Origin of the sequence: Sphingomonas carotinifaciens, assembly GCF_009789535.1 — a bacterium.
Lineage (GTDB): Bacteria > Pseudomonadota > Alphaproteobacteria > Sphingomonadales > Sphingomonadaceae > Sphingomonas > Sphingomonas carotinifaciens.
Genome location: NZ_WSUT01000005.1, coordinates 1,487,501 through 1,545,171, shown reverse-complemented (window position 1 = coordinate 1,545,171; position 57,671 = coordinate 1,487,501). Strand labels below are relative to the sequence as shown.

The 57,671-nt window shown below is 63.5% G+C and carries 45 protein-coding genes, 1 tRNA gene, 2 rRNA genes and 3 pseudogenes (2 of these 51 running past the window's edge); 28 read left to right on the top strand and 23 right to left on the bottom strand.

The genetic code is table 11. The features are described from left to right. A protein-coding gene (locus tag GQR91_RS09315; protein WP_149681954.1) for an IS3 family transposase occupies positions 1-1,155 on the bottom strand; the annotation gives its coding sequence in 2 pieces (ribosomal slippage) (positions 1-891 and positions 891-1,155; 1,173 coding nt in all) (it extends 17 nt beyond the left edge of the window). A 69-nt stretch (positions 1,156-1,224) separates the two neighbouring features. On the opposite strand from GQR91_RS09315, the pseudogene GQR91_RS09310 reads away from it, so the two are divergent. Further along, a pseudogene (locus GQR91_RS09310) lies at positions 1,225-3,023 on the top strand (xanthine dehydrogenase family protein molybdopterin-binding subunit); the annotation flags it as partial. Positions 3,024-3,190: 167 nt separating this feature from the next. Here the strand turns inward: GQR91_RS09310 and GQR91_RS09305 are convergent. The 3 genes and pseudogenes from GQR91_RS09305 to GQR91_RS09295 form a co-directional block, all read right to left on the bottom strand. After that, the gene (locus GQR91_RS09305) at positions 3,191-4,567 is read right to left on the bottom strand and encodes a transposase (RefSeq protein ID WP_149681955.1); all 1,377 of its coding nucleotides are present in this window, start codon (positions 4,565-4,567) and stop codon (positions 3,191-3,193) included. A gap of 379 nt (positions 4,568-4,946) precedes the next feature. Then, complete coding sequence (locus GQR91_RS09300) at positions 4,947-6,056, bottom strand: alkene reductase (RefSeq protein WP_149681956.1); 1,110 nt, start codon at positions 6,054-6,056, stop codon at positions 4,947-4,949. 270 nt (positions 6,057-6,326) lie between these two features. Next, a pseudogene (locus GQR91_RS09295) lies at positions 6,327-7,052 on the bottom strand (SDR family oxidoreductase). Positions 7,053-7,200: 148 nt separating this feature from the next. Here GQR91_RS09295 and GQR91_RS09290 point away from each other — a divergent pair. After that, positions 7,201-8,097, top strand: coding sequence for an AraC family transcriptional regulator (locus GQR91_RS09290; RefSeq protein ID WP_149681957.1), 897 nt, complete (start codon positions 7,201-7,203; stop codon positions 8,095-8,097). Positions 8,098-8,303: 206 nt separating this feature from the next. On the opposite strand, the gene GQR91_RS09285 is transcribed toward GQR91_RS09290, so the two are convergent. The 5 genes from GQR91_RS09285 to GQR91_RS09265 form a co-directional block, all read right to left on the bottom strand. Continuing rightward, positions 8,304-9,473, bottom strand: coding sequence for a CDP-glycerol glycerophosphotransferase family protein (locus GQR91_RS09285; RefSeq protein ID WP_211368593.1), 1,170 nt, complete (start codon positions 9,471-9,473; stop codon positions 8,304-8,306). A gap of 433 nt (positions 9,474-9,906) precedes the next feature. Next, positions 9,907-10,224, bottom strand: coding sequence for a hypothetical protein (locus tag GQR91_RS09280; RefSeq protein ID WP_149683598.1), 318 nt, complete (start codon positions 10,222-10,224; stop codon positions 9,907-9,909). 519 nt (positions 10,225-10,743) lie between these two features. Further along, on the bottom strand, positions 10,744-10,998 hold the full coding sequence (locus tag GQR91_RS09275) for a hypothetical protein (protein ID WP_149683597.1): 255 nt from the start codon (positions 10,996-10,998) through the stop codon (positions 10,744-10,746). Between the two features lie 380 nt (positions 10,999-11,378). After that, positions 11,379-11,879, bottom strand: coding sequence for a Ros/MucR family transcriptional regulator (locus GQR91_RS09270; RefSeq protein ID WP_149683601.1), 501 nt, complete (start codon positions 11,877-11,879; stop codon positions 11,379-11,381). Positions 11,880-12,558: 679 nt separating this feature from the next. Beyond that, a complete protein-coding gene (locus GQR91_RS09265) occupies positions 12,559-15,132 on the bottom strand; it encodes a TonB-dependent receptor (protein ID WP_160146869.1) in 2,574 nt (857 codons plus the stop codon). A 151-nt stretch (positions 15,133-15,283) separates the two neighbouring features. Between GQR91_RS09265 and GQR91_RS09260 the strand changes: the two genes are divergently transcribed. The 10 genes from GQR91_RS09260 to GQR91_RS09215 are packed head-to-tail and all read left to right on the top strand — an operon-like array spanning position 15,284 to position 24,684. After that, positions 15,284-16,234 carry an aldo/keto reductase gene (locus tag GQR91_RS09260; protein WP_149683595.1) on the top strand — a complete coding sequence of 317 codons (951 nt, stop codon included), beginning with the start codon at positions 15,284-15,286 and terminating at the stop codon, positions 16,232-16,234. Further along, positions 16,234-17,331: an ABC transporter substrate-binding protein gene (locus GQR91_RS09255; protein WP_162853782.1), complete on the top strand. Its 1,098-nt coding sequence runs from the start codon at positions 16,234-16,236 to the stop codon at positions 17,329-17,331. The genes GQR91_RS09260 and GQR91_RS09255 overlap by 1 nt, the downstream gene beginning before the upstream one ends. Beyond that, complete coding sequence (locus tag GQR91_RS09250; RefSeq protein ID WP_149683594.1) at positions 17,328-18,194, top strand: ABC transporter permease; 867 nt, start codon at positions 17,328-17,330, stop codon at positions 18,192-18,194. Before GQR91_RS09255 ends, GQR91_RS09250 begins: the two co-directional genes overlap by 4 nt. Beyond that, entirely contained in the window at positions 18,191-18,982 is a 792-nt protein-coding gene (locus GQR91_RS09245) for an ABC transporter ATP-binding protein (protein ID WP_149683593.1), read from the top strand. The genes GQR91_RS09250 and GQR91_RS09245 overlap by 4 nt, the downstream gene beginning before the upstream one ends. Beyond that, positions 18,979-19,830: an NADPH-dependent oxidoreductase gene (locus GQR91_RS09240; protein ID WP_149683592.1), complete on the top strand. Its 852-nt coding sequence runs from the start codon at positions 18,979-18,981 to the stop codon at positions 19,828-19,830. Before GQR91_RS09245 ends, GQR91_RS09240 begins: the two co-directional genes overlap by 4 nt. 41 nt (positions 19,831-19,871) lie before the next feature. Then, positions 19,872-20,981, top strand: a complete 1,110-nt coding sequence (locus GQR91_RS09235) for an LLM class flavin-dependent oxidoreductase (protein ID WP_149683591.1) — start codon at positions 19,872-19,874, stop codon at positions 20,979-20,981. 39 nt (positions 20,982-21,020) lie between these two features. Beyond that, positions 21,021-22,283: a sulfite dehydrogenase gene (gene soxC, locus GQR91_RS09230; RefSeq protein WP_149683590.1), complete on the top strand. Its 1,263-nt coding sequence runs from the start codon at positions 21,021-21,023 to the stop codon at positions 22,281-22,283. Further along, entirely contained in the window at positions 22,276-22,848 is a 573-nt protein-coding gene (locus GQR91_RS09225) for a c-type cytochrome (RefSeq protein WP_235904208.1), read from the top strand. The genes soxC and GQR91_RS09225 overlap by 8 nt, the downstream gene beginning before the upstream one ends. Before the next feature lie 33 nt (positions 22,849-22,881). Further along, positions 22,882-23,634, top strand: a complete 753-nt coding sequence (locus GQR91_RS09220; RefSeq protein ID WP_211368592.1) for an SDR family NAD(P)-dependent oxidoreductase — start codon at positions 22,882-22,884, stop codon at positions 23,632-23,634. Between the two features lie 27 nt (positions 23,635-23,661). Next, positions 23,662-24,684: an aldo/keto reductase gene (locus GQR91_RS09215; RefSeq protein WP_149683588.1), complete on the top strand. Its 1,023-nt coding sequence runs from the start codon at positions 23,662-23,664 to the stop codon at positions 24,682-24,684. A gap of 249 nt (positions 24,685-24,933) precedes the next feature. On the opposite strand, the gene GQR91_RS09210 is transcribed toward GQR91_RS09215, so the two are convergent. Both GQR91_RS09210 and GQR91_RS09205 read right to left on the bottom strand, forming a co-directional pair. After that, a complete protein-coding gene (locus GQR91_RS09210) occupies positions 24,934-25,158 on the bottom strand; it encodes a hypothetical protein (protein WP_149683587.1) in 225 nt (74 codons plus the stop codon). A gap of 62 nt (positions 25,159-25,220) precedes the next feature. After that, a complete protein-coding gene (locus GQR91_RS09205; protein ID WP_160146868.1) occupies positions 25,221-25,367 on the bottom strand; it encodes a hypothetical protein in 147 nt (48 codons plus the stop codon). 332 nt (positions 25,368-25,699) lie between these two features. On the opposite strand from GQR91_RS09205, the gene GQR91_RS09200 reads away from it, so the two are divergent. The 8 genes from GQR91_RS09200 (at position 25,700) to GQR91_RS09170 (ending at position 34,646) form a co-directional block, all read left to right on the top strand. Next, positions 25,700-26,206, top strand: a complete 507-nt coding sequence (locus GQR91_RS09200) for a GAF domain-containing protein (protein ID WP_164727747.1) — start codon at positions 25,700-25,702, stop codon at positions 26,204-26,206. Further along, positions 26,203-28,257, top strand: coding sequence for a putative bifunctional diguanylate cyclase/phosphodiesterase (locus GQR91_RS09195; RefSeq protein WP_164727746.1), 2,055 nt, complete (start codon positions 26,203-26,205; stop codon positions 28,255-28,257). The genes GQR91_RS09200 and GQR91_RS09195 overlap by 4 nt, the downstream gene beginning before the upstream one ends. Positions 28,258-28,520: 263 nt before the next feature. After that, on the top strand, positions 28,521-30,155 hold the full coding sequence (locus GQR91_RS09190; RefSeq protein ID WP_149683683.1) for a catalase: 1,635 nt from the start codon (positions 28,521-28,523) through the stop codon (positions 30,153-30,155). A gap of 58 nt (positions 30,156-30,213) precedes the next feature. Further along, the gene (locus GQR91_RS09185; RefSeq protein ID WP_149683682.1) at positions 30,214-30,774 is read left to right on the top strand and encodes an ankyrin repeat domain-containing protein; all 561 of its coding nucleotides are present in this window, start codon (positions 30,214-30,216) and stop codon (positions 30,772-30,774) included. 169 nt (positions 30,775-30,943) lie between these two features. Next, positions 30,944-31,075, top strand: a complete 132-nt coding sequence (locus GQR91_RS19765) for a hypothetical protein (protein ID WP_260173242.1) — start codon at positions 30,944-30,946, stop codon at positions 31,073-31,075. Between the two features lie 76 nt (positions 31,076-31,151). Continuing rightward, a protein-coding gene (locus GQR91_RS09180; RefSeq protein WP_164727745.1) for an IS3 family transposase occupies positions 31,152-32,281 on the top strand; the annotation gives its coding sequence in 2 pieces (ribosomal slippage) (positions 31,152-31,404 and positions 31,404-32,281; 1,131 coding nt in all). A 93-nt stretch (positions 32,282-32,374) separates the two neighbouring features. Further along, a complete protein-coding gene (locus tag GQR91_RS09175) occupies positions 32,375-33,904 on the top strand; it encodes an RNA-directed DNA polymerase (RefSeq protein WP_211368591.1) in 1,530 nt (509 codons plus the stop codon). Between the two features lie 28 nt (positions 33,905-33,932). Further along, entirely contained in the window at positions 33,933-34,646 is a 714-nt protein-coding gene (locus GQR91_RS09170) for a hypothetical protein (RefSeq protein ID WP_211368590.1), read from the top strand. A gap of 316 nt (positions 34,647-34,962) precedes the next feature. Here the strand turns inward: GQR91_RS09170 and GQR91_RS09165 are convergent, their stop codons facing one another. The 4 genes from GQR91_RS09165 to GQR91_RS09150 all read right to left on the bottom strand — a co-directional run bounded on the left by GQR91_RS09165 (position 34,963) and on the right by GQR91_RS09150 (position 39,415). Beyond that, the gene (locus GQR91_RS09165) at positions 34,963-37,596 is read right to left on the bottom strand and encodes an AAA family ATPase (protein WP_149683556.1); all 2,634 of its coding nucleotides are present in this window, start codon (positions 37,594-37,596) and stop codon (positions 34,963-34,965) included. Beyond that, positions 37,593-38,708 (bottom strand): metallophosphoesterase family protein, encoded by a 1,116-nt coding sequence (locus GQR91_RS09160; protein WP_149683557.1) that lies wholly within the window; start codon positions 38,706-38,708, stop codon positions 37,593-37,595. Before GQR91_RS09160 ends, GQR91_RS09165 begins: the two co-directional genes overlap by 4 nt. A gap of 78 nt (positions 38,709-38,786) precedes the next feature. Beyond that, positions 38,787-39,173 (bottom strand): type II toxin-antitoxin system VapC family toxin, encoded by a 387-nt coding sequence (locus GQR91_RS09155; protein WP_149683558.1) that lies wholly within the window; start codon positions 39,171-39,173, stop codon positions 38,787-38,789. Next, positions 39,170-39,415 carry an AbrB/MazE/SpoVT family DNA-binding domain-containing protein gene (locus tag GQR91_RS09150; protein WP_022676113.1) on the bottom strand — a complete coding sequence of 82 codons (246 nt, stop codon included), beginning with the start codon at positions 39,413-39,415 and terminating at the stop codon, positions 39,170-39,172. The genes GQR91_RS09155 and GQR91_RS09150 overlap by 4 nt, the downstream gene beginning before the upstream one ends. Before the next feature lie 270 nt (positions 39,416-39,685). Here GQR91_RS09150 and GQR91_RS09145 point away from each other — a divergent pair, with 270 nt between their 5' ends. From GQR91_RS09145 to GQR91_RS09135, 3 genes and pseudogenes are all read left to right on the top strand, one after another. Next, positions 39,686-40,351, top strand: coding sequence for a recombinase family protein (locus GQR91_RS09145; RefSeq protein ID WP_149683559.1), 666 nt, complete (start codon positions 39,686-39,688; stop codon positions 40,349-40,351). A gap of 171 nt (positions 40,352-40,522) precedes the next feature. Then, a pseudogene (locus GQR91_RS09140) lies at positions 40,523-41,277 on the top strand (IS5 family transposase); the annotation flags it as partial. A gap of 154 nt (positions 41,278-41,431) precedes the next feature. Further along, on the top strand, positions 41,432-41,959 hold the full coding sequence (locus tag GQR91_RS09135) for a hypothetical protein (RefSeq protein WP_149683560.1): 528 nt from the start codon (positions 41,432-41,434) through the stop codon (positions 41,957-41,959). Positions 41,960-42,045: 86 nt separating this feature from the next. On the opposite strand, the gene GQR91_RS09130 is transcribed toward GQR91_RS09135, so the two are convergent. From GQR91_RS09130 to GQR91_RS09110, 5 genes are all read right to left on the bottom strand, one after another. Continuing rightward, complete coding sequence (locus GQR91_RS09130; protein WP_149683561.1) at positions 42,046-42,567, bottom strand: hypothetical protein; 522 nt, start codon at positions 42,565-42,567, stop codon at positions 42,046-42,048. A gap of 19 nt (positions 42,568-42,586) precedes the next feature. Continuing rightward, positions 42,587-42,988, bottom strand: coding sequence for a hypothetical protein (locus GQR91_RS09125; protein WP_149683562.1), 402 nt, complete (start codon positions 42,986-42,988; stop codon positions 42,587-42,589). After that, a complete protein-coding gene (locus GQR91_RS09120; protein ID WP_149683563.1) occupies positions 42,985-43,626 on the bottom strand; it encodes a hypothetical protein in 642 nt (213 codons plus the stop codon). The genes GQR91_RS09125 and GQR91_RS09120 overlap by 4 nt, the downstream gene beginning before the upstream one ends. Next, positions 43,623-44,150, bottom strand: a complete 528-nt coding sequence (locus tag GQR91_RS09115) for a hypothetical protein (RefSeq protein ID WP_149683564.1) — start codon at positions 44,148-44,150, stop codon at positions 43,623-43,625. Before GQR91_RS09115 ends, GQR91_RS09120 begins: the two co-directional genes overlap by 4 nt. A gap of 549 nt (positions 44,151-44,699) precedes the next feature. Next, a complete protein-coding gene (locus tag GQR91_RS09110; RefSeq protein ID WP_149683565.1) occupies positions 44,700-48,545 on the bottom strand; it encodes a MobA/MobL family protein in 3,846 nt (1,281 codons plus the stop codon). Between the two features lie 476 nt (positions 48,546-49,021). On the opposite strand from GQR91_RS09110, the gene GQR91_RS09105 reads away from it, so the two are divergent. From GQR91_RS09105 to GQR91_RS19930, 5 genes are all read left to right on the top strand, one after another. Continuing rightward, positions 49,022-49,972: a hypothetical protein gene (locus tag GQR91_RS09105; protein ID WP_149683566.1), complete on the top strand. Its 951-nt coding sequence runs from the start codon at positions 49,022-49,024 to the stop codon at positions 49,970-49,972. Positions 49,973-50,101: 129 nt separating this feature from the next. Then, a complete protein-coding gene (locus GQR91_RS09100) occupies positions 50,102-51,412 on the top strand; it encodes a hypothetical protein (RefSeq protein ID WP_149683567.1) in 1,311 nt (436 codons plus the stop codon). Between the two features lie 384 nt (positions 51,413-51,796). Continuing rightward, entirely contained in the window at positions 51,797-52,513 is a 717-nt protein-coding gene (locus GQR91_RS09095; RefSeq protein WP_149683568.1) for a hypothetical protein, read from the top strand. A gap of 5 nt (positions 52,514-52,518) precedes the next feature. Beyond that, positions 52,519-53,343, top strand: a complete 825-nt coding sequence (locus GQR91_RS09090; RefSeq protein ID WP_164727744.1) for a hypothetical protein — start codon at positions 52,519-52,521, stop codon at positions 53,341-53,343. Positions 53,344-53,716: 373 nt separating this feature from the next. After that, entirely contained in the window at positions 53,717-55,384 is a 1,668-nt protein-coding gene (locus tag GQR91_RS19930; protein WP_428842981.1) for a recombinase family protein, read from the top strand. Here the strand turns inward: GQR91_RS19930 and GQR91_RS09075 are convergent. From GQR91_RS09075 to GQR91_RS09065, 3 genes are all read right to left on the bottom strand, one after another. Continuing rightward, a tRNA-Met gene (locus tag GQR91_RS09075) sits at positions 55,341-55,417 on the bottom strand. The genes GQR91_RS19930 and GQR91_RS09075 overlap by 44 nt on opposite strands. A gap of 81 nt (positions 55,418-55,498) precedes the next feature. After that, a 5S ribosomal RNA gene (gene rrf, locus GQR91_RS09070) occupies positions 55,499-55,613 on the bottom strand. Positions 55,614-55,740: 127 nt separating this feature from the next. Continuing rightward, positions 55,741-57,671: ribosomal RNA gene (locus GQR91_RS09065) — 23S ribosomal RNA — on the bottom strand (it continues 929 nt past the right edge of the window).

The following is a 57,671-nucleotide window of genomic DNA, read 5'->3' as shown; positions in this document are numbered from 1 at the left end:
CCGCCGCCATTGCCGGTCGGAGGTGGAGCGAAGCGGAACCGGAGGCCGGCAATGGCGGTGTCGCCGCTTCCGGGGCTGGTGGCCGGTAGCCGAGGCTGCTGTGCGGACGGACAGTGTTATAGTGGCGCCGCCAGGCCTCGATCAGCACTTTGGCCTCGGCAAGGCTGTAGAAGATCTCGCCGTTGAGCAACTCGTCACGAAGCGAGCCGTTGAAGCTCTCGTTGTAGCCATTCTCCCACGGCGAGCCAGGCGTGATGTAGAGCGTCTTCACCCCGATCTGCTCCAGCCATTTCTGGACGGCGGTGGCGATGAATTCGCTGCCGTTATCCGACCTGATATGCGCAGGCGGTCCCCGATCGATGAACAGCTCGGCCAGGGCCGCCAGCACATCTTCGTGGCGGAGCTGGCGCGCGACCACCAGCGCCAGGCACTCGCGGCTGGCCTCGTCGATGATCGTGAGGATGCGGAACTTGCGTCCGTCGTGCGTCCTCGCCTCTACAAAGTCGTACGCCCAGACATGCCCCGGATACTCCGGTCGCAGCCGAATACACGAGCCATCGTTCAACCACAGCCGACCGCGTTTCGGCTGCCGCTGGGGCACCTTCAGCCCCTCGCGTCGCCAGATCCGCTCCACCCGTTTGTGGTTCACCGACCAGCCGGCCGCATGCAGCAGTGCGGTTACCCGGCGATAGCCGTAGCGCCCGTACTGCTTGGCCAGCGCGACGATGTCGTCCGTCAGCGCCTCCTCGTCATCTGCCCCACACGGCACTTTGCGCTGCGTCGACCGATGCTGGCCAAGCACGCGGCACACCCGTCGCTCGGACACATCCAGCACCTCCCGCACATGGTCGATGCACCGCCGGCGCCGTGCGGGGCTTAGAAGTTTCCCCGCGCCGCCTCCTGCAGGATCAGCTTGTCCAACGTCAGGTCCGAGATCGCGCGGCGCAGCCGAAGGTTCTCCTTCTCCAGGTCCTTCATCCGTCGCGCCTGATCCGTCTTCAGACCACCATACTCCTTGCGCCAACGGTAGTAGGTCTGCTCGCTGACTGCGATGCGCCGGCATGCCTCGGCAGTCGTGCCGCCCTGGCCCAGCATGATCTCAACCTCACGCAGCTTGCCGATGATCTCTTCGGGCTTGTGCTTCTTGGCAGGCATTCGTCGTCCCTTCCTCGATCCAGACTGTCATAGTCGATGGACCACTCAGAAGGGGGCAGCTCAACGCTCGCGGCTGCAAAAGCGAATGGCATCGAGCAGGGGCTGTTCATGGGGCAGCCGTTGCTGAAGGAGGTCGGCGACGCCGAGAAGGCGTTCGCCGCGGCCCCGCACAAAGTCGACCGCGTCTACCGCACGCCGCGCCACAACCACAATCCGATCGAGCCTCACGCCGCCACCATTGCCTGGGTCGGCGATGAGCTGGTAATCCACGACGCCAGCCAGATGGTGACGCAACAGGCGCAAACGATGGCGGACACGTTCGGCCTTGCGACCGAAAAGGTGCGACTCACCTCGCCCTACGTGGGCGGTGGTTTCGGCAGCAAGGGATTATGGGACCATCAGGTCATCGGCGCCGCGGCCGCGAAGCTTTCTGGCCGTCCGGTTCGGATCGCATTGTCGCGCGAGGGCGTCTATCGCGTGGTCGGCGGCCGGACGCTGACCGAGCAGCGCGTGGCCATCGGCGCCGACGCGGACGGGCGGTTCATGGCGCTGATCCATACCGGCCTTTCGGTGATGACGCCGCACAACAGCATGCCCGAGCCGTTCATCCTCGGCACCCAGGCCGCCTATGCCGCGCCCAACATCCTGCTGAAGGTAGAGGTGGCGCGAATGAACATGCTCGCCAACACCTTCATGCGCGCGCCCGGCGAGGCCGTCGGCACCTTCGCGCTCGAATCTGCAATCGATGAACTGGCGGTGGAACTGGGGATCGACCCCGTGGAGCTGCGCCTGCGCAACGAACCTGAGAAGGATCCCACCTCCGGTCTGCCCTTCTCCTCGCGCCACATCGCCCAGGCATGGCGCGACGGGGCTGAACGCTTCGGCTGGCACGCGCGGCCTCCGCGCGGCACGCGGCGTGACGGTGAATGGCGCATCGGCGTCGGCTGCGCGACCGGCACCTACCCCTATTATCGCATGCCCGGCGCGGAGGCGCGCATCACGCTGACCCGCGACGGCGCCGAGGTGAAGGCGCTGGTCGAGGTCGCGGCAGCCGAAATGGGGATGGGCACGTCCACAACCACCGCGATCGTTGCGGCCGAACGGTTGGGCCTGCCGATGGACCAAGTCGAAGTGGGCTATGGCGACAGCGCCATCCCCGGTGCGATCATGGCCGGAGGCTCGCAGCAGACCGCCGCGATCGGCGCCGCGGTAATCGCCGCTCACGGCGCGCTGGTCGGCGATCTTATCAAGCTGGCCGGCAACGATTCCCCGCTCGCTGGCTTGTCGTCGGAAGAGGTTGGCTGTCTCGATGGTGGTCTTGCCAGCCTCACCGATCCGGGCCGCCACGAGAGCTATGCCTCGATCCTCGGCCGGTCGCAGCGGGACAGCATATCGGCGACCAAGGCGGGGTCGGCCCCTCTCGAACTGATGCATTGGTCGATGCACTCGCACAGCGCGCTGTTCTGCGAAGTGCGCGTCAACGCCGTCACCGGCGAGACGCGCGTCAGCCGGTTCCTGGGCTCGTTCGATTGCGGCCGCATCCTCAACCCGAAGACAGCCCGCAGCCAGTTCCGCGGTGGCATCATCATGGGACTGGGCATGGCGCTGATGGAGGAGACACAGTTCGACGAACGCAACGGTCGGATCATGAATCCCAGCCTTGCCGAATATCACTTGCCGGTTCATCTCGACGTGCCGAAATCGACGTGATCTGGACCGACATTCCCGATCCCCATGCCCCGATGGGCGCACACGGAATCGGCGAGATCGGCATAACCGGCGTCGCCGCAGCGGTTGCCAACGCGATCTATGATGCCACCAACACCCGTGTTCGCGATCTGCCAATAACCCTCGATAAGGTAACTTGAGAGGCGGGGCCGGCGCTGACTCCACGCGATCGCTAGCATGAGTCATTGGCTCGTTCGAAGGGCGAAGCGTCGGCTCACTGGCAAGAGTGACCCGATTGTGTTGAAGAAGTGGGCGTTGGGCCGGGCGACGAGTTGCAGCTGAGTCGGGCGGTACAGGGCTGACCGGCTCAGGCGGGCAGTGGCTGCGCCGGTATCGGGATGAGCTTTGCCATCTTGCGGAGGTTCTGGGCGGTGGCCGCCATGTGGAACTCGTCTCTTGCACCGTTTGGACCGCGCAGGCGCAACCGGTCGAGCTTCAGGATGCGCTTGAGGTGCGCGAACAGCATCTCGACCTTCTTTCGCTGACGGCGAGATGTGACGTAGGCGTCAGTGGTGGCGATATCGCGGGCCAAGTCGCGAGCCCCTTCGTGGATCGAGCGGGTGACCTTTCGCGCCGGCATGTTGGGCGTGCAGCGTTCCCGCAGGGCGCAGCCGCCGCAGTCCTGCTGTCGCGCGCGATAGCGGATGAAGCCGTCCTGGCCGACGTCGCCCCGGGCGGTCGCGAAGTTGCGGTTCCTGGGCCTCAGGCGCTTGCCGCCAGGGCAGACGTAGCTGTCGTCATCATGGTCGTAGGTGAAGGCATCGCGTTCGAAAGTGCCGTTGCGGCGGGCCGACTTGTCGAACACCGGGATGTGGGGCTGGATGTCACGTTCGTGGACCAGCCAGGCGAGCATCTCCGCCGAGCCGTAAGCGGTGTCCGCCGCCAGTCGCTCGGGCCAGACGCCGAAGCGGTCCTGCACCCGCGCGATCATGCGCTTGCACGCGGTCACCTCGGCCTGGCGCACGGCGGTGCTCGCTTCCACGTCCATGATGACGGCGTGGTCGAGGTCGATAAGGTAGTTGGTCGAGTAGGCGTAGAAGGCCGGCCCGCGATGCGCGCTGGTCCAGCGCGATGCCGGATCGGCCGGCGCCAGATACTTAGGCACTACCGGTGTCGCTGCGCCGAACGCGGCATCGTCGAGAACGGCCAGATACTCGCGTACCGCACGACTGTCGGCGTCCGGCGGCACGCCGTCGCTGCCCGGACCGCCGGTCTGGCGATTGGCATCGGCGCGAATCAGGCTGGCGTCGACCGCAAACCCTTCGCCGCCCACCAGGCCTTCGGTCATGCAGCGTGCGACCGTCGTCTCGAACAACCGGCGCAACAGGTCACTGTCGCGAAAGCGTCCGTGCCGGTTCTTCGAGAAGGTCGAATGGTCAGGCACGTCGCCCTCCAGCCCCAACCGGCAGAACCAGCGATAGGCCAGGTTCAGATGCACTTCGTCGCACAGCCGCCGCTCGGACCGGATACCCATGCAATAGCCGATGATGAGCATCCGGATCATCAGCTCCGGATCGATCGAGGGGCGACCCGTTTCACTGTAGAAGGGTTTCAGCTCCTCGCGAATGCCCGACAGATCCACGAACCGGTCTATCGAGCGCAGCAAATGGTCCGCCGGCACGTGCCGCTCAAGGTTGAAGCTGTAGAACAGCGCCTCCTGCGCTACCGTCCGCTCGCCCATCATCGGCCCGTCTCCGCTCACCTCGCGAAGATTGAATCAGACCAGCGACACTACTGCAAGACGGCCTTTTTCAACACAATCACCCAATCCCGGACATTCAGGTGTCATCTTCGGAGCTCCAACTTCGGACCCCCATTAATGTCCGAAGCGGGGACTGCGTCATAGGCGCTCTCCCCGCCGAACCGCACGGCAGCTTGCCGAGGAAAAATTTAGAGAAGCAGCGCCAATGGCAGCACTGTCGGCGCGGCGGCTGGACTTGCGATCGCCCCTGCGCCGACGGTGGCCACAACCCCGACCTCGCTCACCGACACCCGGAGGCCTCATCGCGATTAACCTGCGGTATGAGCTCGATCCTACGGCTGGCTCTGATGTGGGGGCTGGCTCAGCCGCGATCCGGATTTCCGCGCATCGTCGGCCAGTCGGAATAGCCGACCGACCCGCCGCCATACCAATATTCTTTTGGCGCTTCTGCAAGCGGCGCACCTGTGCGCAGGCGATCAACAAGATCTGGGTTGGCAATGAAGGGCCGCCCCATGCTGAACAGGTCGGCATCGCCACGCTCAAGAACCTCCTCGGCCAGCTTAAGCGTGTACTGGTTGTTCGCGATATAAGCCCCTTTGAAGCGCTTGCGCAGCGCAGCAAAGTCGACGCCATCTGCGTCACGTGTCTGCTGCGTCACGCCCTCGATGTCGTGGACATAGAGTAGGCCGCGCTGAGACAGCGCATCAACATAGGTGCCGAAGGTTTCCATCACGGTGCTGTCGAGCGGCGTCTCGCCGGGCATTGTCGTCGCCGGCGACAATCGGATGCCGACACGCCCTGCGCCCCAAACGCCGACGACCGCATCGACGACCTCGAGGGGGAAGCGCAGACGGTTTTCAATTGACCCGCCATAGCGGTCGGTTCGCCGGTTGGTGCTGTCGCGGACGAACTGCTCAAGCAGATAATTATTCGCCGAATGAACTTCGACCCCATCGAATCCCGCTGCCTTGGCGTTAATGGCGGCGCGACGATAATCCTCGACGATGCCAGGGATCTCGTCCGTTTCCAAGGCTCGCGGCGTGACGTGGTCCTTCATCCCATCCTTGGTGAACGCCTGTCCGACCGGCTTGATGGCCGACGGCGCGACCGGCGGCTTTCCGCCCTGTAGGTCCGGATGCGAGATGCGCCCAGTATGCCACAACTGAAGAAACATGACGCCACCACGATCATGGACAGCCTGCACGATCGGGCGCCACGCCTCGATTTGCTGGTCGTTCCAGATGCCCGGTGTCAACGCATAGCCGACCGCCTGGGGAGATACGTTGGTCGCTTCGCTTATGATGATCCCGGCGTCAGCGCGCTGTGCGTAATAGTCTGCGGCGAAAGCGGGCGGGATCCCGTCGTCGTTCGAACGGCTGCGCGTTAACGGCGCCATGACGATGCGGTTGCGCAGCGACAGGTCACCGATCTGGACGGGCTGCAATATGGGCGATGCGGAATGGTTGGGCATGGTCGGCGATATCCATCAAACAGTGCAAGATCAGGAACGCTGAACGGACAAGCTGCCGTTACGGTCCGGCGTTCGGCCACATTCATGGTCGGTTGAACCGATCTAGAATAGATGCTGGTGGCGCGTTGACGGCCGCAATGGCCTCCTATGCGATCATGACCGAACCCCAGTCGTTTCGATCCCCTCCTGGCTAACTGATCTCAGCGCTCGTCAATGTGTATGAACCCGTCGTTTGGGTGTCCCCGCTTCGGCACCGGCACGCCCAAGCACTCACATGTCCGCTGCGGTCGGGCGAACGATCACCTCATTGATGTCGACACCCTCCGGCTGTTCGATGGCATAGCGAACGGCTCGCGCGATCGCGTCCGGCGTCAGCGACTTCTTGCGCCATCCGGTGAGTGCCGCCGCAACCTCAGGATTGGTGATGTCATGGCCCAGCTCGGTGGCGACCACGCCCGGCGAGATCAACGTCGAACGGACCTCGTCATGCTCCTGCCGCTACCCCTCGGTGATGGCGCGCACGGCATGTTTGGTGGCGCAATAAACCGCGGCAGTCGGCATCACCATGTGCGCGGCGACCGAGGCGACATTGACGACATGGCCGCTCCGCTGAGCCACGAACCGCGGCAGGACCGCGGCGATGCCGTTGAGGACGCCGTGGATGTTGACGTCGACCATCCGCTTCCACTCGTCGCGCTTGAGTGCACCGAGCGGCGAGAGCGGCATCACACCCGCATTGTTGACCAGCACGTCGACGCGTCCGAACCGTGCTTCAGCGGCCTCGACGAAGGCGTCGAAGTCGGCGCCGTCAGTGACGTCGAGTTCGCGCCAGGCGACGGTCTCGCCTAGTTCCTCCGCCAGCGCCTTCAGACGCTCTCCGCGACGCGCGCCGATGAACAGCCGGGCACCGACCGCAGCCAATTCGCGCGCAGTTGCCTCGCCGATCCCGCTCGACGCGCCGGTGATGAGGACGACCTTGTCGATAATTCCTGCCATGATGCGGTCCTTCCGTTGTGGTGACCGGACGCAGATGGGCGATCGCCCGTCTCAGGCGGTAGAGCGATCGCCCGGATGGCTTGCACGATCCTCCAGAATCGATGCCGGGCGATTGCTCATAGCCCGCGAGTAGGGAAGGATCGTAGGTATGGACCGGATCGCCGAACTCTCCACCCTCATCGATCGACACGTCGTGGGAACAGGCATTTGCAGCACGGCGATGCCGCGTGTGTCGCTGATCCGGGCCGACGCGCCGAGCACCCCCACGCCTGCCGTCTACGAGGCCTCTATTTGCATAATAGCCCAGGGGTCGAAACGGGTGTCGATCGGCGAGCACAGCGTCGTCTATGATGCGGCCCATTACCTCTTGGTCTCGGTCGACTTGCCACTGGTCGGTCATGTACTCGATGCGAGCCCCGAGCGACCCTATCTCTGCTGCAAGATCGATCTCGATGCCGCGATGCTGGCCGATCCCATGGCGAGCGAGGGCGGCGGGGTGGTCCGTACGGATCTGCCGGTGCTTGGCGTCTACCCAGGCGATCCCGACCTGATCGACGCGGCATGCCGGCTGGTCGGGCTGCTCGACCGACCCGACACGATCCGTGCGCTCGCACCACTGATCGAGCGCGAGATCCACTATCGTCTGCTCACCGGACCGCACGGTCCGATGCTTCGTCACGTCGCAACCGCTGGCAGCCATCTCAATCAGGTCAGCCGCGCGATTGCCGCCATCCGCCGGCGTTTCGATGCGCCGATCCGCATTGACGACGTCGCAGCCGAGGCCGGGATGAGTTCCTCCTCTCTCCACGCACACTTTAAGGCTATCACCCGCATGACCCCGCTGGAATATCAGAAGCAGCTGCGGTTGCAGGAGGCCAGACGCCTGATGCTGGCCGAGGGCGCCACGGCGAGCACCGCAGGCTTTGCCGTCGGCTATGAGAGCCCATCGCAATTCAGCCGCGAATACAGGCGACTGTTCGGTGCGCCTCCACGTGCCGACATCGAACGGCTACATGCTGCGCCGGCAGCGGCTATGCCGCTGTGACGATGGTTTGAGTCGCGATCGGTGCTGCAAAATGCTGTGATCAGCTGATGCTGGGACGAAGGACCCAAATACGGTCGCTGCGGGCGCCCTGCCGCCTCCCGACTCCGGTCGCTCATTCATCTCGGTGTTCGAGGCTCGTGGGTGTTCCGCAAAGCTGTCTGGTTGGCTTGATTCGGGAGGCCGAGCGGAACGTCTGCTTTCCGTGGTTAATAAGGGGAAGCGGACCACGAACAGCCCGCCGCTCCCGCTCCTTTGTCAAGGAATGCAATAATGTCGGACGCGGCACGGGATGCAGCTCCCGCTGATGTATCTCCTAACGAGCTTCTGGTAAGTTCACGCTGTTTTTGCAAATATGCGGGGTGTCGTTCAGTGGCTCTATTTATAGCCGCCATCAAGTCATCGGGTCGTTCAATAACTTCACCAAGATGCCAGAATTTGAAGTGTGGATCGTTGCCCCAATCGACCTTATGGGGATTCAGAAACACACACGGCCTTGGCTGGGCGAGAAACTCATAAACCTGACTGCTAACGTCGCCGACGTAAATATCCGCGGCAGTGGTGTAGCTGTTGTCTACCGATCGGTCAGACTCTGGGTCTATCAGGATCGTTGCCGTGCTTCGGCTACGCCAGCGGTTGCGAGCATATTTCGAGCGCCTCCGAAACATCTTAACGTGAGGCGCCACAATCAGATTGTAGTCCTGTTGCGCGGCGAAATCGCGCAGCATGGGTTTGATGAAGCTGCTCCACGACTGAAGCCCGCGCACCTTGTGAGGATTATAAAGAACAATTGGCCGGTCATTTGCAAACAAGGGCCGTGCGGCTGCTACCAGACGCCGGCTGGTGTCCAGCTTTGGGTAGCCTGGCGCGGTAATCCGGCCGACGCGGGCAATACCCATGTCGAGGAAGCGCTGCTTCATTTTCTCGCCCTGGACTATGATGAAGTCGAACCGAGCCCGGCGGGGCATAGACGGCACGTATCGGTCGCCAGCGCCATGAACGATCAAGATGCGGGCGGGGCGTTCGGGCGCTGGTTTGTCGCCAAACAGGATCTCCGCGGTATCCTCAAGCGACACCACAGCGTCATGGAGCGCAAGTTGGGCTTCGTTTGACCGAAGGACTGCTTCTTTATCCAGACCAAACACACGCATAGCTTGCACCGCCTTGGTCTTGATGCTCCGGGCAAGGCGGACATAGGCTACAGGCGGCACTCCATAGGCGCGCCTGATGCGCTCAAGGTGATGGGGAACCTCCGGGTCGTTGTAGTAGAAGGTCACGCTTACCTCCGGCCGCTGGAGCAGCTCAAAGGCGACAGCTGCCCCATGATAAGCTTGATAAGCCTCTGCGATGAAGAGAAACGCGATATTCATCGCGGCCATATAGGTAGCGAGGGCCCACTCGAAAGGAGCGTTCGTAATCAATACGTTACCATCACCTATACCTGGGTCAGCTTCCTGAACGAGCGTCGGGTATCGAATGCGCGTAGCGACGTAAGGTTCGTGTGCTTATGGGCGGGCAACCGCCGTGCCCTATCGCTGAGAAGACGACCCACTTCCGGCCATTCAGCGCCTTTAGGACGATCCCCGAAACCCGCCGTTTGTTCAGGCAAATAGACCATTATTGGCCAGCATGTGCAGGCGCATAGAACGGCCCGGATGGGGACTTTCCCCCAGCTACTATCAGCAGCCCGCAGCGGTTAGCTGCCGCTCGCTAGGCCGGAAGGTGTCCCGGAAACCATCGAGAACGGGAACACCTTGGTTAATTGGCCACCATTTGGGAGGGGGCGCAGCTTACGCCGCGCCCGCGACGCGATCAGGGTTGGTGAGTCAGTGTCCGCTCAACGTCGGTGAGCTTCTGGTTCATTCGATCGGTATCTGGCCGACTGATAGTGCCATTCACCGTTTGAAGATGACCGGCTTCCGTCTGCACTTTGCCAACGGCGAGACGCAGCTTCGCAGCCTTCTTACCGGTCAGGTGATGCTCTTTGACCGCGATATCGATGCGGTCCTTCAACGTCGCCGCGCGGTGCTGGAGATAGTCGCTGTCCGTTTCAACGGTGCCCTGGGCTTGAAGAGGAGCCCCGAGGCATAGCAGCGGCAACAAAATCGAAGGTAATAAGGTACGGCGCATACTTACTTCCTGTGCACGGCACCCGATCATCGGTGGCCGGTGTATCCGATATGCCAAAGCATCATTAAGGCTCGCTGTACAAACGATTGCTGCTGCGATCCCATGAGATGATACCTTCACGTATTTCGCGAAAAGGCGCCCTATCGCCCATCTTATTGGGCAAGCTCACCTGCGCTAGAAGCGGCGATACCGTTTTGCCGGCCTCAAATTCCGGTTCGCTTCACCTACGCCCGGCCGTGGCGGGGGAGACCTTCTATGAAACGGCTTGCCGCTTCTCGGTAGCAATTGAGAAACTCTATCAACTAAATCCATGACCGAAGATTTAAGTTCTGGCTCCGGCCATAAATCTGCTCATGATTAAGCCATGGGATTGGTGTTTCGGCCGCACCGAATAACCCTCAAAAATGCATCTGCTGATCTACCGTCTCATGCGGCTAGCGAAGCGTTTCGGCCCTGACGCCTGCTTATGAGTCCACAACCTAACAACTGTTATTGCTGGTGGAGCTGCCCAATCACCTATCAATTACCAAGTTGCAACCCAAGAGGGGTAGATTTGTAAATCTTGTTCATAGCACTAGTTGCGATCTCTAGGGCTTTAACAATAATAGCTAGATGACGTTTTGCTTGATCCGGATCGTCAAACTGGCCCAAATCAGACAATAAAGGGGCATCGAAATAGGACAGCGCCTGCCTTGCGGTGCCGAGACAATCTAGAATATCCTGTTCTTCTGCCCCGACGGCATAAAGATCAACTGCACCTTCACTGCGTAGCACGTCAGACCTCCAGTACTCCCTGTGCCGATACTAAACGCTCTTGCCGCCTCTCCAAAGATTATGGCACATGATCCTAACCCATTGAATTGTTTATCATAATCATAACGCCGCTGAGGCTGTCGCGCGTTTTGTGTGGGATTTGACATACATGCGGTGGAGATATTTGCGGCTTTATGCACATGAATATCGTTTTTTGAGCTGCCCCTTCTGAAGAGTACCTCGGTTATGACGGTCTGGATCAAGGTCAGCTTCAGCCCGTCCTTGGTCCGGTCATTATGAGAAAACCGGCCTCCCCTTCGTCAGGACAGGCATGCCTGCCCTGACGAAAAGCGCGCTCCATCGGGTCTGGTTGCCGAGGGGGCTCCGAGTGCGGTATCTTGTTATTCTGCGTCAGCGGCCGCAGCGGCTTTGCTGGCGCGCTTGGGCTTTGCTGCGTCCGGAGCAGGCGCAGAGGCATTGGCTCCGGCGCCGGTCTTGCGACCAAGCCCGATCTTGTGCGCCATCGCACGACGGCTCTCGCTATAGGCCTCAGCGACCATCGGATAGTCGGGCTTCAGGTTATAACGCGCGCGATATTCCTCAGGCGTCAGGCCATTGGTTGCCAGATGACGGCGCAACGTCTTGTAAGGCTTGCCGTCGATCATCGAAATGATGTGGTCGCGGCTCGCCAGTGACTTACGGACCGACACCGCCGGGATGTATTCAGCGGGATCCTCATTGCTCGCGACCTCGCCCGGGTCAGAGCGGAGGCTCGTGACGGCCTCATACATCGACTTCAAAAATGCGGGAACATCATCAGCCGACGTACGGGTGTTAGGATTTCCAAGCCATGCAATGGTCAGCTCGGTTGCAAGTTCGACGGTGTTGGTCTCGGTGGTCATCATCATTCTCGGTACATCATGGGAGCTGTCGCCAAGGCGACAGGATGTTCATAGCCGGTCGCCAGCAGCGACAACAACCTGGTAAATATAGGCGCTTCCTCAAAGCAGTAGGACATACGTTCGGCTCGAGGATTGGAGCAGGCAGAGCGATGTCGCCGGCTGTGCCGGTGCTTGCCGTTCCCACAGGCGAACCCGTGACGGGAATATCGAGCCGCCGATCAAGCTAACCTCGCCCTTCAGCCCCTTTTTCCCGTAATGGTTGGTCGAGACGAAGAAACGGAAAGCCTCGAGGCTCCAAAGGCAGCGGGTTGAAAGATTGCAACGACCCCGGAGAAGGATCGAAATGGCCAAGCTGCGATCGACCGCTCAGGGGTCACGACCCACTAGCTGCCATTTACGAGCCAATTTGCGCTTCCCGAAAGCGGCCACCTGTTCATGTTCGATTTGTCATGTACCGCGGAGCCTAGGTTGCGTCCTGGAGCGACGTGAACTGGGACTTTTCTGCCGTTCGGCACCGCGACAGGAAACGTCCGGTTACGCCGACACCGGCCATTCGTGGATCCGCTCAAGCCGCACTACAGACAACCGAGTGACCTGCTGCCCGTTTTCTGGACCGCCTTGCGGCCGATCGCTGCCAAGCTGATCTAGCGCGTCCGCATCGTTGCGACCGCGTGCCTACTCAGTATCTTGCCCGCACCGTCAGTCCGTACCGCGCCGGTTGATTATAATTCACCGTGCGGCCGAGATACGCGGTCACGCCTGCGCCGGCCGGGGCTGCCAACAATGCCAGTGAAATGATGTTCCGCTCGTTGGTAGCGTTGTTGGCATAAAGCGAAACGTCGTACCTGTCGTTCTCCAGCCGCACGCCTGCCCGCAGGTTCAGGTTATGTTGGCTTGGCACCTGCGTATAGATCGACTGGGTCACCCCCGTGCCATAGCCGCTGGTGAAGGAATACTGGGCGTAACTGTAGAATTCGGCATTGTCCGAAATGCGCGCATCCCAAGACGGAGTCAGCGAGAGCGCCCATTTAGGCGCGTAAGGCGCGCGCTGCCCCTCGGCATCAATGTTGGCGATCCCATTGTAACTCAGTTCCGCGGGTGCCGGCAGCGAGGGCGCGCGCGTATAGACAGCGTCGTTGTAATTGCCGTCGAACGTCAATCGGATGCCGGATCCGATCCGCGCAGCCAGGCTCCACTCCACGCCGCGCGCGCGAATGTCACCGACGTTGGTGGCACCGCGCTGCGCCGTCCCATCGGGCAAGATGAAGGAAATGGAGGTTTGGAAACCTTCCAGCTTCTCCTCGTAGGCGGCGATGGCAAAGGTCACCCAGCGGTTGAACAAGGAGCCTTTTACACCCGCCTCGATGTTCGACGTCGTGGTCGGCTGCACAGGCGGTGCGTTGGGCGAGAGCGAACGATTGTTCAAGTCCAGCCCGCCAGCCTGAAAGCCCGTCGCATAAGTCACATAGGTCGTGAGATTCGGCGTGATCTTGTACGACAGGCTGGCGGTACCCGACAGGTTGTCGTCCGACGTGGATATATCGACAGGATAGCCGCTGGTGGCCACGCTCGTCGGATAGCCGGGTACCCGATAAACAAGACCGGGGTTCCGCTGCACGGCATCGATGGCGTTGTAGAAGGCGTTCAGCTGCGCATTGGTGATGCCGGCCGGCAATGCGGTGGGAAGCTGGCTGGTGTCCACCGGGCTGCTGCCGTTCTTGCGATCATAAGTGTAGCGCAGGCCACCGGTCAGATCCAACGCATCGCTGATGTGCCATGTCGCCTGGCCGTAGATCGCCGCATTGCGGTTCTCGACGGTGGTGTTCTCTATGATCTGCGCACCGGTCAATTGCTGCCGCAAAGACAGCGGGATCGGCGTGAAGGCGGCGCTAGCCAGCGTGTTGTAGGCGTTGTACCAGGGTATCACGTCCGCCCCGAACTGGTGGATGACGTAATGGTCCTTCAGCTTGGAGTAATAGAGAAAGCCGCCGACCTGCCATTCGATCGGACCGCTCTTGTCCGACGCGAAGCGAACTTCATGGCTGAACTGGTTGCTCTTGCTGATTGCCATGTTCTGGTAGATGTCGATCGGCGTGCTGTCGCTGTCCTGCGGCGGGTCGAAACTCCAGTGCCGCCATGCGGTGATCGACGTCAGCGTCACGCCGCCGAAATCGTAATCGGCGGTCAGCGACACGCCGGCATTGGTGGTGCGCGTCTGATTATAGTTGTTGGTAACGGTCGACCGCGGATCGACGGTCGGCGTCCAGTTGCGCACCCCGCCGAAGTTCTCGATCTGGCCAAGCGCACGCAGCGCCGTCGTGACGCGCGCCTGCTGCGCCGCCGTCGTGTTGATGCCCCAATTGCCGGGTCCGAACACCTCCGCAACGCCGCCGCCGGAACTGAAGCCTGACGAACTGTCGCGTTCCACATTCACGTCGCCGGACAGGTTAACGCTGAGATCATCTGCCTCGAGCAGGAACTGCTGGCGGACACCCCAGCGCCACGTGCCGGCAGTCGTGTCCTCGGTGGTCGCGGTGGGAGCATAGATGCCCTTGTCGCGCGCCGCGCGTGCAAAGGCGGGACGAAGCGGCGTCGATATCCAGCCATCGGCATAGGTGGCGAAGGCTGCGGTGCGAAAGGCGATGTTTTCGGTGATCGGACCAGTGACGATCGCCTTACCCTGCGCGAAATTATACCGGCCGTACGACGCTTCGAATGTCTGGCTGGACGTGAAGCTGGGCTTGTTGAAGGTGATGTTGAGCGCGCCGGCCGCGGCATTGCGGCCGAACAGCGTGCCCTGTGGGCCGCGCAGCACCTCGAAGCTCTGCACGTCGACCAGATCCTGGAGGACTTGACCGGGCCGCGCCTGGTACACGCCGTCGAAATAGACGCCGATCGCATTGTCGAGGCCGTCCGCGGCGGTCGGCGCATAGCCGATGCCGCGGATCGTGATCGAGAAGTTGCGCGGATTGCCGCCGGTGGAATTCAGGCCGGGTGTCTGGTCGATCAGGCTTTGCAGGTCAATCGTCCCCTTGCGCTGCAACGTCTCGCCGCTGATCGCCTGCACGGAGATCGGAACGTCCTGAATGTTCTCAGCTCGTCGCCGTGCGGTGACCACCACATCCTCGCCGCGATCGTTGCCGATCGCGACCGCGTCCTGTGCGCGCGCCAGCGTTGGCAACGCCAACAGCGACGCACCCGCCAGCAGTGCACGCACCACGCTCCAGCGCCCTCCCTGAGTGGCCAGCTTCATAGATTCCCTCGCTCCCATTGAGGATGCGAGTATGTACTCCACTATTCCTATAGGATAAGTAGGGATTCTAGATCGACCTGAAGTTTTCCTGCGTCGCAGCAAATCGTGCGCCGGATCCACAACGGGCCCGACCAAAAACGGGAGCACAGCATTGGCCAGGATCGGAACGCTGACGGTAAGCGCTCAAGGCTTCGGCGCGATGGGCCTGTCGCATGCCTATGGGCAGGCCGACGAAGCCGAGTCGATCCGCACGTTGCACCGCGCGATCGCGCTCGGTGTCACCTTCTTTGACACGTCGACCGGCTATGGCAACGGGCACAATGAGGAGCTGCTCGGACGGGCGATCGCCGACCGCCGCGACGGCCTCGTCATCGCCAGCAAGTTCACGCATCGCCGTGGCAGCGATGGCCAGCGGGTGTCCGCGCGCGAGGCGGTGGAGGCGATCCTTCATCGCCTGAACGTCGAGCAGATCGACCTCTATTACCTGCACCGTGTCGATCCCAACACGCCGATCGAGGAGTCCGTCGGCGAACTCGGTCGCCTGCGGGACGAGGGCAAGATCGGCGGCGTCGGCCTATCGGAAGTGAGCGCCACACAGCTTCGCGCCGCTTATGCGATCACCCCAATTGCCGCGCTGCAGAGCGAATATTCGCTGTGGACGCGCGAGGTAGAGGCGGAGATCCTGCCCAGCGCGCGCGAACTGGGCATTGGGTTCGTCGCCTATAGCCCGCTGGGCCGCGGCTTCCTGGCGGGTGCGCAACCTACCGAGGCCAATGACCGTCGGCACATCCATCCGCGTTTCCAGGCGGACGCGATCGCCGCCAACGCGCAGCGCCGCCGCGCGATTGAGGACGTCGCGGAACGGTTGCGCGTCACGCCGGCGCAGGTCAGCCTCGCCTGGGTTCTGTCCAAGAACGTCGTGCCGATCCCCGGTACCCGGCACATCCGTCACCTCGAAGACAATTGGGCCGCCGGCGAGATCGCACTCGACGAAGGCACGATCGAGGAACTGGAAGCCGCCTTTCCGCACGGCACCACGGTGGGGGATCGCTATCCGGCCGAGCAGATGAAGTCGGTCCCGGCCGAGCCCGTGCCGGCCTGATGGCGTCCGCGGCAACCCGGTGGCCGCGAGGGTCGGCCGCCCTGCTCCTCTTCGTGCTTGCATCGATCGGGCTGCTGGTGGCGTTCGCGCCAGCCTGGCGCTCGGCCGAGGCTAAAGGCGGTTTGCCGCTCACGGCACCGTTGCCCGAGGAGGTGCCGCCCGGCGTCGTGCTGCGCGTCGGCGATCCCGTCGGCCGGTGGGTGTTCCAGCACAATGGTTGGGACAAGAAGCTGCCGTTCCGCATCGAATGGGCTGAAATCACCGGCGGCCCCGACGTGACCGAGGCATTTCACGCCGGCGTGCTCGACGTCGGCTTCGGTGCCAGCGTGCCGCCGATCCACGCCGTGTGGACGGGCATCCCGGTGCGCATCATCGCCTTTCGCGAATATGCCGACCGTACCAAGCGGCAGGCCTATGTGTTCGGCATTGCGCCTAACGCTAAGATCCGCACACTGGCGGACCTGCGCGGCAAGCGGATCGCCTTCAGCCCCAGCCAGGTGCAGGCGCAGGTCGTCATCCAGACGCTGAAGGCGCTGGGCATCCCGCGTGATGCCGTCACGCTGGTCGAACTGCCTTCCAGCATCGGCGGTGACGTCTATGCCAATGCGCTCGCCTCAGGCGTGGTCGATGCCGCTCCGCTCCGCGGCGACCTCGTCGCACAACGCTACGTGCGCAAGTTCGGTGCGGACGGCGCCAGGATCCTGCCGCATCCGCCGTTCCGCGACGATGGCGGCAACGTCTATGTTCCAGAGGCCGCGCTTGCCGACCCAGGCAAGGCTGCGGCGCTGCGCCAGTTCGCGCATTATTGGGGCCTCGCCCAGGCCTGGATGCGATCGCATCCCGAGGAACTCGCGCACGGCTATTACGCTGGCGAGCAAGGGCTGCCGATCGCCGATGCGCGGGTGATGGCGGGTTATGTCGGCAACGTCGCCGTGCCCCGCGATTGGACCGGCGCGATCGCCTACCAGCAGGAAGCGGTCGACACGCTCGGCCCCGAGACCAAGCGCCCACGCATCGACGCCGCGACGCTGTTCGACCGCCGGTTCGAGACGATCGCCGGTGACGCCGCCCTTTCCGTTCAAGGAGCCCGATCATGAACGCCTTTCCCCAAGGCCTGCATGTGCCACCGCTGCGCGTGGAAACGCCCGTCGCGGTGCCTGCCGCTCAGCCACGCCGGGCGCCAAAGCAGCGCCTCGGCCCCGGCACCGCCGCCCCTTATGGCGCGCTGCTCGGCCCCGGCCTGCTGCTGCTCTACTGGTGCGTGCTTTCGGCAACCGGCTGGCTCGATCCGCGCATCCTGCCGGCGCCCTGGACAGCGGTAACGACCGGCGTCGACCTGATCCAGGAAGGACGGTTGCAGCAGCATCTCGCCGTCTCCGCTGCCCGCGCGATGACCGGGCTAAGCTTTGGTATCACCATCGGTGCGGCGCTTGCGCTGCTGTCCGGACTGTCACTGCTCGGCGGCTACGTCATCGACGGTCTGGTGCAGATCAAGCGCGGTGTGCCGATCCTGGCGCTGATCCCGTTCATGATCCTGTGGCTGGGCATCGGCGAGACGATGAAGATCACGCTGATCGCCACCGCCGTCTTCATCCCGGTCTATATCAACACCCACAACGCGCTGCGCGCGATCGACATCCGGCATGTCGAGCTTGCCGAAACGGTGCGGCTGAGCCGGTGGCAGTTCCTGCGCCACGTGGTGGTGCCCGGCGCGCTGCCGGGGTTCCTCACCGGCCTTCGCTTCGGCGTCACCTCGTCCTGGCTCGCGCTGGTGGTGGTGGAGCAGCTCAACGCCACCAGTGGCATCGGCTACATGGTCACGCTGGCGCGCAACTATGCGCAGACCGATGTGATGCTGGTCGGCCTCGTCGTCTATGCGCTGCTCGGCTTCGGCTCGGACGCGCTGGTGCGGCAGCTTGAACGACGCCTGCTCAGCTGGCGCAGGACGCTGGGTCGATGAGCGCGCTCGGTGACCAGCCGGCCGTGCAGGTGCGCGGCCTGGTGCGATCCTTCACGCAGAAGGGCGTGCTCAACGGCATCGATCTCGACATCGCGCCGGGCGAATTCGTCGCGCTGCTCGGGCGCAGCGGATCGGGCAAGAGCACGCTGCTGCGCGCCCTCGCCGAAATCGATCACGATGCGGAAGGCACGGGCGAGATCGTCCTGCCCGATTGCCTCTCGGTGATCTTCCAGGACGCGCGTCTGCTGCCGTGGATGCGCGTCATCGACAATGTGCTGCTCGGCGCGTCCGGGGCGGGCCGGCGCGGGCTGGAAGCGCTTGCCGAAGTGGGGCTTGCGGGGCGCGAGCGGGCCTGGCCGCATGAGCTGTCGGGCGGTGAGCAGCAACGCGTGGCCCTCGCCCGCGCGTTGGTCCGCGAACCCAAGCTGCTGCTGGCGGACGAACCGTTCGGCGCGCTCGATGCGCTCACCCGCATCCAGATGCACGCGCTGCTTCAGCGATTGTCGGAAATCCACGATCCTGCCGTCCTGCTGGTCACGCACGACATCGACGAGGCGATCCTGCTCGCCGACCGGATCGTGCTGCTCGACCAAGGGCGACTGGCGGCGGACCTGCCGGTCGACTTGCCCGACAGCGGCGCGGCGCGGCGCGAGCGGATCGCGGAGCTGCGCGCGCTGCTCCACCGGCTGCTCGGCGTGGAAGAGGCGCCGCTCGACGAGCGTGAGGATCGCCCGCCGCCCGGCGCGCGGATCGAGACCTATCGTCGGCGCCGGGGGAAAGCGGCATGAGCGGCGTGGCGTGGACCAAGCGCGCGCAGGCGGCGGACCCGCTCGCGACGCGGTTGTTCGATCGCTATCGCGATGATCTGTCGTTGCCGGCCAAGTGGGGCGAGGCGCTCGACCTGATCCTCGCGCATCGTTCGGTGCGTGCCTACACCGCGGATCCGCTGCCGGCCGGCACGATCGAGCTGGCGGTGGCGGCGGCGCAATCGGCGGCCACGTCGTCCAACCTCCAGCCGTGGAGCGTCGTTGCGGTGGAGGATCCGGCGCGTAAGGCGCGGCTGGCGGCGCTGTCGGGCAACCAGAAGCAGATCCTGCACGCCCCGTTGTTCCTGCTGTGGATCGTCGACCATCACCGCCTGGCGCAAGTCGGCGAACAGACGGGGACACCGGCCAACGCGCTCCATTATCTGGAAAGCTTTCTGCTCGGCGCCGTCGATACGTCGCTCGCCGCGCAGAATGCGGTGCTGGCGCTCGAGGCGATCGGGCTTGGCACCTGTTACATCGGCGGCATCCGCAACAAGCCCGCCGAGGTCGCGACCGAGCTCGGATTGCCGCCGCAGTCGTTCGCCTTGTTCGGCCTGACCGTCGGGCATCCTGATCCCGCGGCACCAGCCTCGGTGAAGCCGCGCTTGCCACAAGAGGCCGTGCTGTTCCGCGAGCGCTACGGCGAGGCAGCCGCGCCGCGCTCGCTCGCCGCGTACGACGCCCGCCTGCGCAGCTTCCAGCGCGAGCAGGAAATGCCCGAGCGCGACTGGACCGAACAGGCATCGCAGCGCGTGCGCGGCCCCGACTCGCTCGCCGGGCGCGACGTCCTGCGCGACGTCCTCCACCGCCTCGGCTTCGCGCTGAAATAGCCCGCCCCAACCCCATCGATCGCTACGTCAGGAGACCGGCCATGAGTTCCGAATACCTCTGGTACATTCCCAATCAGGTCGAACCCGGCCATCGTGGCGATTCTGCCGCCGAGGGGCATCGCAGCCTCGACACGCTTACCGAACACGCCCTGGCGCTGGAACAGCATGGCTGGGCGGGTGCGCTGATCGGCACGAGTTGGGGCCGGCCCGACACGCTGACTGTCGCGACCGCGCTCGCCGCGCGCACCACGACGTTTGAGCCGCTGGTCGCGATCCGCCCGGGCTATTGGCGCCCGGCGCATTTCGCCTCCGCCGCGGCGACGCTGGACGATCTCACTGGCGGCCGTCTGCGCGTCAACATCGTCTCGGGCCAGGACAGTCTCGCCGCTTACGGCGACAGCGAGGGCGATCAGGCGCATCGCTACGGCCGTACCAAGGAGTTCATGCGCCTCGTCCGGCGGTTGTGGACCGAAGAGAACGTCGATTTCGCCGGCGAGCATTTTGGCGTCACCGGATCGACCGTGTCGCCGCATCCGATCCGCCGCGGTGACCGCCTGCACCCGCGGCTGTATTTCGGCGGCGCATCGGACGCCGCCGAGAAGGTCGCCGCCACCGACGCCGACGTCCAGCTGTTCTGGGGCGAGCCGCTCGACGGGGTGGCCGAGCGCATCGCGCGGTTGAAGAAGCTGAGCCGCGATCTGGATCGCGACCTTGCGCCCCTCGAGTTCGGGCTGCGCATCACCACCCTGATCCGCGACACCACCGAACAGGCCTGGGCCGAGGCCGAGACCAAGGTGGATGAGATGGCGCGGCAGCACGAAAGCGTTGACGAGCATCGCCGTTCGCGTGCCGTTGGGCAACAGCGCCTGCTCGATCTTCACGCACGCGGCGAGGTGCTCGACGACAACCTCTACACGGCGCCGGGCCGTTATGGCGGTGGCGGGGCTGGGACGACATGGCTGGTCGGGTCGGCTGCCGATGTCGCTGTGTCGCTGCGCAAATATCGTGATCTGGGCATCACCCATTTCGTCCTGTCCGACACACCGTATTTGCCCGAGATCCGCCGTCAGGGGGACGAGCTCCTGCCGCTGCTGCGCGACGATGTGGCACCATCGCCTGAGCGATCGCGCGAACCGCAGCAGGTCGCCTGATCCGACAGGTGACTGGCCGAACGGCAACAGGGAAGTTGAATGACTGACAATCATGCCGGCCGGGAGGAGGCTGTCGCAGGAGGCGGGCTTCTCCACCGGCGCACGTTGCTGATCGCCGGCGCTGCGTCCGCCGGCGGTCTGGGCGCGGGGCTTGGCGCCGCGACCATCATGCGCTCCCCCGCCGCCATGCGCGAACCCGGCGCGCCCTTGTCGCCCTATGGCACGCGGGCGTCGTCATCCGAGGTGATCACGCGCCTCTTGCCCGATCTGCCTTTTGCCGGCTCGGGATCGTCGCGCACGCCGCTGGAGCGGCTGGAGGGCACGATCACGCCCAACGGCCTGCATTTCGAGCGTCATCACAACGGCGTCCCTGCGATCGAACCCGACACGCACGAACTGCTGATCCACGGGCTGGTGCGACAGCCGCTGCTGTTCCGATACGAGGATCTGCTGCGCTACTCGCGCGAAAGCCGGATCCTTTTTCTCGAATGTTCGGGCAACAGCGGCACCATCGCCGCGCCCGAGCCGGTGCAGGCCAGCGCGGGCAAGCTCAACGGGCTGGTCTCGGGCGCCGAATGGACGGGCGTGCGCCTCTCGACCTTGCTCGGCGAGGCCGGCGTTGCGCCGAACGCGCGCTGGGTGCAGGCGGAGGGCAGCGACGCCGCCGGCATGACGCGCAGCATCCCCCTTTCCATCTGTCTCGACGATGCGATGATCGCGCTGTTCCAGAATGGCGAGCCGTTGCGGCCCGAACAGGGCTTCCCCATGCGGCTGCTGCTGCCGGGGATCGAGGGCAATGCATCGGTCAAATGGCTGCGGCGACTGAAGCTGATGACGACACCAGCCTTTTCGCGCGAGGAAACGTCAAAATATACCGATCTGCGGGCGGACGGTCGCGCCGAGCTGTTCTCGCTGCGCATGGGCGTGAAATCGATCATCCTGGCGCCGTCGTTCGGCTTCGATCTCGCCGGTCCTGGCGTGCGCGAGATCAGCGGGCTCGCCTGGTCCGGGCGCGGCCGCATCCGCCGCGTCGACGTATCCGCCGATGGTGGCGCCAGCTGGGCGCAGGCAACCCTCGGCGAGCCGGTACTGCCCAAGGCGCTGACCCGCTTTCGCCTGCCGTGGCGCTGGGACGGCGGCGCCGCCACGCTGATGAGCCGCGCGGTGGATGAGACGGGCGCGGTGCAGCCGCGTCGTGCCGAGTGGATCGCGCATTATGCCGGTGGACAGGGCTATCACAGCAATGCGGTCCAGAGCTGGCGGGTCAATCCGCAGGGCAAGGTGAGCCACGTCTATGCGTAAGCGCGTGCTCACGATCGTTCTCGCCGCCTGCGCGCTCGCCTGCACCGACCAAGTCCGCGACGCCGCGGCGAGCGAGCGTGGCTTCGGGCGCCCGGCTTCGCCCGAGGTGATCGCGCGCATGGACCTGACCGTGACACCGGACGGAACCGGCCTCCCCGCCGGATCGGGCAGCGTCGCGCAAGGCCGTGCGACCTATGCGGCGAAATGCGCCGCCTGCCATGGGCCGCGCGGGAGCGGCGGTTTGGCGGATCGACTGACCGGCGGGGTTGGCTCGCTTGCGTCGCGAAAGCCGGTCAAGACGGTGGCGAGCTATTGGCCCTTTGCGACCACGATCTTCGATTACGTCCGCCGCGCCATGCCGTTGACCGAACCGCAATCGCTCACCCACCGCGAAGTATATGGGCTGGTCGCGTATCTGCTGTCGATCGATGGCATCGTTCCGGCCAATGCGACGCTCGACGCGCAGAGCCTGCCGAAGGTACGGATGCCCAATCGTACCGGCTTCGTCAGCCTTGAAGCCAGCGGGTTCGACGGCAACGTGGAACGCCGCCGCCGGGCACCCTGATCAACGCGCGACCCGCGCAAGAGGAGAATCGACTTGAAGACTGCAATCGTAACCGGCGCCACGTCGGGCATCGGCGCCGCGACCGCCCGCGTACTCGCCGGCGCCGAATGGCAGGTGATCGTCACCGGGCGGCGCGCCGACCGGCTCGCACCGCTGGTCGATGAACTGGGCGACGTGATCCACCCAGCCGCCTTCGACATTCGCGATCCGGCCGCACTGGACGCGGCGCTCGACGCGTTGCCCGAACGGTTCCGCAGCATCGACCTTCTGGTCAACAACGCCGGGTTGGCGCTGGGCACCGCCCCGGCGCAGCGCGCGGATCTCGATCAATGGCGCACGATGATCGACACCAACGTCACGGCGCTAGTGGCGATCACGCACCGCCTGCTGCCCGGACTGATCGAGCGGCGCGGCGGGATCGTCAACATCGCGTCGGTGGCGGGCACCTACCCCTATCCCGGCGGCAACGTGTACGGCGGCACCAAGGCGTTTGTGCAGCAATTCACGCTGAACCTGCGATCCGACCTTCATGGCACCGGCGTGCGCGTCAGCGCGATCGATCCGGGCATGGTGGAAACCGAATTCACGCTGGTGCGCACCGGCGGGGACCAGAAGGCGTCCGACACGCTCTATGCCGGCGCCGATCCGATGACGGCGGAGGATATCGCCGCCACCGTGCTGTGGATCGCGACGCTGCCGCCGCACCTCAACATCAACCGGCTGGAGCTGATGCCCGTGAATCAGTCCTTTGCCGGCTTCCAGGTCGCCCGCACGCCTGCCGCCTGACACCGCAACACGTAACCGGAGCCAGCCATGACCATCACCTATCGTTATCTCGGCCGATCGGGCATCAAGGTGTCGCCACTGACGCTCGGCACCATGATGTTCGGCGGCCAGACTGACGAGGCGACCTCGCACCGCATTATCGACAAGGCGCTCGACCAGGGCATCAACTTCATCGACACCGCCGACGTCTATAACGGCGGCGAGAGCGAGGCGGTGGTCGGGCGCGGCATCAGGGCGCGGCGCGGCGAATGGGTGCTCGCCACCAAATTCTCTAACCCGATGGGTCCGGGCCCGAACGGCGGCGGGCAATCGCGCAAGTGGATCATCACCAGCGTGGAGAACAGCCTGCGCCGGCTAGGCACCGACCATATCGACCTCCTCTATTTCCATCGCGCGGTGTTCGACGCGCCGCTGGGCGAGGCGGTACGCGCGATCGGCGACCTGATCGCACAGGGCAAGCTGCGATATTTCGGCGTGTCCAACTTCCGCGCTTGGCGCATCGCCGAGGTATCGCATCTTGCCGATCAATTCGGCATCGACCGGCCGATCGCCAGTCAACCGTTGTACAACATCTTCAACCGTGTGGCGGAGGTGGAGCAGCTGCCGGCCGCCGACTATTACGGCCTGGGTACCGTCTCCTACAGCCCGCTGGCGCGCGGCGTGCTGACCGGCAAATATGACCCGAACCAGGCCCCGCCGGCCGATACGCGCGCCGGGCGCGGCGACAAGCGCATCCTGGAAACCGAATGGCGTGCGGAATCGGTCGAACTGGCCGCTAGGATCGCCGCCCATGCGCGCGAACGTGGGATCGAGCCGACGGCCTTCGCCATCGCCTGGGTGCTCAGCAACAAACTGGTCACCAGCACGATCACCGGCCCGCGCACCGAAGCGCATTGGGACAGCTACGTTCGCGCGCTGGACGTCACGCTGACGGGAGAGGATGAAGCTTTCATCGATAGCCTAGTCACCACCGGCCACGCTTCCACCCACGGCTTCAACGATCCGGCGCACCCGGTGGAAGGACGCATGGCGGCACACCGAGCTGATTGATGCTCTGAAATGGCCGGCGCTGTGGATTAGCAGCCTCTATGAAGGACGCAGGTCTTTGAGGGAGGTTTTTGGCGCCCGCCTCTACTTCAAGCCGCCAGTTGTAAGAGCGACTGCAAGGGCCCACAATTTGCCATTGGAAGGCTGTTCCCAACTCCCATATACCGGCCGTTCGTTCACTTTCGGTCAGCGAAAATCTACATCCAGCACCAGCGTCGAGGTGAGCGGCCGCTCGTTTCATTATCCTGCCCGCTATTGAGCAGTTGCGTCGGTAATTGCTGGCTCAGCGACCCGCGCGCCCCGCCGTTCGACATTGCGGCGCTGTGCAGATTGTTCAGCGGCGGTTGGTACGCCGTTCTTCTCGGCGTGCTTTTCCTCCAGCAAGCCAAGCGCCAGCGCTCCACCTAGAGCAAGAATGCCACAGATCGCTGTGACGATATTGATCCCGCGCATGTGCGGCCGATTTTCTGTCTTCAAGCGGAAGATCTCTTTTCAGATTATCGAATATTTCAAGCGATATAGAGCCGGCCTTCGTCTAATCACCCGGTACGGATGACATAGAGATACATCATCGCGAACGCCGCGAGCAGCGCCAGGATCATGTAGCCTGCCAGCAAAGGTGCTGCGACACGGCTTGCCGCTTTGCCCTTCGAGTTATCACCAGAGCCTTCTGGTACTTGAACCACTGCATTCTCCTTGATTGAGGATGTGCAACGCCGCGTCGCGATAATCTGTTCACTGCCATGTGGCGGTGGTAGCTTCCTGATAAGCGTCTCTGACCCAGAAGACGGAGCCTTTGGGGACGCGATGGCGCCCAGCAACGATCTACGACCTGCTTCCCGCCTCATTGCCACTGCCGTCAGCGCCATAGCCTGATTAACAGCATCAGACCGCAAACGCGCATGAACCGTCTCGACCGCCGCTAGATCAAGATTTTCCTTCTTATTTCGCTAAGTTAGTCAGCTGTTAGCACACGCTCGGCCATGTAGCGGATTTACTGCGACGATACGGAAAGCCGATGCTCAAATCTCTGTTTCGTGAACACCGCCGTTCCCTGGCGGTTCGCGAATTGACCGGCCCGGACCCGTCGCCGGGGCCGGTTTTCGACCGCTTCGTCAACGCCGCTGCTTCTGCCTTTGTCGCTCCGATGGCGGCGATGTCGCTGATCCATGGTGACAAACAGATTGTCACGGCTGGCCACGGTTTTCCAACAGGCTGCATGCCGCGTGATGAAGGCTTCTGCAGCTATACGCTCGGTTGCGCGAACGTCCTGGAATGCTGTGACCCGCAGCGTGATCCGCGCTTCGCCACGTTGCCTGGCGTCCTCGGGGAACCGCACGTCCGCTATTATATCGGTGCGCGACTACGCCTGCTGAATGGTATCGATGTCGGCGCCCTTTGCGTGGTTGATACGGCCCATCGAGCGCCGGCCTCCGACGATCAAAAAGCCTATCTTCTGGGTCTTGCCCGCCAAGCTGCCATGTCGCTGGAAAGCCGTCTGGACCTGTGGGGGCACGCCGCATGATGCGCATAGCCTTGTGCATCGCCCAGGAACACGATGCACGGCTCGTCGCCTTGGCCTTGCTGGTCTGTCTCGTCGGGTCATCGGCGACCATCCAGCTGTTCGGCCGGATCAAATCGGCAAGCGGTAAAAGCCGGCTGGGCTGGGTGCTGCTGGCGGCCGTCGCCACGGGGACTATGGTCTGGGCCACGCACTTCGTTGCGATGATGGCTTTTCGTGCTCACGCGCCGGTCGTGCTTGACCCCTTGCTGACGCTCCTGTCGCTGCTCGCCGCTATCGGGCTGGCGGTGCCCGGTCTGGCCACTGCCGCCACTTGCAAGCAATGGGGCGGCCTGGCCGGGGGTAGCATCGTCGGGATCGCGATCTCACTTATGCATTACCTTGGCATGTCCGGTTACCGGGTCGACGGCATCGTGACCTGGGCCTGGGGCTATGTCGTGGCATCGGTGCTGCTGTCAGTCGCACTCGGCGGGATCGCCTTCCACCTGCTGACCACGCGCAGGCCATGGCGGCGAATGCATGCGGTATTGCTGTTGAGCCTCGCCGTCGCCGCGCTGCATTTCACAGGCATGGCGGCAATGAGCATCACCGTGCTGAAGCTGGGCGATGGTCTGTCTGACCTGACAATGGTTGGCCTTGCCATTGCCACGGCCGTTGCATCACTCATCATCGTCGGCTGCGCAGCGATAAGTGCCCTGATCGACGGTCATACGCAAAGCGAGTCCTACCGCCGCTTGCGTCGCATGGCGTTGCACGACGGACTAACCGATCTACCAAATAGAATGAGCTTCATTGAGGAGTTGGAGCGTCGTTTCCTGGTGAAGGGCGGCTATGCGTGCATGGCCGTCGTCATGATGGACCTTTCCCGCTTCAAGGTGGTCAACGACACCTACGGGCACCAGGCCGGCGACCAGCTTCTGATGGCGCTGGCCGCCCGGTTGACAGCCCTTTTAAAGCCTGAGGAATGTGTCGGGCGGTTGGGCGGCGACGAGTTTGCCGCGATCATATCCTATGACGAACCACAAGAACTTACTGATTTCCTTGACCGCCTACGCACCGCCTTTGTTGCGCCGTTCGTGTTCGATCGGTTCACCGCTGCGATCGGTGCCAACATCGGCGTCGCTCTGGCGGTGCATGACGGTTTCGATGCCGATGCCTTGCTCGCGAAAGCTGATCTGGCGATGTACCGGGCAAAGTCTGCCCATTCAGCAGAACCGTGCTTCTACGACGCGGAAATGGACGATGCGGCGCGTATCCGGCGCGAGCTCGTCGCCGACCTTCGGACCGCGATAGAAACCGAAGCGTTCGAGCTTCATTTCCAGGTGCAGGCCGCGGTCGCGACCGGGGAGATTACGGGCTACGAAGCGCTGGTGCGCTGGCACCATCCGGCCAGGGGCATGATTTCGCCTGCGGCCTTTATCCCGCTGGCCGAAGAAAGCGGCGAGATCGTGCCGCTCAGCATCTGGATCTTGCGTCGAGCCTGCTTCGAAGCGGCGTTGTGGCCGGACCAGCATAATGTGTCGGTGAACCTGTCACCGAAACATCTGAGTGATCCGCGCCTCATCGATACCGTTCGTGCCGCGCTGGCTGACAGCGGATTACCAGCCGGACGCCTGACCTTGGAATTGACAGAAAGTGCGATCATCCATGATCGCCGCTTCGCGCTCGAACAACTCCGCGCGCTGAAAGCCATGGGAATAGCCATAGCGCTGGACGATTTCGGCGTGGGTTACTCCTCGCTCGATGTTCTGCGGTCGGTGCCGTTCGACTGCATCAAGCTCGATGCATCATTCGTTGCCGAGATCGAGCATGACGAGCAGGCCGTATCGATCTTGCGATCAGTGGCCAGCCTTGGTGCCACGTTGCAAATGCGGGTCCTGGCGGAAGGCATCGAAGAGCCTTCGCAGCTTTCGATCGTCGCGCGCGAGGGATGCTCTGCAATACAGGGGTATCTGATCGGGCGGCCATCGCGCGCCTTGGCCGATCCCGAGAGCATCAGGCAGACGATGATGCTGAAGCCCCGTTCAATCTCGGCCATCACCTCCGCAGCCTGAAATCATCCCGATTTCAAAGCCACCGCTTAAACATGGCGGTCGGGCCGGCTGTGCGGCTTAGCTTAACCGCCAGCCGACTCGATCACTGTCATGAAAACCGCTCGTTTGGCCCCGTCCCTTCTCTCGTCCAAAGGCGCGGCCCTTCCGCACGATGCGCGTGGAAGGTGCCGTCATACGGCGCAGAATAATAAGGGGTTTAAATGACAAGACCGACGAAGCGCCAAGTGTTGGCGGTCGCACTTGGAGCTGTTTCCGCAGCCGCTATGGTGCATCCCGCCGGGGCGCAAATGGTGGCGCCAGCTGACACCCAGGCGGAAACACGCATGACAACAACCGCGGCGCCTGTCAGCGCTAACAAGCCCCTGCTTGCCCAAGCCGGCGTCACCGGCACCGTGGATGCCAAAGGCGATGCTAGCAGTGCTTCTGCACCACAGATGACCCGCGACAACGGGGCACCGATCGGCGAGAATCGCAATTCGAAGGCTGTCGGTGACCTCGGCCCCGTGCTGCTGGAAGACACCACTCTGATCGAGAAGCTGGCACGCTTCGACCGTGAGCGAGTGCCGGAACGCGTCGTACACGCGCGCGGCACTGGTGCACACGGTGTGTTCACCGCGACCGCGGACATTTCGAACCTCACCAGCGCTTCGCTGTTCGTACCGGGCAAGCAGACGCCGGTCTTTGTCCGCTTCTCGACGGTGATCCATCCCTCGGGCAGCCCGGAGGGGATGCGCGATCCACGCGGCTTTGCAACTAAATTCTACACTGATCAGGGCAACTGGGACCTGGTCGGCAACAACCTGCCCATCTTCTTCATTCGCGATGCGATCCAGTTCCCGGACATGATCCACTCGCTGAAGCCCTCGCCGGTCACGAACAAGCAGGATCCGAACCGCTTTTTCGACTTCTTCTCGGCTACGCCCGAGGCGACGAACATGCTGACGCATGTCTATTCGAACCTCGGCACGCCCGCCTCGTACCGCACCATGGACGGTAACGGCGTCCATGCCTTCAAGCTGGTCAATGCCAAAGGTGAGACGATCTTTGCAAAGTTCCGCTGGATCAGCCGCCAAGGCGTGCGCAACCTGAACGGGCCGCAGGTGGCGACCGCCTCGTGGAACTACCTGACCGACGATCTGTACGGCGAGATCGCCAAGGGAAATCACCCTGTCTGGGACCTGATGGTGCAAACCATGAAGCGGTCGGATTTCGCTAAGCTCGACTACAACCCGTTTGACGACACCAAGGAGTGGCTGGACGTGCCGTTCCGCAAGATCGGCGAGATGACACTAAACAAGGTGCCGACGAACTTCTTTGAATATACCGAGCAGTCTGCCTTTGCGCCTGCCAACATGGTACCAGGGATCGAGGCATCGCCCGATCGCATGCTCCAGGGGCGACTATTCTCCTATTCGGATACGCAGCGCTATCGCATCGGTGCCAACGTCATGCAGCTGCCGGTGAACCGGCCGCTTGCGCCCGTCCTAAACAATTATCAGGACGGTCAGCTCGACCAGGCCACCCGCACCTCGGACGTCAACTACTTCCCGGCCGCAACCGCTGCCAAGACGACAGAAGCTCGTTTCCGGGCAGCACCCTACGTGGTGGATGCAACGGTGGACGCGAAACCGATCGCCAAGACGAACAACTTCGCGCAGGCCGGCCGCTTCTACCGAGCGCTGACGGATCAGGACAAAGCAGACCTGATCGCGAACCTGGCGGGTGACTTGAATGTCGTGACCTCGGCTCGCACCAAGACGATCATGGTCAGCTACTTCTACCAGGCGGATAAGGATTTTGGCTCCCGCCTCGCAACCGCAGTGCAGGTGCCAATCGTCGAGGTGACGCGCGCGGTCACCGAATACCGCGCGGCTAACCCCGACCAGAACGCCCGCTGATCAAGCGGCGTGGGCGGGACCGTAGCCCGCCCACGCCTGCCAACCTTCAGGAACGACGATGATCACCTTTTTGACAGCGCTGTATGCTGCGGCGCTCAACCAGGCCGTGGCCGCCGAACGCGTGCCAGTCGCGCTGCCATCTCCAGAACGCCGCCAGCATCTGCTATTCGAGGCCGCCAAGCTGGGTCGCGCCGACATGATCGATCCGTTGGTGCAGGCAGGGGTCGACATCAATGCTTATGACGATCGTGGTTTCACGCCGCTGATCCTGGCGGCCTATAACGGTCAACTCTCCACCGTGGACGCGCTGATGGCGCAGGGTGCGGACGCCTGCCGCCCCGATCGTGACCAGGGGAATACGGCGCAGATGGGCGTCGCCTTCAAGGGCGAGGATGCGGTTGCCGCGCGTCTCTTAAAAGCCGGGTGTGACGTCAATGCCCGTAACAAGGCCGGGCAAACCGCGCTGATGATGGCATCACTGTTCAACCGTACGCGCCAGGTCGACATGCTTTTGGCCGCTGGCGCGGACCGGGCGGCACGAGATGCAGCAGGGCGTACTGCAGGGTCAGTTGCAGCCGATCAGGGCAATGATCCAATGGCACGTCGTATTGCTCAATAAGCGGCAACTGACACCCCATCCTGCGTAACAAGGTGAAGTTCGAGGCTTGAACGTTCTTCCATCCACGACGCCCGTCACAAGTCGGATGAAGGCGACGGAGTGTCGGGAATTGCAACCGCCCGCGTGATCGCGCAGGGGTAGGTGGCAACAAAGGGGTGCGTAGGGCAAGATGAGGATAAAGCGTCGTGTTCTGGAGCAGTTGCCGCTGCTTCAGGAGCGTCAAGCGCTGGCCTATGCAACAGCGCTGCTGCTGGCTGCCCTGGCATGGTGGATCCGTTGGGAATTGGATTACGCGTTTTGACGTCCCCCCTGTTTTTTCATCCATGTTGAGTGAGAGTTTTCCGGCCCTTTGAAGCCTGCGGGCAAGGAGCTGGAACATGAAGAAGTCGAGGTACACGGAAGAGCAGATTGCGTTTGCGCTGAAGCAGGCGGAGATGGGCACGCCGGTGGCCGAGGTCATTCGCCGGATGGGCGTGTCGGAGCAGACGTTCTACCGCTGGAAGAAGGTGTATGGCGGGCTGGGCGTCGGCGAGCTGCGGCGGGTCAAGCAGCTTGAGGACGAGAATCGTAAGCTCAAGCAACTCGTCGCGGATCTGAGCTTGGACAAGCATATCCTGCAGGACGTGCTCGCAAAAAAGCTCTGACGCCTGGGCGACGGCGCGAGATCGTCGCGCACGTCCAGGCGTCCCATGGCGTCAGCGAGCGGCGTAGCTGCCTCGCGCTCGGCGTCGACCGCTCGTCGGTGCGGTACGTGTCGCACAAGCCTGACCAGGCGCCGCTGCGGTTGCGCATCCACGATCTGGCGGCGGCACGGGTGCGCTACGGCTATTTCCGGATCTACATCCTGCTACGCAGGGAAGGCTGGCTGGTGAACCATAAGCGCGTCTATCGGCTCTACCGGGAAGATGGGCTGAGCCTCCGGCTCAAACGTCCTCGGCGCAACGTCAGCGCTGCGAACCGCGAACGCCAGCCCGCAGCGTCGGCGCCTAACGAGATGTGGTCGATGGACTTCGTCTCGGATGCCTTGTTCGATGGCCGACGGCTGCGGGCGCTGACGGTGGTCGATGCCTTCACCCGTGAAGCGCTGGCGATCGATGTCGACCAGGGCATCAAGGGTGAACAGGTCGTGGCGACAATGACGCGGATTTCGGCGACACGTGGTGCGCCCAAGACCATCCGGGTCGACAATGGTCCGGAGTTCATCTCGAAAGCACTGGACCGATGGGCGTACGAGAACGGCGTCACGCTCGACTTCTCGCGGCCGGGCAAACCGACCGACAACGCTTTTGTGGAGTCGTTCAACGGCCGCCTGCGTGACGAGTGCCTGAACAGCCACTGGTTCCTGTCACTGGCGGACGCAAGAACCAAGATCGAGGCCTGGCGGCGGGACTATAACGAGAGCCGTCCTCACACGGCGCTTGGCTGGCTGACGCCAGCCGAATATGCTGCATCCGCCGGGGTTAACCCCGGCGGATGCAGTCCGGAAGCTCGCATCAAATCCGGATGAGAAACCGGGGGACCGTCAAGACGACGATGCACTAACTATTGAACCGGACCACCCAGTGGGGGCTGCTCACCCTATGATCTGGATGCCGGCTTTGTGAAGGAGAGGGCCGACGATCTCGCGGCACTCTGCCTCGACCTGTTTCAGAACATTGAAACAGGAAAGGTCGGAAAGGCCGTCAATTTCATGAACGGGCTGGCAATCGCGGCGGAACGCCTGCTCGTTCCGTCAGGGCCGCACGGTTTCCGCATCACGACCAAGATCCATCCGTTCTGGAACCTCTATCTCAACGGGCTTGGTCTGGCGATTGCAGAGGCGAATGAAAGCCAGCGGAGCGATCGGGCGCACTCCTATCGGCTTGCGTCCGAAGGTCCGGGTTTTTTCGATCGCAGCAGGTCATGGCGCACTTACAAGCTTGCAACCCTAAACGAGCTCGACCTGGATCAGGAGGGCTCCGTCGTCATCCAGACCGATATTTCGAGCTTCTACGAGCACATCTACCACCATCGATTGGAGAACGTAGTAAAGGACCTGGCGCCGGCCTCGACTGTGGCAATGCAAATTGATCGCATCCTGAGCCAGCTTGCGGCCGGCCGCTCCTTCGGTCTGCCGGTCGGCGGTCAGTGCGCGCGGATATTGGCCGAAGTGATGATGACGCCGATCGATCGATCGCTCACCGATGGCGGCCTCGTCTGGCATCGATATGTCGATGACTATACTTTGATCTGTCGTTCCCGGCAGGAGGCCTACAAGGCGCTCTCGAATCTGTCGCATGCGCTCGCAGACTACGGACTTTCCCTCAACCGCAGCAAAACGACAATCTTGAGCGCGAAACATTATCGCGACTTCGTCTCGGCGCAATTGGGGGATGGCGAGGATGCAAGTCTCGCGCTGAGGGAACTGGACCTTCATTTCGACCCATACTCCGATAGCGCCACCGCCGAATACGAGAAACTCAAACAATCCTTCGAGAAGATCGACATATCGTTTCTGCTCGACCTTGAGCGGGAGAAATCACAGCCCGACGCTTTCGTGCTTGCCCAGATCGGACGCGCCCTCAAATTCCAGGAGCCTGGAGTTGCGGTCCAACTCTGCGCCACGCTCCTCGACCCGAACAATCTTGACTCCTTTCGCGCCTCTTGGTCGAAGATCATGCGCGGCGTCTATGCGGTTCGGGCTAATGACGAGTTCGCGTCGATCTTCGACGCCATCGATAACCTGCTTGATCACATTCCGGGTGCTGCTCCTCACCTTCTCGTTCCCGAAGCCAACATGCTGCATTATCTCCGGGCGATACGGTTCGTTCGCAAGGATATCCGCGGCACCTTTGTCCGTCGGACCTACGATGCAACGACGTCCGCATCGGTTCGGCGGGCCTGCATCGACTGCTGGCGGCATTGGCGCGACCGATCGAGCTTCACGCGACTTCGCAACCAGTGGCAGAATCTCGGCGCCGACGAACAGCGTATGGTGTGGCTGGCGGCAGGCGCATTCGGAGACGAAGGCGAGAAATCGCGAAAGCAGTTGCGCGGCACCCTATCACAGGCCTGGCGACTTGGGATCGAGACCACCACGAAGGGCGACTTTGCATCTTTTTACGAGGACTGGGTAAATAATGCCGGCTAGTCGCCTCCCGGCGCGCGACCCGAGGACGGTGGCGCGTGACATTCCTGGCGTTCTCGACATCTTGTTTCCGCGCCTGACCGGCGGACTCGTCAATGCCTTGAACAGTAAGATGTTCGCCTTCACCGACGTCCAAGCGATCCCGGCGGAAGCGATTGAAGCCAGTAGCCTGCAAAACGCTATGCTTTTCGAGATCTCGATGGCCCGAGCCGAAAGCGAACTGCGCGGCGGCGACGCAGCGTCGTGGGACGAATGCCTGAAGGTCGCGTCGTCACGACAGCGTCGCCATTTCGACGCCCGCATCCCAGAGAAGCTCGAGCCGAGTGACATCTCGGTCGCCGACCATGCCGCACGAAATCTAGTGGCGATGCTGGACAGCGTCCGAGCTCAGAGGCCTTCCGCGATTCTTGAACGCGCGCCCCTGATTCCTGGCCTCGGCTGGGTGGCTTCCGGCAATGGGGACTTCGCCCTTGGCTCGACCCTCATCGAGGTCAAGCATACCGGGCGGAACTTCGGTGCGGGCGATTTCCGGCAGGTGCTCATGTACTGGCTGCTACAGTATGCCCGGACCGTAGAGAATGACGGTCAGGTCTGGTCGGACGTGCTCCTGCTGAACCCCCGCCGCAACGCGGCGCTTCTGGTAAATTACGACAATCTGCTTCGGGCGGCGTCCGCGTCTTCAAACCGTGTTGAACTCGTCGAATTGTTGCGATCCGCAGTGGGCCAGGATTTCGATCGGCGCTGAAGCGTCGCAAGCCCAAACCTGCAATCCACCTTAGGAGGGGCTGGCGGCCAATCCGAGCCGAATAGCCGCGCTTGAACGATCGGCCGGGTGTGGGTTTTTCCAGTGTCAGAACCGGAGGGTTGTGATCCTGCCCGTTGACGCACGGATTCGGGTCGGTTTCAAAGTGTCAGAAGGGCGCATCACAAGTTCGCTCACGGTTCGAAGGGACGAACCGTTCACGCCCCCCTGCCCTCACTGCTGAACCAACGGCAGCTTACCCCGGTGGGGCGCCCGAAAGCGGACAGGCCGCAATCCACCATGAAATGCGGAAGTTGCGCTACCAGCCGCCCGTCAGGGTGATCCGATGGCCAAGATGGCGGAAGGCGCGGTCGCGGCAGGTGAGAAGGATAACCTGCATCCTCGTGGCGGCCTCTGTCAGGATCTCGGTCATGAGGTCGAGGCGGGTATCGTCTGAGTAGACCAGCGGGTCGTCTAGGATCAGCGATACCGGCATTCCCTGTTCAAGGAGCATGTCGGCAAAGGCGAGCCGGGTAAGGACCGCCAGCTGCTCCTGCGTCCCTCTGGAGAGATCGGCGCAATTCTCACCTAACCCACCCCGCGCAATAGAAGCCAGGCCAAGGTCGTCGCCAAAGCCAGGGTCAGCGCCCGGCAGCAGCCGCTCGATGTGTCGGCGAGCACGCCGCGCCACCGGCCCGACGAACGTCCGTGATGTCTCGGCGCGTGCGCTCTCCAGCGTGTCGCGAAGCAGCTTCAGCGTCTCCGCTTCCTGGGTCACACGTGCCAAGTTGGCCGCTGCGGCATCAGCCTCCTCACGCGCGACTGCGGCGCGGTCGGCCAACCCCTTGCCGCCTTCGGCCTCGATCCGCGCCTCGAGTCCGGCAATCACCTTTTCCAGGTCGGTACGCTGGATTCTGGCGACCTCGACCCGCTTGTCCAACAGTCCAATCTGTCGCTCGATCGTCACGACATCGTACGCGGTCGCCGCGCGTTCGGCATCCTGCAGGTTGACGAGCGCTGCCGCTTCCTGCTGGCGTGCGGCGCGCAAAGCGTCTTCAAGCGAGGCCACCTCGGGCTTGGCTTCCAAGGTGGCAAGCTGCGCTTCGGCGTTCAGCGCATCCCGCTCGGCGCCAGTCTCCTGCACCATCAATGGAGCATTGCGCGCTTCTGTCTCGCGCAACTGCTCGGAGGCGACCGCCTCGACACCTTCCGCCTTTGCGAGCGCCGTATCCGCCTCACCCGCCGCGATCGTCAACGCCTCAACGTCTGCCTCTTCGTCACTCCCCTCTCCTTCCGCGCCTTCCTGCAACCCCGCGATGAAGAGCTTCAGGGCCGGCGCACCCGCCTCAATCCCGAGCAGTGCCACGGCAGGCGTAATCCCAGCGATCCGCGCCTCGAGCGTGCGAAGGTGAGCGACGGCGTCTCGCCCAGCTTCGTTGCGAGCGCGAGCCGCACCGACATTCGCCACCCCGTACTCAGCCAAGCCTGCGTTCAGATCCTCGGTTGCGTTCGTGAGTGCCGTCTCGGCACCTTGCAATCCGATCGGCGGGCGGATGATCAGCTCGGCAGCGCCCAATCGGATGCGCGTTTCGCGAGACAGCATCCGGTCACCACGCTCTGCCGCAAAGCCGTCGATCGTCAGGCCGCTGAGATCGCCGGCAAACTCAATCCGCGTGGCACCGGCATCGACGGCCGCCCGCGCTTTGTCGACGGCACGTTCGCGTTCTTCGAAGGTCTTGATGACGGTGGCGGGGATCACCGCGGCCGCGAGCTGCCGCGTCGCTTCGTATTCCGCCTCCAGTGCAACCAGCTCGGCGTGTCGCCGTCGTGCCTCGCCGATCGCAACCCGCCGGTCGCGCTCGGCAGCGCGTGTCCGGGCAGCGTCAAGCGCTGCATGCGCGTTTCGCCGTTTGTCACGAGTACTGGCCAGCAGGTCATGGGCTGTCGTCGCCCGTTCCTGTGCGGCAGCCAACTCCCCGACGAAACTGGATCGCCTTTCACGTGCCTTGCTGAGCACCGCAGCCGTGTCGACAACAGCTTTACGGGCCATTGCGAGGCGCGATGCCAGATCCTCAAGAGTTTTGACGCGATCGACAAGGCGGCCCTGCTCGGCACGGCGTGTGTCGAGCAGCTGCGCTGCGGAACGCGCCACGTCGAGCTGGCCGACAAGTGCCCGACGCTGCTCGGCATCGGTGGTGTCAGCGAGGTCGCGGTCGAGAACCTTCAGCCGTGCCCGGGCGGCCTCGAGATCGGAGAAGCCCTGCTCTAGGGCGGCTAGCCGGGTCGTCGCCTCGCTCGCGGTGCGCTGCGCGGTGTCATGCTCGTCGCGCGCCGCAGCTTGGCGACCGGTCGGCCGACCGCTGTTGGTCCAGTATTCCGCGTACTGGCTGTCAATGCGGGGGCGAACACGCTGGTATGCGGCACCGCCCATGATCGTGCCTACCTCGGCTTCCAGGGTCGCTCGCACGCTGTCGCGCACGATCTCGCCCGGTGCTGTCACCTCGAGCGCCTGCGCCTGCCCGACCCATAGCAGGCCAAGTGCGCCATGCGCGGCCGCATCGCCCCCCTGGCTGGTGTCGCGACGCGCCCCAAGCAGGGCTTGCAGCTGCGCCTCGGCGTCCTCGCCCTGCGCGCGTCCGTTCGGCCCGCGGACCTCGACCGAGGCACTTTTCAGGAAGCGTTTGCTAACCGCCCACTCCTCGCCTCTCGCCTCGAACCCGATCTCGATCTGCGGGGCGACGGCCTCACCGTAAGGCGCATAGCTCCGCGCAAGCCGGTTGGCGGTGTTGTGCCGGATGAAGAAAGCGGCGCGCATCGCCTCCAGCAGCGTCGACTTGCCGGTCTCGTTGGGCTCGATGATGACGTTGAGCCCATCGGTCAGCCCGTCGAGTACGAAGGGATCGCGGTATTTGCGGAAATTGGAAAGCGCGATGCGCCGGATCTTCAGGCTCATGCCGCGTCCTGCCCACGCTGATGTTCCACGAACAGGCGTTCGAGCGCCCGTCTGGCAATGGCTCCGTCGCTGCCCCCCGCCTCGATCATGCTCATCAGCTTGGCCGCGGCCGTGCCGATCATGCCCTCGACCCGCAGGTCTGCCAGATCCTGGTCGCTCGGCCTACCAACCAAGTCGTCGGCAGTGACCGCCAAATGGCGGAGACGATGGCGCAGGTCGTTGTCGAGGCGGGCGAGGATTGCAATGCGGTCGGACAGACTGACAATGCCGGAGAGCGATAGCTGCAGGAGGGTTGCCGACGGCTCAACCTGCGCGAGCAACCGATCACACTCGGCGGCAAAGCCCTCCGCGTCGGCGACCGTCCACGCCCGCATCAGCCACTGGAACCTGCCAGTCCGGATCGGGGATACCGACGGCTCCGCCCCCGCCTCAAGCGTCACAAGCAGCGCATAGCCTGGTTCGTCACGCTGGAAGCGATCGGTTTCCGGCGTGCCCGAGTACCAGGTGCGCGCGTCGACGCGTAGGCTCCCGTGCCAGTCGCCGAGCGCAAGATAGTCGAGGCTTGAGCGCTGAGCGCGATCAGGTGCGATCTGGTTCTGCGCCTCGCCGCGCGACGAGAAGTCGCGGATCGAGCCGTGCGCCAAGCCGACACGCAACGTTGCGCCCGGCGTCTCCATCGTGTCGAACAGCGCGGTCGGATCGTCGAGATTATGCCGGTGGGTCAATGGCGCCGGTAGCAGCCACTGCCCGGGCGCCAGCTCACACGGCACCGGCTCAGCGAGGATGCGGATATTGCTGGCACCCTTGGCCCGAACACGATCCCACAAGCCGCTGTTGCGGGCAAAGTCGTGGTTGCCAGGCAACAACCACCAGGTACAGGCATAGCGCTGCATCCGCGATACCGCCTGCACGATCACGCGGTCTTCCGGTCCCTCAGTATCAAACACATCGCCCGCGACCAGTACGTGCGCCACGTCATGTTCTGCTGCCGCTTTGCCGATGGCGTCGATCGCATCGAACCGCGCCTCGCTGAGGGCAGCGCGCACGTCGCTGTCGAAGCGGCCGTACGGCTTGCCGAGTTGCCAGTCGGCGGTGTGGATCAGGCGTAGCATGGAAGCCTTCTGGCGGGGTGGGCCATGGCTGTCGAGCCGGACGTCCTGCCCCCTCCCCTACCCTGCCACCATGTAAAGTCAGCGGATCGCGATAACCTTGACCTCGACGGCGTCGGCGATCTTCTTCCAGTTCTGGTCGCTGGTCCATGCGGGCAGACCGTCGCGCCGAGCGAGAGCCAGGCAGAAACGGTCACCAAGGCTAAGCCCCGCCTCGGCTGTTGCCGCCCGCAACCGCCCGGCAATCTGCGCGAGCGCCTTGTCGGCCGGCACCACAGTCAATGGCAGTGGATCGAGCATGGCATCCACTTCGCGCTCGGGCATGCCGGCATGGACGAAGTGGCTGACGACCTCGGCATAGTTGACGCTGCTCACGTGCGCTCCACCGATCTCGGCCGCGACCTTTGCTGCTCCGCGTTCGCCCTTGAGCATGGCAATGATCGCAGACGCATCCAGCACCACGCTCATTCGCCGCTCTCCTCGCGACGTCGGGCAAGAAAAGCGTCAACGGATGCGTCGGGGTTACCGCCGGTGTACTGCTTGGCCAGAGCTTGTGCTCGTGCCACCGCTTGGCTTGCCGTCCGCAACACCACCCCATCCTCGGTTTCATCCAGGTAGACCGCACCGCCCCCACTCAGACCAAGCCGCTTCCGGACGTCCGCCGGCAGGCTCATGCGCCCGTTGGGCGTGATGTTGATTTGCAAGGTCATATCGGCATGCCCGCCCTAAGTAGATTATGCTAGCGCAACGTAGCTGATGCGGCCGCCTATGACAACGATCTACGTTCCGTACCACTATCCAATTATAATGTCTCTAATAGCATTATGTGGCATGCCGGCAAAACCCTGCCAGACTGCCTGTTCCAACAGGTACCTTTTGGGTATACCTCTGAAAGACTGGAGCGCACTCAGTCTTTTTTCCGTCAAACGAGCGTTCAAAAAGGACTGGACATAACAAGACCGTTCATAAAAGACTGAAGCATGTTCGTCCGGGCTTATCTCCGCGCGTCAACCGCTGAACAGGACGCGACCCGCGCTCGCGCGGCGCTTGATGCGTTCGCCGCCTCACATGGGTTCCGGATCGCAGCGCGCTATGTCGAACACGAGAGCGGCACTCGGCTAGCCCGACCGGAGCTGTTTCGATTACTGGACGATTGCGGCCCGGGTGACGTGCTGCTGGTCGAGCAGGTCGACCGGCTTTCCCGCCTCAGCTCGGCCGATTGGAGCAAGTTGCGATCGGAGATCGAGGCCCGCCAGGTTCGGATCGTGTCGCTCGATCTGCCAACCTCCTGGAACCTGATCGCCACCCCTGACGACTTCACATCGCGAATGTTCGCGGCAGTAAATGCGATGATGCTTGATGTCCTCGCCGCAGTCGCTCGCAAGGACTATGATGATCGTCGGCGCCGGCAGGCCGAAGGCGTCAGCCGAGCTCGGACTGCAGGCCTTTATAAAGGCCGCGTTGAGAATACCGCCCGTAACGCCGCGATCGCACGGTCACTGAAAGACGGGCAGAGCTGGCGGGAAATCATGATGGGCACCGGCTGCAGCCGGACGTTGCTCGCCAAGATCGCTCGCCGCCTGAAGACCGAACGGATGGCCGACGCGAGCGCCAGTGATCCGAGCGCTGTCGAGGACGTCGCCTGAGCGCCAGCAATTCGAGCTTCCCCTGCCCTTCCACGTGGCCAAGCCGCCCTGCCCTAGCGTCGACGCCATCGCGAGCGACGTTTTCGCAAGGGCTTATTAAAAATTTACCTAGGGTCAGGACCCATTGATGTGAGCGTTGCGATCTGATTCAGGCTCCGCAAGGAGACCGGGATGAGCGACCTGTTTTGGCTGACGGACGAGCAGATGGAGCGGCTGCGGCCGTTCTTTCCCAAGAGCCATGGCAAGCCGCGCGTGGATGACAGGCGGGTGCTAAGCGGCATCGTGTTCGTCAACAAGAACGGGTTGCGCTGGCGAGATGCGCCCAAGGACTACGGCCCGCACAAGACGCTCTATAATCGGTGGAAGCGCTGGGGTGAGGCAGGCGTGTTCACGCGCATGATGGAGGGGCTGGCGGCGACAGGTGCCGAGCCTAAGACGGTCATGATCGACGCGACCTACCTGAAGGCGCACCGCACGGCCTCGAGCCTGCGGGTAAAAAAGGGGATCTTGGCCGCCTGATTGGGCGCACCAAGGGCGGCATGAACACCAAGCTCCACGCCGTTGCGGACGCGAACGGCCGGCCCCTGAGCTTTTTCATGACTGCCGGCCAGGTTAGCGACTACACCGGAGCGGCAGCGCTGCTCGACGACATGCCCAACGCGCAGTGGCTGCTCGGTGATCGCGGCTATGATGCCGACTGGTTCAGGGACGCTCTTCAGGCAAAGGGCATCCAGCCATGCATCCCGGGTCGGCGATCACGCAACGAGCCGATCAGGTATGACAAGCGCCGCTACCGGCGCCGCAGCCGCATCGAAATCATGTTCGGCCGCCTCAAGGATTGGCGGCGCGTCGCCACCCGCTACGATCGCTGCCCCACAGCCTTCTTTTCCGCCGTCGCCCTCGCTGCCACCGTCATCTTCTTGCTCCGATCAACGAGTCCTGACCCTAGAAAGAGATTTAACGCGCACAAAATATTTGGCAATCGTGTCGCAAAGGCTTGACGCGCCAAGTCAGCCGCACCCACATAAAGGAACATGTCAGTAGGGTTTCGCTCCTGCCAGAACGACGGAATGGCATGTCATGACGGAATGTAACGACAAAATGGGGTGGTCTACGTGGCTGCCGTGCCGACTGCACGGCGCAACCTCGCTGGTTGAAATTCGTCGGCCGGATGTTTTCCCTCCGTTCGGGACAATCTTCAAGATCTGGAATCAGCCGCTTCGCCTGGTCGGCATTGCGAAGGACCGGCTCGTCATTGCGCACGCAAGCTCGCCGTTCGGGCTGTTCCTGGTTCCCGATCTGGATGGCACGCCTGGCCTGATGACGGTATCCTATTTCACCGAACTGTCGCGCTCTGGCCAAGTGGAGGTCGAGAAGCCTTCGAACGCTCGGCCCCAAAAGGCCACCGATCCGGTACGACTGGCGGCTGAACGGCTCAGGACGGAGTGCGACATGCTCGATGCTGCCGGCGTTCGGAATGGCAGCAAAAGTATTGACATGTTTATTCATGCGAATTGGACTGCCGACTTGCGTTCCCGCTACGGCGAGCCGGACAACTGCCACACCATTCGGCGCTGGCGGTCGAAGCGCAAGCGCGAACTGACTTGATGCCACCGAAGCTATATGGATGCGAGCTCCTGGCGTCGAACTGATAATCTGTTCGACGTCTCGGTTCCGGCGTACAAACCCGGCTCTCACCTTATCACCAACGCCAACCATGCCTCAGCCCTGCTTCGGGCTTCAGCCAGCTCAACTGGCGTCGCCCACGGTGATGCACGCGCCATGACCGGGCTGCGCTGTAACAGATAAGCCGTGTCAGTCTGCATCTCGCCCGCGACCTCGTCCGCACCATCCACCGTCAGCCAGAGCTCGCCATCTTCGTGCAGCGCCGGTACGACAGGCAGCTGCCAGCGTGTTTGCGAGCGCCTCCACAACCCGAGTGCAAACGTAAGCTCTGGAGCGGCGGTGCTGATGATCAGGGCGTCTGAGCGTGCTTCGCGCATGGCGGCGTCTACGAGCCGTCGGGTAAATGGCAGCCCGGCAGTGGTCGGCACCAGCAAGAGCTGGGCGACATGGACGTAGAGATAGCCAGCGAACGGCGTGCTCAAGGTCGGGCCGACATGCTCGAATTGCCAGTCGGCCCGCTTCGCCAATGCAAGGGCGACCGAGAGCGCGCGCGCCGATGCAGCCCACCGTGCGGCAGGGTTAGGGGTCATGATGATATTTCCTTTTTCGTTACGAGTAGCGGTCGGCGACGCGCCACATCCTGATCTTCTGGACTGGCATTCCGCCCGCGACTTTGCGGAGAAGGTGGAGATCGCTCAGCCCCGGTTTTGCACGGAGCTGCTCGGCAATGCTGGCGCCGTCCAGCAGCTCGAGCGGGCGCTCGAGCGCGGCACCGATGGCAACGGTGTCATACCCGCAGCGCAGCTCGACCCGGATCAGCACGTTAAGCAGGAGCGACACATGCTCGTGCCGGTCGGGCGCAACAGCATCGAAGACGTTGTAGCCATCTCGCAGATGCCCGACCTGATCGGCGTTGAGCCCGAGGGGTGAAGTCACCAGCTGCAGATCGAGTCGATAGGCATGGACAAGTCGACCGATCTCAGCGACTTCCCGGCGACAGCGTGCGTTCATGCCGGTTGCTCGCTTCCTTGCGCGAGGAGCGCGCGGAATCGATCGTGCACCATGTTCCAGACGCGGTCGCCCATCAGCGCGGGCACGTAGCTGCCGAACCCCGCCCAAGGCTCGATGCGACGCGGTCCTGCCACCAGCAGGTGAAGGTGCGGATCGTTGCTGCGTGCGGCATGGCCGGGAACGTGCTGGACGAGCAGCACTGCGACAGCGTGATCGCGCGCGAACTCGACCGCGATCTGCCGACCGAGCTCCCACTGCCGATGCAGCCGGTCCGGACGCCAGGTGAGCGTCACATAGGTGAGCAGCGCCTTGCCGTCGGCCGGGTGCTCGGCATCTACGGCCTCGAACAGCGAGCGGGGGTCCCCCAGCCTGTCATCGGCCCAGTGCGGCAAGATCACCTCGGCACGGTGCGCAACCAGCGTCCAGTCGTCGGGGCTCGCGCCGACAACTGGATTGATCTTGCTGAGCGCAAACGCCGCGGCGCTGTTGGCGACGTTCTGGTGGAGCGAGCGCAAGGTGCCGGCCATGCACCGCAGACCCTCCTGCCCGGCCGGAAGGCCGAGCAGGTTGAGATGAGTGTGCGGATTGGCGGGGTCACGCACATGCCCCTCGTTGATGAGCACTGGCCTTGCGATCACCGGACCTCTCCTGGCACAGGCATGAGGCTGGCGAGTTCACCGCCTGCCCGGATGATCCCGGCGGTTCGCTGCGCCATGGTCTGGTAGGGCGGGACCAGCTCAAGAACGAAGCCTTCGTTGCTGACCGAGACCATCGGACCGAACGCCGGCGGCACTAGCCAAAGCGCGCCGTCACGCGACACCCACGGCTCCAGTTCGTTCATCGACCACGGATCGGCGCCGGGCAGGAGCCCGAGCGACAGATCGACCGAAGACCGAACAATATCCTCGTCGACTGTGGCGACACGGACGAGGACGACGTCATAGCGCTGCTCTGCCGCCAGGCTGGCGACGGCGTTGCGGAAGAGCGGGCTGGGCGTGGTCGTCACGGTGAGCACCGCGCCGCGCTCCTCGACATAGATTGTCGCATCGGGCAGTGCAGCTTCCAGCGTGCAGGCGTAGCTATCGCTGATGTCGAGCGCGTTCAGCAGATAGCCGAGCACGGCCGACTCCAGATCGAACGTCGGCAGGATGATGGTGGACATGTAGGAACCTTGAGACTTGATGGTCCGGTGCCGGTCGGCGCGGGACAAGCCCTTCTTTGCGATTTCACCTCGCTTCAGAGCTCAAGCTCTTCCCCCTCAGCCATTCCCCTTCGATAAACGCGGCCGTGCACGCCGCGCTGCCGCTCGCTGCCGCGGTGCGGCACCGGTGCGATCGACAGACACGCACCGACCTTCCGGCCGGCGAGCTCGGCACGCACGCTCGCGCACGACCCATCGTGCAACCGCCTGCCACGCGCAGCGATCGATGTGATGGGCGCTGTCCCAGACCGTGATGGGGCGCGTCGCACCGGCGACGTCGAGGTGGCAGTTTTCGGTCACATGCATGACCACCGCCAGTGTCGCGGAATTCATTGGCCTGGCGGCAATCCACTGGCCGATCACCGCTGCGGCTACCAGCAGCAGGGCCGCCGGCGCCGCCCATGATCGGTATCCTAGCCATCGCATCTTGCTTCTCCCGACAACTTGTCAGGAGCCCATCCCCTACCCTCCGGCTGCAATGCCGCCCCGACGGGGCATCCAGCAGGCGTGTCAGCGACCCTTGGAAGAATGTTTCGACAGTGCCGCCAGAGCCTCAAGCGACCCGACGTCGCCCTGTTCCTCGGCCGCCCGGCGCCGCGCCTCGATGCGGCCTGGGTCATCGGGCCGGGCTTTCCGGCTGGGCGACAATCGCTCCCGCGCCTGCTTACGCCAATATCCTACGCTGTCGGCGATGACCCGGCGGATGTCGGGATCGCTACCGGCAGCGCGCAAGGCCGCGAACAGGCGCGCGTCCCATCCTGCGGCCGTCAGGATCTTTGCGATGTGCGGATCACCCGTGCCGAGCCCTTTCAGCACGGCTTGTGGCAAGGCCTTACTGCGGCCGGTGGTCAACGTCGTGCGCAATTGCTCGCGCATCGTCATCCATCGCTCGGCATAGAGGCGCTGGAGTTGTTCGGCATCCAGCATTGCCGCTCGCCTCAGCACTTCAACATCGTCAGGTACTGCCTGGTCGACCACGAGAACGAAGCAACGACCCCGTCCCGTCTCATCATCAATGATGACGCGGCGCAGTGGCAGGAACGACAACGCGCACAGATCGGCACTGACCGACTGAATGTCGGCGACTGAGGGATGCGGGGGTTGGCTTTCCGTCGCGTCGATGATGACCTCACCCGTCACGCCACCAGCCGTCGTTCGATCATGACCACGCCGACTTGTATCGGCGTTGCCATGCCTGCCCGCTCCCAATGCATGATCGGCACGCAAGATCGCATTGCGGGACCGTGCGCTGCTCAGTGCGGGCACACCACGCAGCGCGCCTGCGGCCGCCAGTAACCCGACCGCTGTCAGCGACGTCGGTCCACTTTCATCCTTGCTCCTGATCCGGGCCGCCAGAGCCAACAGCGAGGACCGGCTGAAAGGCTTGAGCGAGTGCTGCACCACATGATCCGGCAAGATTGGGTTGTCCAGTGGTGCCCCAAGGATGGCGGTAGCGCCGGATACCGGTGCCTCCGGCACCAGGTTTGGCCGAGGCGCCCCTGTATCCACCGGCTGCGCTGCCGCGTCAGCGTCCGTCTGCTCGGTCGCAGAGTTGGCGCGTGCGCCGGCAAGCGAACGGACCGATTCGGCAACGGCAACAGGACGAGACTGCTGCAAGGCCGTAGTGGATGAAGCAGGCCCGACCGCCTGCTTGCCTTCGCCTGGCGGATTGGGGACTTGCGCGGCGACGGGCAACCACTCGGTTGGCCGGTCGCCGTGCAGGGGCGCGCCGGCGGTCTGACGATCATCGTCGCCTGGACTCATTGGCTTTACCGGTGCAATGCTGCTTTCGGGCGGAGGTGCTGTCGAGAGGACCGTAGCTGCCACAGGGGTAGCGCTGAGGAGCGAGGGCACCTTGATGCGACCCGAAGCAACCGTCGCTGGTGCGGCCACGTTGGCGACCTCGGATACTGGCGAGTCCTGTACGGCACCAACCCGACTGGTCCGATGGCTTGGTCGATCAGCGCCCGCTCCGCCGCTTTGCATGGTGATCGCGGCGCGCTTCGCGGCGTTCCGTTCGCTTGCGGCAAGCCTAGCCTCGTGCGCGCGTAGTGCTGCCACGAACGTCGGGTGATCGCGAAAGCGCCGGTACGAATTTGCGACCGCAACGATCTCCCGGCCCTCGCCAGGCCGACGTGCTTCTATCAAAGCCGCGATACCGTACCGCCCCATGTACGCGATCGGCCGCTGTACGCTTCGCTGCTGATGCGCCGCCATGCTCGCCAGCGCTGCATCGACGCGAGCCGCGTGCCGCGGATCGCGTAGCACCGCCATATCGAGCGGGCCGGCGCCCGTGACCACTGTCTTGCCACCCTGCTGAACAAGATGAACAAGCGGCCAGCCGGACCGCGCCGCTTCCTCCTGTGCACTGGACGACATATAATCGAGCAGCGCGTCCAAGTGGCGGGGGCCTGACAGAGGGTCGGGATAGCGGGCGAGCGGCAGGACAGAGCCAGCGCGCCAGACGGCCCCGGCCCGTCGCTTCGCGATCTCGTCGATCGCCTGGGCTTGGGCATCGTGGAGGTCATGCTCGGCCCGAATGACTCGCTGACGATATCTCTCGACCTCATCCGTCCAGGGTTCGAGCGCTTCGGCGATTTCGGAAAGGTGCCGAGCGGCCATCTGGTGGCGTGCGCGAACGAAGCGCTCGTTGCGCAGATCGTCTCGGCGCGCCTGGCCCGTTTCGATGGCCGCGATGATCTGCGCGGTTCCAGCCAGGAGGCGCCGCGCCGCCGACTCCGCTTCTGCGCGTTCGAGGTCGATCCGATCGAGCGCCGCACGCCCATCCAACACCTCATCCGACAAGGCACGGCAGCGATCTCGTAGCCGCAGCAACACAGCGTCGCTGCCGCTGCTCGGCAAGCTGTCATGGTCGAGACTTGCCTGAATTCGCTGGATGAGGTTGCCATGCTCGTACGCGCGCGTCGATTGCTCGCGTTCGCGCCTTCGGTGTGAGGCGCTCCACGACGAGAACGCATTCTCCCGATCGACAGCGACGTGCACGCCCGCAGCCACCAGCCGTGCGGCAGCCGTTCCGAGATGCTTCTCCGGTGTCTTGTCGATCCCCATCTCCAGGTACGTCCGGGGATCGTAGCGGCGCTGGCGGCCGCGCGTCGCAAGCCGCGCATTGACATGCACGGCGTGGCGCGCGCGCAGCGTCTTCATGTCGGCCTTTGCGGCCTGCAGATGGTGCAGCCGGGCGCGCTCTTCGGCACTGACGGCGCCCAGCAGGAGCGCGATCTCACCGGGACGGAGCTTGGCGGGCTGGCCGTGCGCCGGACCAAACCGCCACCGACCGTCCTGTTCTTGCGTACAGCGGCCTGGATACCAGATCATGTGAAGGTGCAAATTTCGGCAATCGTTGCTCGCATCCGGCGCGTGCACCACGATGGTGTAGCGTACCCCAATCACGTCCAGATCCCCCGCCAGCCCCGCAACGATCGCCGCAGCGTCCGCGGCGTCACACTCGGCCGGCAACTCGGCGGCGAACTGCGCCTGTGTGCGTCCACCCCGAAGCCGAGGATAGTGGATCAGGCGATCGCGTCGGGTGGCGCCGTACCGCTCCCCGAGGGCAATCGCCCATTCTATCGACGCCTCGTCTTCCAGCTTGATGACACTGCGCTGGCGAGGCCTTCGCTTCCGCTCCTCCTGCACTTGCATGGCGGCAGCAAGGCGCTCTGCGACGATCTGGCTGGCGACGCTTGCCACCGCTTCCGGCATGGTCGGATTGGAGGCGATTGCCTGCCAGTCGTCGACGGTACCGCGCTGGTGGAAGAGCTCGACCCGCTGCATGCCCGGTGATCTCTCCGCCGCCCAGGCTTGCTGCCAGAACGCTTCGCGCTCGCGGGCAACGTCGCTGATATTCGACCTCACCAGCACCGCGCGAGAAGGCCCATGCACGCTGGCACCGCGCTCTTGCTCCGGCACCTTGGGTGCCTCCAGATAGCGGTCGAACGCTGCCGCTCGGTCGTCGCGCCGCGGTTCGTCGCTGACGTAACGCTCGAACCTGACAGCCGGATCGGGCGCGCTACCTGACGCACCCCGTTTACCCGCCGCAGCGCGGCGGTCCGGCATCGCGGAACGCGCGTCTTTGCTCAGCCAGGTGCCCGCGAAATGGTAGCTGGTGGCCCCCGTGGCACTGCGCGGCCGGCCGTCCAGCGGCGCGGGTATCCGCAAGTCGATCGGCTCGCGCCAGCGATCTCGTACGAGTGTGCGTGTTCGGCCCGAGCTCTCCTCCGGTCGGACCGCGCGACCGAACCGGATCGTACCCGTCAGCTCCTCTTCCTCCAGCCGCGCCCGGAAGCGCCGAAGCGCTGCGCTGGCATGCACGAGGTCGGACGGGACAGGCACGAGCATCGGGCTCCGGAGGATGGCGATGGCAACGATTCTGGTCCGGAAACGACGAACTGGGAAGCCCCCCGACGTGCATCTCGAGCCTGCCTTTCACTACCTTCCGGAGGCAATGCCGAAGGACCCCACCCCGGCCTCTCGGGGTGGACCGGACGAAGCGTCATGCAGGCTCGCTCGACGCATGGCGCAGCGAGGTTGCCGCCCTCCCCCCTTTGCGACCGCCAAGTGGATCGGCCTGCCGATACCAGTTTGCACTATTGCGCAACTTTTCCCTTCTGCTGCCTTCCGACGCGTCCGCGCACACGTGCGGACGCCCGCCTGTGCCTGCAGGCGCACGTGTGCGCGCTCCTTGTGCACGTGTACGTCCGCGGGCGCGCACGCGACCCATCCAGATTCCAGGTTACCCATCTCGCCGCCGCGCGGGCGGGCCACGCTTCGACATCGGATCTCCGATGGTCGGGGCCGCTCGGGAGTGTGGTGACATGGATAACGCAGGACACGGCTTCGCACCCGAAGTGCGTCACGCACTGGCGGCTTTGATGGCGCGCATCGGCCAGCAGGCAAGCGACGATCCGCGCTCGGTCGTGCGGGCCGCCGAGCTGTTCGAGGGCACGCGCCGCGGCGACGAGCTGCACCGTCTGCTGCTCGATCTCGTGCCCGCAGATATCGATCCTGGTCAGTGGCATGACTGGCTGGATGGCGGAGCTGCAGTGCACGTGCCCCCCCGGCTGGTCGACCCCGATCAGGGGCGCAAGCCGGGCGCACGCGGCGCGCATGCCTCGGCGGCACGGCGACGGGAGGAGGCAGCACGCGCGCTGGCGCTGCTCGAGGACAAGGTCGCGCACGCTCGTGCCCTGCTCGCCGACGCGGAGGTCGCGGAGCAGGCAGCAGCCAGCCACCTGCGGCAGGTCGTCGCCCACCGCGTCCTGACCGACATCAGCCGGCAGCTCGCAGGCGCCTTCAGCATGGGACCGGCCTGGACGGTGATGCGGGCGGTAAGTGGCTACATTCGCGATGATCATGCCTTAGGTGAGGGCATGGACGAGCAAGCTCGTGCGCATGTGCAATCGCTGCTCGATACCGCTTCCAAGGACAGCACGGAAATGCTCGACCTGCTCGACCTTCATGCCGGCGACACGCTGCTCGAGTTGCGTCTGCGCGCTGCAGTCCTAAGCGTCCTGCGCAAACATCATGAGCCGGTGAAGCAGGAGCTTTCCGAGCGAAATTACGACCACAGGAAGTTAAGCCCCGCGGCCCGGCGCGTTCACCGCAAGACGGCAGAGCGCAAGGCCGCGATCCGGCCGAGCCCCGGCATCGTGAGCGATCGGCATGACGTACTTGGCGGCTTTCCGCTGCGCCACCAAGACGACAAGGAAGAGCAGACGTTAGACGTGTTCCAAGCAGCCGCTGCAGCCGAGGAGGAGCCCTTCTGATCTTCGTCGCCGACACGTGGGCAGTATGAGGCCAGGGTCCGGTACGAGTCAGGGGCATAAGGGGGGGATTGCTGCTCGCAGCGATCCATTCCAGGCTCGACCGGGTCATCCGTCCAGGAGATTACACCTGTGCCCCGTCATCCCAAAACTGCTCGTCTCGACAGCGCATGGCGGGTGCCCGGACATGGGCTGCGGGACATTCTCAATCTCCTGGACACCCCCGCTGCCCGGGCAGCGATCCTCGACACCGCACCGCCAATGGTGACCGGCATCCTGACCGGTCAAAGCGGTGCACCCGCTCGGTTCCACGTCGCGCTTGACCGACTGCATGGCACCGGCGACGACAAGACGGGGATCGTACAGTTGCTCGACGGCTCGCTGGATGATCCGGCCGCGCTCTGCGATGCCACGCTGCTGGGCGACCTCATCATTCCCGAAGGCTATGAGCCGACGCCCGAGCTCGGCGATTGGGTGAGCTCAAATTTGCCGCCCAGCCTTGCCACTGATCTGGGCATTGACCCGGTCGAGCATGCCGCATCGCTCCGGATGCTGCGCGGATCGGATCGGGAAAGCTGGTCGCTGCTGGTGGGCGGGCGCCTGGGCACGGCGGCCTGTCTGGACAGATCCTTTCATGGGTGCTCGGTCGAGGCAAGCGACCGGATCATCCGTACGCAGGCGCTGCTCTTCTACGTGATCGCCACCAGGATGCGCGCCGCGCTGATCCGACGCTGGACGACCCGCCCGATGACCGAAGCCATCCGCTATGAAATGGACTGGCAGTATCGCGGTCGTATGATGATGACCGCGTTGGTGGCGCCCGCGCGGCAGATTGAGGCGGTCTGGAACGAGGCAGTCGCTCGCCCCGAGCACGACCGATTGGCCGGATCGTTTCTCGCCAATCCCAACCTGATCGGGCTTGCCGAAGCGGTGCAGCGGCGCGTGCCACTCCTGGCCGGGCGCCGCGCGTTCCCCGACGCCGCGCGGTTGATGCAGCAGCATCTCGCATCGCCGCTGCGAACGCTCGCGGCCGTGACGCCGGAGCAGACACGGGACGCCGGGCTTGGCATGCAGGACTTCGTGGAAGCGCGGCTTGGTGTCCCGGCGCCACACGCGACCGTGATCCTGGCCGCCGCGCTGCTGAGTGCGCCGCGCCATATCGATGCTACGATCGAAGCGGCGCGTGCGCGCGTGCCTCTGCCCGCCGTCCCGGATCCGATCCGCGACCATAAGCCAGGTCGGCGAGCACTAACCCGGACCACCCAGTTGCTGCGGCTGCAGGGTCGGACTGATCGTCATGCCCAATCCTATGGGAACGGCGATGTCGACGATGCCGCCGGGCGCAAGATGGTGAGGAAAGCCCTCGACGGATTTGCGCACCGGCACCCTGCCCACGCCATCCATGCCCTCAGGATAGACCCTGCCTGGTGGACAGGTCGCTAGATCGCAGACTTCAGGACGTACTGGCGACACTGACATCTCTCGAGCCGCAGATGACGGGTCGACGGCGGTATCGACATCAATCCGTTCGATCGTCGGGGCTGCCCCAGCGTCCACTCGGCGGTGACAGGAAGCCGGTTTCATTTTTGACGTATCCAAACGCGACTCGGCAACCGGACGCCATCAGTCACGATGGCTTCTGACGTCGGTACCCTCAGCCACCATCAAGGCATCGAAGCCAAAATAATACGCCGAGCCCATGATCAGAGCGGCGGCGCGGACAAACTGATCCTCGCTCATGGCAAACTGATCCGCTCTATCGTTTGGATCAGAAGCCACGTCTGCACATCTCGTCAAAACATGACAACGAGATGGAAGGACATGCCAATGCCGAAGAAGAGCAGCAGGGAGATCACCGTCGCCGACGCCCCCCGGTCCTTGACCCGGACGATGGCGGGCGGCGGTGAACTCGTCCAGGTCGATGCGGTTTTCCACGTGCCGGCGGTGCATCCCGCCGGATCGGGGCCGTGGAGCGAGGAGGCGGACAAGATCAGCTGGACCGACATGCCCACCGGCTACGGCTGCATCATGCGCCGTTCGCCGCTCGGCAAGCATCTCGCCGGATACGTGTCGGTCCCGCCCGGTCATCCGTTGTTCGGTCGCGGCACCGGTTCCCTCGATGATCTCCTCATCGGCGTGCACGGCGGCATCGACTACGCCGCCGCCTGTCGGGCCTCCGAACCGGAAGAGGTGTCGATCTGCCATCCGTCCGGCCGGGAGGAGCGAGAACGCATCGTATCGCGATCGTCCCGGCAGACGGTGTACGAGAACGAGGCTGCAAAGGCCCATGCCGATGCATGGTGGTTCGGCTTCTCCTGCAATCAGATCGGCGATGTTCTGCCGGAAGCGAGCTACGGCCACCAGAAGAGACAGGAGCGGCTCATCGGTGGCACGGATCCCGTCTACAGGACCGAAGCCTACGTCTACCGCGAATGCGTCCGCCTCGCCGCCCAGCTGAAGGCCATCGAGGAAGGACGCGATCCGCGCGATGCGGATCCCGGCCCGTCGGCGTCCAGCCACGATCCCTACCGGACGAGAGGGTGAGGATCATGGACATCGATCCCGAACTGCCGTGGGGGCACTGGCATCGCATCGAAGGCAGATCGACCGGCTCGGTCTTCGTCGACGACGCGACGGGCGAGACGTGGCCATCGCTGCGTGCCGCGCTGTGGTGCGGCCGCCTCGGCATGCCCACCCAAAACGGCGAGCCGCCGGCCGAAGTGCTCGAACTCGTCCACGCCGTACTCGCCGCCACCGTGCGAAGGGAGCCCGGATACCGTCAGCAGCTCGCCGATCTATTCGAAGGCAATCGGCTGTTCCAGCGCATGTTCCACCTCTGGCTCGCATCGACGGGTCTGGCGGTTCCCGCGCGGAATGGTGAAGGCGTGGGTGGACTCACGCCTGAAGGCTGGTCGGTGCTGCACATGCTGGCAGCTACCCGGCCCTACGATGTCCGCCGCAACCGGCCGTCCGCTGCGACGATCGCGATGCTCCGCGAACTCGGTCTCGGACCGCAGGACCGGGAAGCGCGGTTCGAACGGCTGGAACAGGAGGCTCGTCGCTGGGATGCCGCCTTCCTCCGTAGCGACGAGGCGGGCAGACCGACCATCGTGCTCGCCAAACGTAGCGATGGTCCGGTGCCGGTCCTGCAGACGGTATGGACGCTTGGGTTCTCGACCAGGAACCAGCGTGACGGCTTCTACGACTGGCTCTGTCGGCACCTCGACCGCTGGCAGGCCTGGGGTGATCTCGCAAGCCAATACGACTCGACCAAGCTGACGCACAAGCTCCTCGCGGTGATGGCGGAATCGATCGCAGAGCGTGACGATCAGGCACCGCCAGTCACCTGGCCCCGGCTCGACGAGACGATCTGATCCAGGAAAGAGGCGATGACCGCATCGCCCGATATGCAGACCACCGGCTCCGGCGAAGGCATAATGCGATTCGCGCGCCCTCTACGAGCCGGTCGGTCGGACGTACCTCTTACCGAGGCCGCAAGGCCGGGATCGCCGGTGTATGTGTCGGTCCGTGATTGTTTGATTCCGCGTTACCCACCTTGGAATCGACCATGCCGTCCACGTTGCCTGCATGGACTCCAATGCTCCCTCATCCGGTCACAGATCAAATATGGCAGCGCCGCCGGGCACGGACAGCCTGCAAGCCCTTGTTCGGCTCCTCGCTAGCCAGGCAGCGCGTACCCATCATCGTGCCATGCAGAACCCCGACGAATTGGAGCGCTAAAGCGCCATGCTGATGAAAACGCCGCCCCGCATCGCCTTATATGGACGCCATTCGACGGCGATGCAGAGCACCACATCGAGTGCGGACCAGACGGCGTCGTGCATGAAGCTGGTCGACTATCTCGGCGGCACCGTAGCTGCCACATACCTGGATCCGGAGCAGTCTGGCTATCGGCGCGATCGCCCCGGTTTGCAGAAGCTGCTGCGCGACGTCGAGGTGGGCGCCATCGATATGGTGGTGTGCGAGGCACTCGATCGACTGGCGCGAGACGCGGAGGATGTCGCGTTCTTGGGCAAGAAGCTCATGTACCACCGTGTCGCACTCCACACGGTGTCGGAAGGCCATGTCGATGAGATCAAGTTCGCCGTTGCCGGTCTTTTGGGTGCGATTTTTCTGAAGCACCTCGTCGACAAAACGGTCCGCGGCATGGAGTCGGCCGTGCTTGCGGGGCGCTTCGCTGGCGGACGGGCCTATGGCTACAGGCGTGCCATCCGGCTCGACGCCCAAGGCGAGATCATTCGTGGACTGCTCGAGATCGACGAGCAACAAGCCACTGTCGTCCGCCGCATCTTCAGCGAGTTTGCCGCTGGCGGCTCTTCCATTCAAATCGCCACGCGTCTTAATACCGACGGGATTCCCGGACCACGTGGTGGCCCATGGAACGCATCGACTATCCGTGGCGACCAGAAGAAGGCAACCGGCATCCTCAACAACCCGCTCTATGTCGGCCGGCTGGTGTGGGGGCGACGTCAATGGCGTCGCAATCCCGACAGCGAGAAGCGCGAGCGCCGCTACCGGCTGCGCGACCGTGCAGAATGGGTAGAGGTCGCCGTGCCCGGACAGCGCATCATTTCGGATGCGCTATGGGAGAGCGTCCGTCAGCAGATCGAGTGCCGTCGCCGTGTCGACGTCCAAGTGCCGGTTGCCCGCCAGAACCGCAAGAAGCACCTCCTTTCGGGGCTCATCCGCTGCAGCTGCTGCGGCTCTGGCTACACGATCTCAGGCAAGGACTATTACCGCTGCGCCGGGCAGAAGGAGCGCGGCACATGCTCGAACCGACTGTCGGTCCGCAAAGGCACGCTGGAAGCCGCGACGCTCGCCATATTCCAGCATCATCTGCTCACCGAGGAACACGCCCGGCTTTTTGCCGACGAGTTTGCGCGTGAGATGGTACGCCTGAACCAGGCAACGAGCGTCCAGGACCATGCGTCTCAGGATCGACTGGCGGTCGTCACGCGCGAAATCGACAATCTCGTGGCAAACATGCTTAACGGCGTTGCCAGCCCGACGTTGGTCAAGCTGCTAGCGGACCGTGAGAGCGAAAAGGCTTCGCTGGAGGCCGGACTGGCCCAGCGAAGCCGGACCAACCTGACAGTACCGGTTCTCCCATACCCGACGCTGATGCGGCTGTTTGAGGAAAAGGTCGGCAAGCTGCGCGAGACACTGGACGATGAACGCATCCGCGGCGAAGCCGCCAGGATCCTGTCGACGCTTATCGAGAGCGTGACGATCTATCCCAACGAACCCGGTGGTCCGGAAGCGGAAGTGGTGGCGAAGGTATCGGATTTGCTGGGCTGGGCGACAAACACCGACGCCGCCCGTGAGGGCGACGTGTGGTGTTCTATAGCGGTGGTTGCGGGGACAGGATTTGAACCTGTGACCTTCAGGTTATGAGCCTGACGAGCTACCGGGCTGCTCCACCCCGCGGTGGTGAGGTTTTGTTCTTGCGCTGTGTGGCGCAAGGGGGATGTGAATGGGTTCTTTGTGTGCATGTTCGCGGGCTTCAATGCCTGGCGACGACCTACTCTTCCATCGCTTGAGCGATAGTACCATTGGCGCGGTCGGGTTTCACGGCCGAGTTCGGGATGGGATCGGGTGGGACACCGACGCTATGGCCACCAGGCAATGGAGCCTGCGAGCATGCGGTTGTGTTGGGATGAAATCGATGCACCTTGGAAGTTTTATCTGGCTGAGAGTTATTTCCATCCACCCGTTCATCTAGCCCAGGGCTGATGGTGGGGGTGTGGAGCTCTCAAGCGCGACCAGAGCAATTAGGACCGGTTAGCTCCATGCGTTACCGCACTTCCACATCCGGCCTATCGAGGTCGTGGTCTTCGACCGCTCTTGATGAAATCTTATCTCGAGGGAGGCTTCCCGCTTAGATGCTTTCAGCGGTTATCCCGTCCGTACATAGCTACCCTGCTGCGCCGTTGGCACGACGACAGGTACACCAGAGGTACGTTCAACCCGGTCCTCTCGTACTAGGGTCAACTCCTCTCAAATTTCGACGCCCACGGCAGATAGGGACCAAACTGTCTCGCGACGTTCTGAACCCAGCTCACGTACCACTTTAATTGGCGAACAGCCAAACCCTTGGGACCTGCTCCAGCCCCAGGATGTGATGAGCCGACATCGAGGTGCCAAACAACCCCGTCGATATGAGCTCTTGGGGGTTATCAGCCTGTTATCCCCGGCGTACCTTTTATCCGTTGAGCGATGGCCCTTCCACGAGGGACCACCGGATCACTATGACCGACTTTCGTCTCTGCTCGACTTGTCAGTCTCGCAGTCAGGCTGGCTTATGCCATTGCACTCTAACAGCCGGTTTCCAACCGGCCTGAGCCAACCTTCGCGCGCCTCCGTTACTCTTTAGGAGGCGACCGCCCCAGTCAAACTACCCGCCACAGAGGGTCCCTGTACCGGTTTCACGGTACGAGGTTAGACAGTAGACAACAACAGGGTGGTATTTCACCTATGGCTCCACATCAGCTGGCGCCGATGCTTCAAAGCCTCCCACCTATGCTACACAGTTCTTGTCCACTGCCACTCTGAAGCTGCAGTAAAGGTGCACGGGGTCTTTCCGTCTAACCGCGGGTACTCCGCATCTTCACGGAGAATTCAATTTCGCTGAGCATGTCCTGGAGACAGTGGGGAAGTCGTTACGCCATTCGTGCAGGTCGGAACTTACCCGACAAGGAATTTCGCTACCTTAGGACCGTTATAGTTACGGCCGCCGTTTACCTGGGCTTCATTTCAGAGCTTGCACTCCTCCACTTAACCTTCAGGCACCGGGCAGGCGTCAGGCCCTATACGTCGTCTTGAAGCCGACTTAGCAGAGCCCTGTGTTTTTGCTAAACAGTCGCTACCCCCTGGCCTGTGCCCCCCACAAAAGCTTGCGCTCATGTGGGGCCTCCTTCTTCCGAAGGTACGGAGGCAATTTGCCGAGTTCCTTCAGGACACTTCTCTCAAGCGCCTTGGTATACTCTACCTGACCACCTGTGTCGGTTTCGGGTACGGTCTATACGGTGGGGCTATTTCCCGGGACAGTTTCGAAGCACGGCCAATCCGTTAAGGCCGTACAACACACACCATCCGTCACACACCACCAGGCCCACGAATATTAACGTGGTTCCCATCGACTACCCCCTTCGGGCTCGTCTTAGGGGCCGGCTCACCCTGCGCGGATTAGCCTTGCGCAGGAACCCTTGGTCTTTCGGCGAGAGGGCATCTCACCCTCTTTATCGCTACTCATGTCTGCATTCGCACTTCCGATACCTCCACGACCCATTACCAGATCGCTTCACAGGCCTACGGAACGCTCCGCTACCGCGTGATCAAAGATCACACCCTAAGCTTCGGTGCACGTCTTGAGCCCCGTTACATCTTCGCCGCAGAAACCCTTGTTTAGACCAGTGAGCTGTTACGCTTTCTTTAAAGGATGGCTGCTTCTAAGCCAACCTCCTGGTTGTTTTGGGATTTCCACATGCTTTCCCACTTAGACGTGACTTGGGGACCTTAGCTGTAGGTCAGGGCTGTTTCCCTTTTGACGACGGACCTTAGCACCCGCCGTCTGTCTCCCGAGTATCACTCATAGGTATTCGGAGTTTGGTTAGTGTTGGTAGATCTCGCGACCCCCGCAACCATCCAGTGCTCTACCCCCTATGGTGTCCGCTCGAGGCAC

What these genes read in the sequence shown, in the direction of transcription:
- GQR91_RS09305 (WP_149681955.1), bottom strand. Translation starts at nt 4,567, where the DNA reads ATGATGGGCGAGCGGACGGTAGCGCAGGAGGCGCTGTTCTACAGCTTC.
- GQR91_RS09300 (WP_149681956.1), bottom strand. Translation starts at nt 6,056, where the DNA reads ATGCCCAACCATTCCGCATCGCCCATATTGCAGCCCGTCCAGATCGGT.
- GQR91_RS09290 (WP_149681957.1), top strand. Translation starts at nt 7,201, where the DNA reads ATGGACCGGATCGCCGAACTCTCCACCCTCATCGATCGACACGTCGTG.
- GQR91_RS09285 (WP_211368593.1), bottom strand. Translation starts at nt 9,473, where the DNA reads ATGGCCGCGATGAATATCGCGTTTCTCTTCATCGCAGAGGCTTATCAA.
- GQR91_RS09280 (WP_149683598.1), bottom strand. Translation starts at nt 10,224, where the DNA reads ATGCGCCGTACCTTATTACCTTCGATTTTGTTGCCGCTGCTATGCCTC.
- GQR91_RS09270 (WP_149683601.1), bottom strand. Translation starts at nt 11,879, where the DNA reads ATGACCACCGAGACCAACACCGTCGAACTTGCAACCGAGCTGACCATT.
- GQR91_RS09265 (WP_160146869.1), bottom strand. Translation starts at nt 15,132, where the DNA reads ATGAAGCTGGCCACTCAGGGAGGGCGCTGGAGCGTGGTGCGTGCACTG.
- GQR91_RS09255 (WP_162853782.1), top strand. Translation starts at nt 16,234, where the DNA reads ATGGCGTCCGCGGCAACCCGGTGGCCGCGAGGGTCGGCCGCCCTGCTC.
- GQR91_RS09250 (WP_149683594.1), top strand. Translation starts at nt 17,328, where the DNA reads ATGAACGCCTTTCCCCAAGGCCTGCATGTGCCACCGCTGCGCGTGGAA.
- GQR91_RS09245 (WP_149683593.1), top strand. Translation starts at nt 18,191, where the DNA reads ATGAGCGCGCTCGGTGACCAGCCGGCCGTGCAGGTGCGCGGCCTGGTG.
- GQR91_RS09240 (WP_149683592.1), top strand. Translation starts at nt 18,979, where the DNA reads ATGAGCGGCGTGGCGTGGACCAAGCGCGCGCAGGCGGCGGACCCGCTC.
- GQR91_RS09235 (WP_149683591.1), top strand. Translation starts at nt 19,872, where the DNA reads ATGAGTTCCGAATACCTCTGGTACATTCCCAATCAGGTCGAACCCGGC.
- soxC (WP_149683590.1), top strand. Translation starts at nt 21,021, where the DNA reads ATGACTGACAATCATGCCGGCCGGGAGGAGGCTGTCGCAGGAGGCGGG.
- GQR91_RS09225 (WP_235904208.1), top strand. Translation starts at nt 22,276, where the DNA reads ATGCGTAAGCGCGTGCTCACGATCGTTCTCGCCGCCTGCGCGCTCGCC.
- GQR91_RS09215 (WP_149683588.1), top strand. Translation starts at nt 23,662, where the DNA reads ATGACCATCACCTATCGTTATCTCGGCCGATCGGGCATCAAGGTGTCG.
- GQR91_RS09200 (WP_164727747.1), top strand. Translation starts at nt 25,700, where the DNA reads ATGCTCAAATCTCTGTTTCGTGAACACCGCCGTTCCCTGGCGGTTCGC.
- GQR91_RS09195 (WP_164727746.1), top strand. Translation starts at nt 26,203, where the DNA reads ATGATGCGCATAGCCTTGTGCATCGCCCAGGAACACGATGCACGGCTC.
- GQR91_RS09190 (WP_149683683.1), top strand. Translation starts at nt 28,521, where the DNA reads ATGGTGCATCCCGCCGGGGCGCAAATGGTGGCGCCAGCTGACACCCAG.
- GQR91_RS09185 (WP_149683682.1), top strand. Translation starts at nt 30,214, where the DNA reads ATGATCACCTTTTTGACAGCGCTGTATGCTGCGGCGCTCAACCAGGCC.
- GQR91_RS19765 (WP_260173242.1), top strand. Translation starts at nt 30,944, where the DNA reads ATGAGGATAAAGCGTCGTGTTCTGGAGCAGTTGCCGCTGCTTCAGGAG.
- GQR91_RS09165 (WP_149683556.1), bottom strand. Translation starts at nt 37,596, where the DNA reads ATGAGCCTGAAGATCCGGCGCATCGCGCTTTCCAATTTCCGCAAATAC.
- GQR91_RS09160 (WP_149683557.1), bottom strand. Translation starts at nt 38,708, where the DNA reads ATGCTACGCCTGATCCACACCGCCGACTGGCAACTCGGCAAGCCGTAC.
- GQR91_RS09155 (WP_149683558.1), bottom strand. Translation starts at nt 39,173, where the DNA reads ATGAGCGTGGTGCTGGATGCGTCTGCGATCATTGCCATGCTCAAGGGC.
- GQR91_RS09150 (WP_022676113.1), bottom strand. Translation starts at nt 39,415, where the DNA reads ATGACCTTGCAAATCAACATCACGCCCAACGGGCGCATGAGCCTGCCG.
- GQR91_RS09145 (WP_149683559.1), top strand. Translation starts at nt 39,686, where the DNA reads ATGTTCGTCCGGGCTTATCTCCGCGCGTCAACCGCTGAACAGGACGCG.
- GQR91_RS09135 (WP_149683560.1), top strand. Translation starts at nt 41,432, where the DNA reads ATGACGGAATGTAACGACAAAATGGGGTGGTCTACGTGGCTGCCGTGC.
- GQR91_RS09130 (WP_149683561.1), bottom strand. Translation starts at nt 42,567, where the DNA reads ATGACCCCTAACCCTGCCGCACGGTGGGCTGCATCGGCGCGCGCGCTC.
- GQR91_RS09125 (WP_149683562.1), bottom strand. Translation starts at nt 42,988, where the DNA reads ATGAACGCACGCTGTCGCCGGGAAGTCGCTGAGATCGGTCGACTTGTC.
- GQR91_RS09115 (WP_149683564.1), bottom strand. Translation starts at nt 44,150, where the DNA reads ATGTCCACCATCATCCTGCCGACGTTCGATCTGGAGTCGGCCGTGCTC.
- GQR91_RS09110 (WP_149683565.1), bottom strand. Translation starts at nt 48,545, where the DNA reads ATGCTCGTGCCTGTCCCGTCCGACCTCGTGCATGCCAGCGCAGCGCTT.
- GQR91_RS09105 (WP_149683566.1), top strand. Translation starts at nt 49,022, where the DNA reads ATGGATAACGCAGGACACGGCTTCGCACCCGAAGTGCGTCACGCACTG.
- GQR91_RS09095 (WP_149683568.1), top strand. Translation starts at nt 51,797, where the DNA reads ATGCCGAAGAAGAGCAGCAGGGAGATCACCGTCGCCGACGCCCCCCGG.
- GQR91_RS09090 (WP_164727744.1), top strand. Translation starts at nt 52,519, where the DNA reads ATGGACATCGATCCCGAACTGCCGTGGGGGCACTGGCATCGCATCGAA.
- GQR91_RS19930 (WP_428842981.1), top strand. Translation starts at nt 53,717, where the DNA reads ATGCTGATGAAAACGCCGCCCCGCATCGCCTTATATGGACGCCATTCG.